Source organism: Mycobacterium sp. ACS1612, from assembly GCF_001667505.1.
In the GTDB taxonomy this organism is placed as follows: domain Bacteria; phylum Actinomycetota; class Actinomycetes; order Mycobacteriales; family Mycobacteriaceae; genus Mycobacterium.
On sequence record NZ_LZHZ01000027.1, the window covers coordinates 170428 to 222674 of the forward strand.

The window sequence follows — 52247 nt, forward strand, 5'->3', positions numbered from 1 at the left end:
TCGTCGGAAGCGCCGGCGGTGCGATCGCCTCGGCCGACGACTCCGCCGGCACCGCCGCACAAAGCCAGGGCGTAGAGACGGCAAGTCCCAGCCTCGCGCCCGTCAACACCTCCACCACCACACCGGCAACCGCCTCCTCGACTCCGAAGTCGCCGATCAGTCGCGCCATCCAGGACGTGCTGAAGAAGCTTCACGCGATGAGCACGCCAGTTCAGAAGCCAGTCATCGTGAAGGCGACGCCGACCCCCGTCGTCCCGGTGCCCGTCGCCCCGACGTCGCAGTCCGAAGAGGTGACCCCAGCCTCTGCCGAGGCAGGCGCACCTGAGGAGAAGGTGTTCGCCGCCGCGGAGTCCACTCCAGCCCCGCTGGTGACCCACAACGCAACGCCGAGTCCGGCAGCCAATCACCCGACCGATGTGATGGGGCCTGCGCTGAAAGCCCTACAGCCGGTACCCACCGCGATAGCCAAGGTCGCCGGCGTAGCGATGACGGTGCCTGGAGTGCTCGCGGCGCTGCCCACGTCCGAAACTCCGGTCACCGACGTGATCACGTCGGTGCAGAACATGCTGATCTCCGTCAACGACGCGGTCGCACCGCTGGCACAGGTTCCCGGCGACCTCTACTCGCTGCTCGTGTTCCCAGGGATCAACGCGCCGATCATGCAACCGGTGAACGTCGGCTCCGGTTTGGGCTTGACGACCGTGACCGGGACGAGCCCAGTGGGCGCGCCGGAACCGACGCCGCCTGATGCGTCGCCGATCCTGCCGGTTACCCCAATGGACGTAATGCCGTTGAGCGGTGACGTCATCGCGCCTGCGGCGCTCGACGGAATTGCCACCGCCGGGCTGGACGCCGACTTGGCGCTCGCCGGCACCGCGCCGATGGCCACGGAGGTCACCGCTCCTGCGGGCGCCCTGTCCTTCCTCGAGCACACCATCAGGGCGGTCCTGGCGCCGGCGTCGCTGACCGCGCTCGCGGCGTTCGCGCTTCCCGGTATCGGTGGGCTGCTGATCATCTGCGCGGCGGGCATCCGGGTCGGATACCGGCAGGCGAAGGCCGCACTGACGGTACGCAGCACCGCGATCGCTCGGTTCGCCCGCCAAGGGCCGTTGGGTGTGGTGCGTTCCGGGTCCCTGGTATCGCTGCACACGCGGCGGTCTCGCCGACCGCGTACGCGTAATTCCGAGGTGGCGCGCGCGGTGCCGTTGTTCGAACGGGCCGCCTGACGCTACCGTCCAGGCTGGAATATGGCACGGCGAAAGGGCTTTCCAACACCAGCTTCGCCGACTCGGCGGAAATTTGGAGCGGCTCGTCGCTGTCCGCCGAACGTGTGACCCGGCGAGATTGACGTATCCGGGGTTGTGACATTTGCGGCCCGCTGCGCGACATATCAGCATGGACACCTCGAGTTCTCGCCGCGGCATCTGCCTTCTCGGCGTCCTGGCCGCCACCGCGCTCGCGCTACCCGTTTCCGCCTCGAATGCGGCGCCATGCCCTGACGTCGAGATCGTGTTCGCCCGCGGCACGACGGAACCAGCGGGCCCCGGCGGCATCGGCGGGGCGTTCATCGATTCGCTTCGTACGCAATTGAACGGCCGGTCTGTCGCGGTGTACGCGGTCGACTACCCCGCCAGCCGTGACTTCGACACGAGCACGCCCGCAGGCGCCCGCGATGCGAGCGCCCACATCCAGTCGATGGCCGCGGCCTGTCCGTCCACCCGGTTGGTGCTCGGCGGCTACTCCCAGGGTGCGGGAGTCATTGACCTGGCGACCGGCGCGCTGCCCCCGCAGGTCGCCGATCACGTCGTGGCAGCAGCGCTTTTCGGGGCTCCGCGAAGCGCGTTCGCCGACCGGTTGGCGCCGGGTCCACTGCCGGGAGTCGGCCCCCTGTTCGCCGAGAAGACGATCGACTTGTGCGTGCCGAACGACCCGATCTGTTCCGACGGCTGGGACTGGGGCGCGCACGCCGCCTACATCCAGACCGGAATGGTCAACCAGGCCGCAACTTTCGCGGCCAGTCGCATCTAGCTAGGCGAAACTCACACGCGCCCAGCCCATCTGTAGCAGCTTCGCTAGCTGTCAATGAGCAAGTCCTAAGGAAGGTTCTTACGACCTAGGCTTTGCGGCGGTGCTAACCGTACAATCACCTGCAATCCAATTCGGCCAGGCTGGCGGTTACTGGGTTGACGTAATACCCGGCGACTGTCTGACGAAATAGATGACATCGTTGAAGTCGGGAGGTCGGCCATGGCGAAGCCACGGTTAGTCGCTGCCGTTGCTGCACTGCAGGAACGGGGCAAATTCGGCGGGGCCGCACGGCCGTTCGCTCGACGCGCATCAGGCGGTGAGGTGTGTCAGCATAGGGCGGTGAAGTCACGCCTTCTCGCAGTGTCAATCGGCGTTGCGGCGGCGGCCACGTCGGCCATTCAGGTCGCACAGGCGCCGTCCGCGGAGGCGATCCCCTGCCCTGACGTCGAAGTCGTCTTCGCCCGCGGCACCACCGAGGCGCCGGGAGTCGGACCGACCGGTGACGCCTTCGTCGACGCCTTGCGCGCCCGAACCCTCGGAAAATCGCTCGGGGTGTACGGCGTCGACTACCCCGCGACCATCGACTTCCCAACCGCCGTCGACGGAATCAACGACGCGCGTGCACACATCCTCGCCACCGCCGCGAATTGCCCGAAGACCAAGATGGTGCTCGGTGGCTTCTCGCAAGGCGCCGCTGTGATGGGCTTCGTCACCGCCAGCGTTGTACCCGACGGGGTTTCACCCGCGGATGTGCCGGCACCGATGCCGCCCGAGGTGGCCAACCACGTCGCTGCGGTCGTCCTGTTCGGCAAGCCGTCGACCCGCTTCATGCGTGCGATCAACGACCCAGCGGTGACCATCGGACCGCAGTACGTCGGTAAGTCCATCGACTTGTGCGTCGACAACGACCTGGTCTGCGATAGCAGCGGCAGGAGTTTCTCAGCGCACAACACGTATATCGACGGCGGAATGGTCGATCAGGGCGCCACATTCGCCGCGAATCAACTGCAGGCAAGTTGGGCCGCGGATGCGGCCGCGCAGCCATCTGTCACCGGCCCCGAGCCGGGACCGCAGGTAGCGCCGCCGCCCTCACCATTGACGGCAGCCTCGGCGCCGATCACTCCGCCGGTGTCTGCTGCCGAAAACACCGGCGCCACACCGCATCTGCCGACCGGTCCGGTGCCGCCGGGTCCCGCCGCTCCGCCCGCTCCGGTCGAGCCTGTCATCTGACAATCGGTCAGCCGACCGGATTGCTCTGTGTCGCACCGTCAATCGGCTGTGAACAAGCTGCGAGCCAATTGGGAATGGGCAGCGACTCGTACGGCCTGTACTCCTGGCTAGGATCCTTCCCCCATTGCGAAGAAAGCCATCGGCACCACGGTTCGTCGCGCCGGCACCAGAAAACCGGAAAAGGCTGCCGAGCCGTTCGCTGAACCGCATAATCAGCCGGTGACCCAACTGAAGAGTGGTTTTCGTGCGTTCGCTGTGGCGCTGATCTCGATTCTGTCGTTCCTGTCAATGCCTGTCGCCGTGGCTGATCCGCCCGGTAGCGCGCCACAAGGCGCACATATCACCGAAATTCAGCACGTCACTGACCGGTGGGACAAGGTCTCGGTCTACTCCCCCGCGATGAACAAGGTCGTTGTCAACGACGTCTTCAAAGCCCCCAAGTCCGGAGCGCCGACCTTCTATCTGCTGCCCGGCATCGACGGCGGCGACGATCTCGACCCGGGCGGCACCATTCCGGCTGGCGGTAAGAGCTGGTTCGGCATGACCGACATTCAGGGCTTCTTCGCCAACAAGAACGTCAACGTCGTCTCACCACTCGGCGGCGCGTTCAGCTGGTACACCGACTGGGTCAACGACGGGAGCAAGCAGTACCAGACGTATATGACCAAGGAACTGCCGCCGTTGATCAACAAGCAGTACAACGCCAACGGGAGGAACGCCGTCGGCGGCTTGTCGAGCACCGGGGGCACCGCCGTCGACTACGCGGTTCAGGCGCCCGGCGTTTACCGCGCCGTCGGTTCGTACAGCGGTCTGCTCAACCCGTCCGATCAACCTCAGCAGGTGGCAATCACGTTGGGCGGCGGCGGCGCAAGTGCCGACGCGATGTGGGGTCCCGCGGGCGGTCCGCTGTGGGTGGCCCACGATCCGTCCAAGAACATCACCAAGCTCAAGGGCGTCGCGGTGTACGTCGCCGCCTCGGGCAGCGGCGCGGAGGGCGCGGTCGACCAACTGCCCCCAGGCTTCGGGCCGAACTTCGCGGGCGGGTTGATCGAGCGCATCGTCGCCGACAGCACCAAGGTGTTCGCCGATTCCGCTGCGGCGGCTGGTGTTCCGATCAACTACGTGGTGCGACCGGAGGGCTCCCACACCTGGGGGCTGTTCGAGTCGGAGATGCAGGAGTCGTGGAACACCACTATCGGACCGGCGCTCGGAGCGTAGCGACCAGTCGCGCGGCCGCCGCGGCGGCGGCGAAGCACCCCAGCTCCGTCCACCCCGCGGCGTCGCCGAGGCCGTCCTTGGCCAACAGCAGAAGCGCAACGCCCGCAACGCAAACCAAGACACCGGCGGCGGTCGAACGTGCACCAGTCGCACTGGCGAGGGCATCCCACCACGGCAGTCGGCGATGCTCGAGCGGCGCCAGCAGTTTGAATGTGGCTGCCATGACGCCTGCGAAGACCACCGCGCGCAGCGCGAGCCGAGCCCAAAACCACGGCGCGTCAACGTCGTACGCGTCGAGCCCAAACGCATTCAGCGTGAAGGTCGCCACCGCGATCGCCGGGATGTGCCAGAGGTAGAGGGTCATCGCTCCGCCGTTGCCCACGACCACGAGGTGCCAGACGCGAGGCCGGGCAGCCACTCGGCGGATGGCGTCGGCAGAGGCGACGAAAGCGAAGGACATCCAGGTGCAGTGCAACGCCAGTAGCAGGGTCGGCGGTGACACGTTCGACATCTGTTCGGTTCCGGTGACGACCAGGGAGATGTCGTAGGGGCCGACCATGGCGAGCAAGATCTGCGCGGACAGTGCGGCGGCGGCGACGACCAGTGCGGCCCGGACCGGGATCAGTCGACGCGCATAGGCCACGCCGATCGCCACAGGAATCAGCCAGATGATGACGAAGTTCACGGCGCCCGCGGCGGCGGTGCCTGCCGCGACCCGGATCGCGTCGACCGCGCCGGCGGCGCCCAACAGCGACCCGACCACCATCGCGACGCCGCGGGCCGTCTGCAACCGGGTGAAGGCCGGAACAAAGCCGAGCACCACGAGATACACACCGAGGAACCACAGCAGCGCAACGCATTCCCGACCGAGTCCCTCGGCGGATTCCGCCCCGAGAAGCACCCGCGCCACGACGAGCCCGGCCGACCACGCCGCGAGATACCAGAAGACTGGGCGGCACAACCGCTGCGCCCTGGCGAAAAGCCATGTGCCCCAAGGCGTGCCGGCTCGCCAACCATACGCGCCCGCGGCACCGCCCGCGAGGAAGAACAGCGGCATCACCTGGACGACCCAGGTGATCGGGGCGAGCGCAGGAATCGCGCCGAGGAGATTGCCGATGCGCAGCCCGTCGGTGTCGATGGTTGCCAGCAGCAGCGCGCAATGGCCGAACATGACGACGACGAGCGCGGCCAGCCTGGCCACGTCGACGGCGCGATCACGGGTGGCCGGTGTGTTGTCGGCGACCGGGCGCCCGCCGGAGGTCGGCTTGGTGAGCGTCATGGTTCCAGCATGCCCCTGCCAGGGCGCTTAGGGGATGAGTAGTAATACGCGCTAATGTCTCGTGCGCGGCGCGGTGCCGCTGTTTGCTCGGAGGGATTTCGACATGCGCATGTTCAATGTGGCCGCCCTCATTGCGGCTGTCGCCGTTTTCGGCTCGCCTGGTGTGGCCACGGCTGCGCCGAAGGACTACTGCGCCGAACTCAAAGGTGGGAACACGGGCAGGACGTGCGAGATCCAGCTCAACGACCCTGCGTACACCGTCAATATCAGCATTCCGCTGGATTATCCCGACCAGAAGTCGATCGCCGACTACATCGCTCAGGCCCGGGACGGATTCCTCAACGTCGCGAAGTCCGGTGCGCCCCGCGACACGCCGTACGAGCTGGACATCACCCCGACCGAGTACAACTCGGCGATACCCCCGCGCGGCACCGAGGCGGTGGTGTTCAAGGTCTATCAGAATGTCGGCGGCGGGCATCCGCAGACCATGTACAAGGCCTTCAACTGGGACCAGAGCTACCGCAAGGCGATCGTCTGGACGGCCGCACCTGACGACAAGAACAACACCCCGCTGTGGCGGGTCGCTGATCCGCTGACGACGGTCGCACCAATCGTTCAGACCGAACTGCAGAAGCAACTGGCGCCTCCGCCACCAGCCACGCCGCCCACACCGCCGGGACAGACCCCGACGACAACACCCACCAGCACGACGACGACCCCGCCACCACCACCGCCCCTGCCGATCGCACCGGCCGCGCTCTACAACCCGAACAACTACCAGAATTTCGCGGTGGTCAACGACGGCATCATCTTCTTCTTCGACCAGGGTGTGCTGCTGCCGGACTCGGCCGGCGCGCTGGCGGTTCTGGTGCCGCGGTCGCAGATCGACCCGATGATCGCGTAACTCTCCACCTTCGGTAAAGGTAGCCACCTTTCGCCGGTTGCGGCAGTAAGGTGCTGGCCGTGAGCGGAAATCTGTTAGCCAACGGTCGCGGCCGCTGGCTGGCACTTGGCGCGTCGGTCGTGCTGGCCGGCGGCATGTTCTACGCCCAAAGCGGCGAACCGCGGCCCCAGAAGGCGGCAACAGCACCGACGGTGCAAGAGACTGCGCCACCGAGCCCGCCGAAAGTGGCGGCACCGACGGAGGCGGAGTTGTTGGCGGCGAGCGCACCTGTCGCCGGGCAGGGTTTCCAGTTCGCATTGCCCGCCGGGATCACGCCGGAGAGCGGGTTGCAGATCCACACCATCTGGGTGGCGCGCGCCATCGCCGTGATGTTCCCCGAGATCAAGACCATCGGAGGGTTTCGGCAGGACCCGTTGAAGTGGCATCCCAACGGCCTGGCGATCGACGTGATGATCCCCGACTACCACTCCGACGAGGGCATCGCGTTGGGCAACCAGATCGCCGGCTATGCGTTGGCGATGGCAAAGAAATGGGGTGTGCTGCATGTGATTTGGCGGCAGGGCTTCTACCCGGCTCAAGCTGCGCCTAGTTGGACCGCCGACTACGGCAACGAAACGGCCAACCACTTCGACCACGTGCACATCGCCACCGACGGCGGCGGTTATCCGACGGGTAAAGAAACGTACTTCCTCGATTCGATGCGCTCGTGAGGCTGAGTAGACGCGGCGTTGTACTGGTCGTCGCGACGATATCGGCGGTGGCCGTTGGTTGTTCGCCGGCTTCCCCGCTGAGCGCGTCGACGCCGACGGCAGCCCCTGCGACGCCTACCCGGACGACCATGCTGGACGAGACAACGGCGGTCGCGGCCGTGGCGCCTGAGGGCGCACAACCGAGGCTGGCCGCGGACCCGGCGCAGATCGCCGACGACCTTGTCGCCGACGACCAGACGCTGCATGACGCTGCGGCGTCGGAGGCTGCGCTGACGGCTGCTGCGCGCCGCCAACAGGCCGCATACCGCGCGATCGGACACCACCCGGAATGGGATGCAGTTGCGCGGCCGCGAATTCCAGCGGCGATGCTCGAGGTCTACGACCGCAATGTGAACGCGCGCCGGCAGTTGGGCGCGTTGTCACACGCCGATGACACGCTGCCGGCCTGGCGCATCGAGGCTCCCGCACCTGCCGAGGAGTTGCTGGCCTACTACCGCGAGACCGAGTCGGCGTCCGGCGTCGGGTGGGCCCATCTGGCCGCGATCAACTTGATCGAGACGCGCTTCGGCCGCATCAACGGGGTGAGCACGGCAGGCGCGCAAGGTCCCATGCAATTCCTACCGTCGACGTTCGCGGCCTACGGCGCGGGCGGCGACATCAATTCCGCGCGCGACAGCATCATGGCGGCGGGTCGGATGTTGGCGGCCAATGGATTTGCCACCGACCGGGACCACGCCATCTACCGATACAACAATTCCGACGCGTATGTGCAGGCCGTCAATGACTATGCGGCTGTGCTGGCGATTGATCCGGCGGCGTTCACGGGTTACTACCGGTGGGAGGTCTATTATCCGACGACCGCGGGTGACGTGTTGCTCCCGATCGGCTACGCAGCGACAGAACCGATACCTGCCATCGAGTATCTGGCGACCCATCCGCAGTGACTGATCAGCTGTTGCGCGGCAACGGCTTTCACGGTTGAGGTTCGAACTCCACGTCGATGCGGGGCGCCTGCTCGATACCGGGCTGATCGGTTACGGCCTCGGACGCCACCGGACCGAACGCCGGGCTCAATTCGCCTCCGGGACCGAGGATCGAATGGTCGCAAGGGTCGACGCCCCGACGCACTGGTCGGGATCGTCGACTTGCTGGAAGGACTTGTGGATCACGACGTGAACGGCGGTGCCGACGTTGCCCGCAGCGGGCGGCTCCGCGGTGGCCTGCTGCGCCGACACCAGGGCCAGAATCCCCATGAAAACGGCACACCCGACGAGCATGCGTCGATTCGGTCGTTCGCCCACCTTGTTTCCTCTATATCCATGACACGCGGCGCGCTGACGCTACCCAGCAGCCGTCAAAGCCGTGCCCGCAATCCAGAAATCGCTGACAGGGCGTCGCCAGCCGATGCTTGCCGTATCAAGGACGCCGGCCGTGAAGGAGGCGCACAATTGCGGCGTACCACTGGGCATGAGCTCGAAGGAGTCGACCATGCGCCGCTTACTCGCAGGGTTAGGCATAGCGGCTGCGATGTGCGCCGCGGCACCGGCGTATGCCGAGCCCACACCTGACCCGCACATGCCCAACATGCAGGCGGGCTATTGCCCTGGCGGCGGTATGGGCTCGCAGATCTCGCTGGCCTATTGCGACGGCGTGCCCTATCCCGACGGCACGTTCTGGCATGCGATTCAGTACGGCGCGCCCATGATCGGCCATCCATACGGGTTGCTGTCACCCGGGCTGCAATGCGTCGTCGGGGGCGGACCGATTCCGCAGCCAGCGCCCCCGGGCGGCTGCGGAGGCGCGGTACCTCCGGCGCCGCCGCCTCCGTAATCGTCCGAGTCGGGCGTCGCGCGAAGCCTCCCCGCGCTAGTCTTTGCCGATGATTGCGGGCGACAAGGCGCCTGATTTCACGCTGTACGACCACACCGGTCGGGCGCGGACCCTGTCCGCACTGCTTTCCGACGGGCCGGTCGTGCTGTTCTTCTTCCCGCTGGCGTCCTCGCCGATCTGCACCGCCCAGGCCTGTCATTTTCGGGATCTGAGTAGCGAATTCGCCGCTGTCGGCGCTCATCGGGTCGGCATCAGCACCGACACCGTCGACAGACAGGCGCACTTCGCCCAGCAGCGCTCCTTCGACTACCCGCTGCTCTCAGACGAAGACGGCGTGGTGTCCGAACTGTTCGGTGTGCGCCGAGGCCGGTTCGCCAAGCTGCGAGAATCGGTGTTGGCGCGTGAGGCGGCCCGGCACAGCCGCCACACACGACGCCGTGGCCTGCTGGCCCGGCTGCTACCGGTCCGACGAACCACCTTCGTGATCGACACCGACCGCACCGTGCTCAAGGTGGTATCGAACGAGGTGCGCGCGTCGATGCACGCCGATCAGACGTTGTCGTTCCTACGCAATTACCAGCCACAGATGTCGCCGCGCACTCGGGAGCAGGACTGGTTCGCAGAGCCGGTCGCCGCGGGCCGAATCGACTCCGGCATCGAACTGCCACTCGAGGCGCCGATCGAAGCGCTCAACCCGACACCGCATCCTCCGCGCTGGCCGAAACATGATGTGCGCGGCCAGATCCTGACGTGGAGCGCGCACAGCACCACGGTGCCCGAGATCGCCGCCCGGTTATCCCTACCACTCGGTGCGACGCGATTCTTGGTCGACGAGCTGGTGTCGGAGGGTTATCTGCGGGTGCGCGCTCCCGTGGGCGGCGCCATGACAACCGACGAACGACGCGAACTGATCAGTAGGACCCTGGCCGGCCTACGCGCGCTCTGACGTCGGCACTCCCGTCGATTCCCCACCGCGTCAGATTCGTAGTGGATTGCCAGAATCTATCCAGCTGTAACCCAGTCCAGCGAGGAACTCTCAGGACACGCGCACTTGCTACGGAGGCACACCACAGAGACCAGGAGGGACAGCCATGCAGCAGTCGGTGAAGATTCGAGGAACCCTAGTTGTCGGCGCCGCGCTCATAGCCACGGGCGCCTTCGCGATCGCTCTGGGCGAAGAGAAGGCCGCAGGGCCCGACACCGTGCCCGTCGTGTCCAGCGGCCAAATGACACTCGGTGACACCGCAACCACAACCACCCCGCCTACCGTGGCCCCCGTCGCGATCGCTACTCCCGCCGAAAAGGCGACCGTGCCCTGCGGCTTCACCAAGAGCTGCTGATCGCTACCGCGACTGTCCAGCGGCCCGAGATCAAGCGAGTCAAGGCCATCGAGGCCGGCCTGCCGAAACCATAACGGGCTGAACAAGACCGCGGGAACAGCGGCGTCCCCTGGCAACAGGCCGAACTTTGCCAAGTGGGCAAATTGGCGCGGCTAGGGTGAATCGGTGGCCGACGTGACGGTGATGGGCGCGGGCGCCTGGGGCTGCGCGATTTGCGGCGTGCTCGCGGACGCAGGGAACTCTGTGACACTCTGGGCAAGAGAGTCCGAGGTCGCCGACGAAATCAACGCCTCCCACCGCAACACCCGGTTCGCGCCCGGCATGGAGTTGTCGGCTGCCATTCGGGCCACCTCGGACCCCGTCGAGGCGTTAACCGGTGCGACCACCGTGTTACTGGTCCTGCCGTCGCAGAAACTGCGCGAGAACCTGGCCAACTGGACGCCGTTCATCGACGATCGCGCCACACTGGTCAACCTTTCCAAGGGCATCGAGATCGGCACCTTGTTGCGTATGAGCCAGGTGATCGTTCAAGTCACCGGAATTGATTCGTCCAGGGTTGCCGTGCTGTCCGGCCCGAACCTCGCCAGCGAGGTCGCCCAAAAGCAGCCCTCGGCCACCGTCATTGCGTGCAGCGACTCGGGGCGGGCGGTGAGCTTGCAGCGTGCACTTACCGTGGGTTACTTCCGGCCCTACACGAATTCCGATGTCATCGGAGTGGAGATCGGCGGGGCTTGCAAGAACGTGATCGCCATCGCCTGCGGGATGGCCGCAGGCGTCGGGCTCGCGGACAACACGGCTGCGGCGATCATCACCCGCGGCCTCGCCGAAATCATGCGGCTCGGCGTCGCGGTGGGAGCTCAGCCCGCTACCCTCGCCGGCCTCGCCGGTCTCGGCGATCTCGTGGCCACCTGCATGTCGTCGCAATCCCGCAGCCGATCGTTCGGCGAGCGGCTTGGCCAGGGCGACTCGATGCAATCGGCGATGCAGGCTGCCGAGGGCCGCGTGGCCGAGGGCGTCGAGTCATGTCAGTCCGTTCTCGCGCTCGCGCAGAGTTATGACGTGGATATGCCGATGACCGAAAAGGTGAGCAGGGTATGCCACCATGGATTGCCGGTGCACGACGCGATTGCGTTGCTGCTTGGCCGCGGCACCGGGTCCGAATGACAGCCGGACACCGACAGGAGGCCCCACTGCCGAATGGGCCGTGGACGAATTGCGTTGCCTCAGTCGGCTTCCCGACCTCGACGACGTGGTCGAGGACAAGGTCGTCGGCATCGTCGATGATCCGGGTCGGGTAGCCGAACTCCACGCTGATCGGCACACCAATGAACTCGCCGGATGCGATAATCGGCCACATCGTGCATCACGCCGCAGCCATCGCCGCCAAGAGCGCCAACGATCGGAACCAAAACAGTCTCCGCTCAGACGTTATGGGTCCTGGTGGGTCAACGATCCGCACCGACGGTGTTCGTCCCCGGACTCGGCGTCGCCGATTCATCGCCGTGACAATGGCCGCAATGCTGGCCCTCACGACGGCGTGTGGGACATCTTCTCCCGAACTCGCCGACCCCTTCAAAGTGGCGGGCATGCCGGTAACGGATGGGCCGTCGGGGTTGAGGACGGGCGCGCCCAAGCCGTCACGGACGGTGACCTACACCGACGGCGGACAGATCGATGTGCTTGCCGTACAGGCCGTCAGCGATACCGAGGATTATTGGAAGGGCGCCTTTCACGATGTGTTCGGAAGGGGGTTCACCCCGGCCCGCCGACTCGTGTCGTGGGACGCGAACAGTCGCGCCCACACACCGTCGTTCTGCGGACAGACCACTTCGGGACTGGTCAATGCCGCATTTTGTCCGATGGACAAGTCGATCGGTTGGGATCGTGGCGTGCTGCTGCCATCGCTGCGAAAGTCGTACGGCGACATGGCTGTCGCCATGGTGTTGGCCCACGAGTATGGCCACTCCGTGCAGCACCAGGCCCAGCTGAACCGGCCGGACACACCGACGTTGGTGGCCGAGCAACAGGCCGACTGCTTCGCTGGGTCCTATATGCGTTGGGTGGCCACAGGGGACTCACGCCGGTTCACGCTGTCCACCGGCAATGGGCTCAACGCCCTCCTCGCCAGCGTGATCTCTTTCCGGGATCCAGTGATCAGAAGCAACGGGGCAGTTTCGCGCGGCGGTGAACACGGGTCAGCGTTCGAGCGAGTGTCGGCGTTCCAATTCGGATTCACCGACGGGCCGGGGACGTGTAAGACGATCGACCTCGACGAGGTACGGCAGCGACGCGGCGATCTGCCCGTGCAGCTACAGCGCAACGAGACCGGCAACTGGCCGGTTTCGCAGGAGTCCGTGAAGGCCGTTGTCGCAGCGATGAACATCCTGTTTGAGCCAGAAAGACAACCGAAGCTCACCCTCGATGCGGCCGAGGCGGCCAGGTGCCCCGATGCCCGGCCGACACCGCCCGTCTCCTTCTGTCCGGCAACCGACACCATTGCGGTGGACCTCGCCGCCCTGAAGAAACTCGGTGCCGCCGGTGCAGGTCCGATAGGCCTGACCGGTGACAACACCGCATACTCCGTGTTGATATCGCGCTACATGCTGGCGCTGCAGGATGGGCTCGGTCTGCCGTTGGACAGTGCGGAGACGGGTTTGCGAACGGCATGTCTCACCGGGGCCGCCACGAGAAAGCTTGCACAACAGGTACGCACGCCCGACGGCAACACTGTCGCGTTGACCGCAGGAGACCTCGACGAAGCCGTGGCAGGACTGCTCACGAATGGCTTGGCGGCCAGCGACGTCAACGGAACGTCGGCGCCCGCCGGATTCGCCCGCATCGACGCGTTCCGTACCGGGGTGCTGAGCGACAAGGACAAGTGCTTGAACCGCTTCCACTGATTCTTGCCCAGACGCCAATCAGCATAGGTGACACGATGAGACGATGTCCGCAGCAACACTGAGCTTGGTGATAGTCGGGGCTGCCGTAGCGTTGTTCGTCTGGAACCGAATTCCGGTGGAGGCGGTCGCGGTTGGTACCGCGCTGATGCTGTACTTCACCGGTCTCGTCGATGCGGGAACGCTGTTCAAGGGATTCGGCGACGCGGTGATCGTGTTCATCGCCTCACTTTTCGTGGTGAGCGAGGGCTTGGAGGCATCGGGTGTCACCGCCTGGGTGAGTGCGACACTAGCCCGAATCGCCGGACGGGCTTACGTCCGGGTGTTGGTCACGGTATTGGCAATCGGCGCAGTGATCAGCGCGGTGATCACGGTCAACGGCGCCGCTGCAGCGCTGGTTCCGGTGACGGTGGCGGTGGCCCGACGCGCACGAATCCTGCCGTCGCGGGTCCTGATTCCACTGGCATTCGGGTGCAGCGCGGGCGCGCTACTCACTCTCGGCGGCAGTCCGGTGAATGTCATCGTCGACGAGGCCTCGCGCGAGAATGGCGGTACCGGATTCGGCTATTTCGAGTTCGCGCTCGTCGGGCTGCCACTGGTCGTGGTGACCATCGCGGTGGCTGCGCTGTTCGGGCGCCGACTTCTACCGGAGCGGGTGTCGACGAAACTTCCGACCGACTTCAGTGACTACCTGCCTCGCATCGTTCAACATTGGGGTCTGGACCGCCGATTGTTTCGATTGACCGTTGGCGAGCAGTCAACCGCGATCAGTGTGCCGGTGCGCGACCTGATTGCCGGACATGACGGCGATTCGGGTGCACAAAGATCGTCAGGGCGCGAATTGGCTTTGGTGGCAACGCAAACACGCGGGGACCGGGTCACCGACGATCAGCATCGGCTAGAGCCAGGCGACAGGATCATTGTCGAGGGCGACGCGACCGTCATCGCCGAATTCGCCGATCGCACGGGTTGCTGGGTCGACGGTGTGACCACCGGGTCGCACGACGACCTCGTGAGCCGTGATGCCGGATTGGCTGAGTTGATGATCCCGCCGAGGTCGGATTGGTTGAGCAAGAAGGTGTTTCCCGGACTCTCGTGGGACGGTCTCACCGTTCTGTCGGTGCACCGAATGAACGCCGACGTCGGCGCACGTGTCGTCGAGTTTTCGCAGGGCGACACCATCCTCGTCCACGGCCCATGGTCTGCGATCGACCGATTGGCCGCCTCCGGCATGCTCATCGTCGACTCGGCTGAAGACGTGCGGCGCCAGACGGTTGCGCTGGACCATTCGGCGCTGCGCGCGCTGGCTGTGCTTGCGGTACTGATCGGATTGCTTGCGGCGGGGATCGTGCCGCCGGCGGTGGCAGGCTTGTCGGCCGCCCTGGCGATGGTCCTGCTGCGCGTGGTGCGGACAGAACAAGCGTATCGCGCGATCCCGTGGCAGACGATCATCCTCATCGGCGCGCTGATCCCGTTGTCCACCGCGATCCAAACCAGCGGTGCAGCCGACGAGATTGCCGGTCCGATCGTTGATCTCGTACGGGACCGCGGCCCGTATCTGCTACTCATCGTGCTGTTCGTGCTCACCGCACTACTCGGACAATTCATCTCGAATGTCGCCACGGTGCTGGTGGTTATCCCGATCGCCATGGCGGCCGCAACGGAAAGTGATATCTCGGTGCAGGCGGTGCTGATGCTGGTGGCGGTGGCGGGGGCGGCATCGTTGCTCACTCCGATTGCCACACCCGCCAATATGATCGTCTTGAATCCCGGTGGCTACCGCTTCGGAGACTACTGGCGGCTGGGTGCCGTCACGATGGTGGCATGGTTTGCTGTCGCGATGGTGGTGATCCCGATTTGCTGGCCGTTGCGCTAGTAACACGGGCGGCCCAGGAAAAAAGAATCGAGCACTGACGGAACTGGTTGCCGCCGGCCATGTTTCACACGGTTGCTCGAAGCTCGATCGGGTATCGCGGACGCTTGGCGCACAGTCTGCCCGCTGACGCTACCGCCGACAACGACAACTTTCTTTGACATTTTCCCTGCAACCCATGCCGCGAGACGCCGCATCGTCGACTATGAAGCAATGCCTGTGTCATCGACGGAATTATCGAACAAGGTCAGCATCGTCGGTATGGGCAGCGTCGGCACCGCCATCGCCTATGCCTGCCTGATCCGGGGATCCGCGGGATCCCTCGCCCTCTACGACATCAACGCCAAGAAGCTGCGCGCCGAGTTGCTCGATCTCAACCACGGCAGCCAATTTGTGCCGCACTGCCCGGTCAGCGGTTCCGACGACGTCGGCATCACGGCCGGCTCGGCGGTCGTCATCGTCACGGCGGGCGCGAAACAGGACGAGGGTCAAAGCCGTTTGGATCTGGCGACAAGCAATGTGGCGATGGCGCAATCGTTGACGTCGCAGCTGCTCGAACAGTCGCCCGACGCGATCATCGTCTTCGTCACCAACCCGGTAGACGTCGTGACATACGCCGCCGCGGGTTCGGTGGACGCTGACCACGGAAGGATCTTGGGATCCGGGACTGTGTTGGATTCCAGCAGGTTTCGCTATCTCATCGCTGAGCGCGCCGATCTGGCCGTCGCCAACGTGCACGGCTTCATCGTCGGCGAGCACGGCGACTCGCAGATCTCGCTGTGGTCGAGTGTGTCGATCGGCGGGGTGCCTGCCGAGCAGTTCCGCATCGGTGGCGCTCAGGTTTTCGACGAAACCACCCGCAACGAAATTTCGGCGAATGTCGTCAGCGCCGCATACGAGATCATCGCAGGCAAGGGCGCGACCAACCTGGCCATCGGGTTGTCGACTGCACGGATCGTTGAAGCGATTCTGCGGGACCAGCACCGGGTTATGCCGGTGTCAACGGTGCAGCGCGGTGCTTACGAGATCAGCGATGTGTGCCTCTCCCTGCCGACTGTGGTCACGGCCGCGGGCGCCGGTCAGGTACTCGAGGTGCCGCTGTCTGCTTCTGAACTGCTGGGGCTGCAGGCGTCCGCGGCGACCCTGAAGCAGGCACAGGAATCGCTGGGCCTCTAGCTCCATGCCCGACCTCGACGCGCTGGTCGACGCCACACCGGCGACGCGTGATCGCGTCGTCGACTTCCTGCGGGCGGCGAGCATCTGTGTCGTTGTCGTCTGGCATTGGTCGTTGTCGATCACCCACTGGGACGGCGACTACTCGCTCGTCATGCCCAACCCGATCGGCTACGTGCCCGGCAAGTGGGCGTTGACGTGGGTGCTGCAGGTGATGCCCGTGTTCTTCTTCGTCGGCGGTTACGCCAACCTCGCGGGCTGGGAGGCGGTCAGGCGCGACGGGGCGGGCGCCGCCAGGTTCCTCGGGGCGCGGATGCGGCGGCTGCTGACACCGCTTCTGCCGTTCCTCGCGATCTGGTTGGCCTTCGACCTCATCCTGCAGGCCACCGGTCGGCGCAGCGTGCTCGAGTGGGGCATCGTGGTGTTCGTACCGCTGTGGTTCATCGGCGTTTACGCCGGGGTGGTTGCCGCGGTTCCGGTCACCGCCCGTCTTCATCGGGCCTGGGGCTGGGGGGTTTTGGCGGTCCTGGCCGCCGCCATCCTCAGCGCTGACGCGCTGCGGCTCGGGCTGGGGTGGGGCGAGCCGGTGCTAGGGCTGGCCGGTTCGGCGTGCGTGTGGTTGTTCTGCCACCAACTCGGCTACTTCTGGCGGGACGGCACGCTTCCCGCGGGCGGCCGGACGATGGCCGCAATCGTCGCGGCGGCCGGGTTCATGGGACTGGTCCTGCTGACCACCTTCGGTCCCTACTCGCGCTCGATGGTCGCCGTGCAGGGCGAGGACACCAGCAACATGTTCCCGACCACCGCGCCCATCGCGGCGCTCGCCACCTTCCAACTCGGCCTGGTGATGCTCGCCCGGCCGCGGCTCAACGCCTGGCTGCAGAGGCGCGGTCCGTGGCGGGCGGTGGTGGCCGCAAACGGCGTGACGTTGCCCGTGTTCACTTGGCACATGACGGCGCTCGTGGCGTTCCTATGGCTTTACGAGCAGGCCGGTTTCACCTTGTCCAGCGAGCCAACCGCGGCCTGGTGGCTCACCCGCCCTGTGTGGATAATCGGTCCCGGCGTGCTACTCGCCGGCATCCTGGCGGCGCTGGCCGGCAGTCGCCTCATCGTTCGCCGAGGGCTGCACCGGTTACGTGGGGAGTGAGGGCAACCAGAACCGCACCGCCGGCGAAAAGCAGCGTGCCAAGTAGCGGGAAACGCCCGTCGGGGGCGAAACCGTTGACCGTGAACAGCAAGGTGCCTGCCGCTGCGACCAATGCCGCAAGGACTTCGGCGACGGAACGAGAATGCGCCAGCGCGCCAGCCCACGCATCTCCGGCTGCCCAGAGGCGAATTTCCGACGGACTTCAGCTACGCATGACGAGCGCGAGGTCCCGTTGGTCCATCCATTGCTGGGCAATGGGCCGCTGGACTTCGTGTTCGAGGAGGGTTGGGTAAGACGTGAGATCGGTGAATTGGGGTTGGCCGGATCGCAATCCGATCATCGCGCCGGCTCGGCCGCCGGAATCGAATTGCTCCGAGAAGAACTCGATGCAGTGGGCGGTCAAGCTTGTGGCATGTATCCGATCGAATGGTGACGGGTCACCGCCCTCCTGTATGTGACCGAGGATTGCCTGCCGGGCGTCGAACAACTCGCCGCCCTCTTTCTCAAACAGCGACGTGAGAAATTCTGTGGTGTAGACGCGGTCGGCACCTTCGCTGCGAACGATCAGGCCCAGCCTTTTCCCGACACGAAAACCCTCTGTCAGGGCCTGGACGTCTTCGCCGAGGTCGTCGAGCGTGATGCCTTCCTCTGGCAGATAAATTCGATCGGCCGCGGTGGCAAGCCCGCTGAGCAGTGCAAGGTAACCACAGTCATGGCCCATCACTTCGACGACGAAAACGCGGCGTGTGGAGACTGCGGATTGCCTGATCTTGTCGACATCGGCGACGATGCTGTTGAGTGCGGTGTCACTGCCGATGCTCAATTCGGTTGCGGGTACGTCGTTGTTGATCGTCATCGGCATGCAGACGATCGGGATGTCGAGGGCCGAGTATTGCTGCCTATACCGATGCACCTCGTGGGCGGCCCGGTAGCCCGCCCATCCCCCGGCCATCAGCAGCCCGTCGATCCGGTGGGCGGTGATCTGTTCGGCAATCTGGGCGATCGCGGCGGCGTCGGGCGCGTAGCGGTTGGTGCCGAGCTCGGCGCCCCCGTGAGATGCCCAGCTGCTCACATCCATCCACCCCAGCTCCCGGATGTCGCCGTCGCGAAGGCCGCGGAATCCGTTGTTGATCCCGACCACGGTGTAGCCCCGGTCCAGGCCGAGCCGCACGGCGGCGCGCACGGCGGCGTTCATTCCCGGCGCCGGTCCGCCGCCGTGCACGATCGCGACCCGATATTGTCGCCGCCCAGCAGGGTTGGGCCGCGGCGCGGCCTGTTGCATGGTCTGCAGAATTCGGTACGACTCACGGAAGGTGCCGCCCCGCAAGCGCATTGCTTCGTCGTAGTCCTGCGCTTCGATACGTTCGGCAACAGCCTGCGTCTGCGCCACACATTCCATCAGTGGTGAGGCGATCACGCGGTTCGCCCGCAATCCGATCAGTTGCGAAGGCGCGTCAGGGTCGTCGGTGAGTAGCCGTTCGACGGCGACCCGGCCAAGCATCGTGGCGAGGTTTCGGTCGAAAGCGCTTGGCGCGCCGCCACGTTGCACATGACCTAGGACGGTGATCCTGGTGTCCTCGCCGAGTTGCTCTTCCAGCAGTCGTCTGACGTGTTCGGCGGTGATCGGCTTGCCGTGGCGGGGGTGGGCGCCGACCGATTTCCCGGTCCGCTTTGATGTCCCTACACAGCTGCTGCTGCCAGTCCTCGGCCGGTGGCTGTTCCGGGATCAGCACCCAGCTAGCCGCGGTGGCCAGCGAGGACATCAGAGCCAGATAGCCGCACCGTCGCCCCATCACTTCCACGACGAACGTGCGCTGATGGCTGGCCGCGGTGCTGTCGAGGGCGTCTAGCGCTTCGACGATTCGGTGCAGTGCTGTATCGGCGCCGATGGTCATGTCGGTGCCCGACATATCGTTGTCGATCGACCCGACCAGACCAACGAGACGCAGAACCGGGTGCTTGTGCGCGACGTCCGACGAAATGTTCCCGATGTCCACCAGTTCGGCGAGCAACCCGGCCCATTCCTGACGAAACAGGTTGGCACCAGTCAGACTGCCGTCACCACCGATCACCACGAGCGCATCCATGCCCCGCTCGACCATGTTGTGGGCGGCCGCTCGGCGGCCCTCGCGGGTTCTGAACTCCTTCGACCGGGCGGTCCCAATAGCGGTACCACCCTGATGCAGAATCCCGTCGACATCACGTGGTTCCAGCCGCTGGATCAGATCACCGCCAGAGACGAGACCATGGAATCCGTCCCGGACCGCATACACTTCTACGCCGTGACGGGCCGCGGTGCGCGCGACTGCACGCACGGCCGCATTCATGCCCGGGGCGTCGCCTCCGCTGGTCAGAACACCAACATTCGATGTTGCGAAGCGGGCTTCAGACATATCGGTGGCCTCCGTGCCGTTCGCGAATGAACAACCCTCGATACCGCAGGACTATTGGCGTCCGAATAACTTTCGCATGGCTGCCGACATCAGCGCCGAGGGTTTTTCGTCAGATCGAGAACGGACTTTGACCGGGGCCTGCGACGTATGCTCAGGATTTATCCGGATGCGCACTCGAACCCCTGCGCATCAGAGAGGATGACACCGATGGAAGCAATTGTCGTCACGGATATGTGCAGTCGGCATACGGCGCACACTCATGACGCAATTGTGCGGACTCATCACGAACGTTCGAGGCGGCGGACACGATCGTGGACATTGTGAAGCGACTCAACGCGTTCTGAGCTTGCGAAGATGCTTGACGTTGATCCCCGCTTCCGGCCAATCCGGCGCCACTCCGGGTATCTCCCACTCGAGGATCTGGGCCTCATCGGCGACGGCGCGACGGCGGCGCTGGTGGGGTTGGACGGCAGTATCCCGTGGATGTGTGTGCCGGACTTCGACTCCGACCCGCTGTTCTGCGGGCTTCTGGATCACCAAAGGGGCGGCGACTTCACGCTGACCCTGGAGGGTCTGCAGGAAGCGCGGCAGCACTACGAACCCGATACAGGTGTTCTCGTCACAGAACTGCGCGGCGGCACAGGCGTCGTGCGGCTCACCGATGCGCTGGCGTTGCGTTCCGGTGCGGATCTCAACGATGACGCGGCCTCGGCGCGAGCGGAACTCGTTCGCTCGGCGGTGGTGCTGGCCGGCAGTGTCAAGGTTCGGATGAGCCTGCAGCCGCGGGGTGGCGCACGGACGCGGGCCGCGTTCAACGGTCTGGTGGTCGAGGCGGCCCGACATCCGGGACTTCGGCTGCACCTTCGATCCAACCGTCCGGTCACTGGTCTGCAGGCGACGTATGACCTCGAGCAAGGCGACCGCCTCCAGTTGGTGCTCTCGTGGGGCCGATTCCATCGCCATCACCCACTTGACGCCGACGCCAGACTTCGCGAGACGGCGGCCGCGTGGCGCCGGTGGATGAGGCAATTCGACTACGACGGTCCAGAGCCCGCGATGGTGCGCCGGGCCGCGATCACCCTGAAACTGTGCGACCACTGGGCCAACGGTTCTCTGGTGGCAGCGCCGACGTCATCGTTGCCAGCGCCGGTCGGTGGTGTGCGGAACTGGGATTACCGCTACACGTGGATCCGCGACGCGGCCTTCGCCGTGTTCGCTATGCGCCGGGTCGGCTTCATCCAGGAAGCCGACGCCTTCCTGGGCTGGGTCCTCGATGCCTTCGAACGCAGCCGTCAGCCGCGGATCATGTACACGCTCGAGGGTGGCCTGGTACCTGATGAGACGCATGACTCCGAACTCGACGGATTCCGCGGCTCCGCCCCGGTGCGGTGGGGCAACGGCGCCGCCGATCAACGTCAACACGACATCTACGGCGAGGTGTTGGACTGCGCGGATCAGTGGGTCAAGGCCGGCGGGCAACTCGAGCCCGCGTTGTGGTCCGCCCTGGGTGCCCTGGCTGATGCTGCTGACCAGGCGTGGAAACAACCCGACCAGGGAATCTGGGAGATTCGTAGTGAGGGCCGCATCTTCACGTACTCGGCCGCCATGTGCCAGGTCGCGCTGTCGCGGGCCGCCGCCATCGGCGAGCGACTCGGTGAACCCGCGCCCGCTGCGCGGTGGCGCTCGGCGGCCGACAAGCTGAGGAACACGATCCTGACCCGGGCTTGGAACGAAGATGCCAAGACCTTGTGTGAGCATCTCGACGGCGGCGACAGCGTGGATGCCAGCCTGTTGGCGCTTCCGCTACGTGAGGTGGTCGCCGCAGACCATCCGCGGATGATCGCGACGACCTCCGCGATCGCCGAGCGACTGTCCGCCGGCGACGGACTGCTGTATCGCTACCGGCACGACGAATCGCCCGACGGATTGGCGGGCGATGAAGGTGCCTTCTTGCTATGCAGTTTCTGGCTGGTCGACAACCTGATCGGCCAGGGTCGCCTGGACGAAGCGGAAGAGTTGTATGTCTCGCTGTGTGGTCGGGCCAGTCCGCTCGGGCTACTGTCCGAGCAGATCAACCCGACGACCGGCGAACTCATCGGCAATTTCCCGCAGGCCTTCAGCCACATCGGCGTCGTCTCCAGCGGTGTCATGCTTTCGCGGGCCAAATCCGCACGAACGTGAGCGCAATCAGATCGAATTGCGCTGTCCCGCAGTGGAATTCATCGCTGCGATCATCGCGCTCCTGCGGGTCGCAGCATGGGTGACGCTAGTCGTCTGCGGTGAAGGTGACGTCGTACCACTTCATGGGTGGCCACGCTTCGGTGTCCCACTCCTCGGGTACGGTTGGGGACCACGATGTCACGACGATGTTCTTGGACTGTGGATAAGAAGCGCACAGATAGTCTTCAACTTGCCTGGCGACGTTCCCCATTGGGTCAGCCAACGCTTTGCGCGTGTGTGTAGCCACATCGTCATGATGCTCCGGGTCAGGTATGAACCCGCCCGATTTTTCGTGTCGTGAGCGTGGCGGTGCTGTCGCTCTCGAGTGCCTTCGGGGCATTGTGTTCGCGGGGGTTCGCCCGCGTACATGTTTTGAACCTGTTCTAATAGCCGAATCGATAGGTTCTGGCGCCTCCCGCGCCTTCCGCTGCCACGGTTACCGAAGGTGCCCGCGTTGGCGCCGGTCGGGCAAGTTCCCCGCGGAGCGGTCGTCGACCTTCCCGGGCGGGGAAGTACCCATGTGTTCGACTCGGGACCTTGTGACGGGCCGACCTACGTGCTCTTACACTCGCTCGCCTGCACTGGACTGATGACGTGGTATCCCGCACTGGGGATGGTCCGCGAGTTCGGCCGGGTGGTGGTCTTTGATCAGCGATGCCACGGCCAAGGCATCTCGCCGCCACGGATGCTGTTGGAAGACTGCGCCGACGATGTCGCCGCATTGGCCGACGTCCTGGACATTCCGAGCTTCGTACCGGTCGGCTACTCCATGGGGTCGTTGATCGCCCAATTGGTGTGGAAGCGCCATCGCGAGCGGATCGACGGACTCGTGCTGAGTGCTGCCGTGGCGGCAGTCAGCCGCGCCCCATACGAGCGCCTCGCCACTGGGGTGTTCGCAGCACTCATCGAGACCCTTAGCCCCCCGCCGCGCCGCTGCGAGCCCGCCCGGCCGGTGATGAACGGATACTTGCCCGACCATCAATGGGTCCTCAATCAGCTTTGCGCCACTTCGCCGGGAGGCATTGCTCGCGCTATCGCTGAAGTTGTTCGGTTCGATTCGACGACGTGGGTCGGAGACATCGACGTACCGACAGCGGTGGTGGTGACCATGCAGGACCGGGCCCTCGGAGTCCAGCGGCAGAAGTGGCTGGCCGATCGGATACCGGAAGCCGAGATGGTGGCGGTGAACGCCGGCCACGCCGGATGCACCTTACAACCGGCCGCGTTCGTCCCGGCTCTGCGACGGGCCATCGAATCGGTACACCTACGGCTGCCGCCGTCGCACCGGCTGAAACGAGCGGCCGAGTAATCAAGGCGCCCCGACTGTCACTGGGAGGAGTGGCCAGTGAAACGACTCAGTGGGTGGGATCTGCTCCTGCTGTCCAGTGAGACGCACAACGTCCACCAGCACACCCTGAAGGTGGCGGTCGTCGACACCGCACGATTCGAGGGCGAGCCGACGTTCGAGGCGTTCCGTGAGGTGTTCCACAGCCGCCTGCCGGTCCTGGATCCCCTGCGCTTCCAGCTCGTCGAAATGCCCTGGCGGCTGCATCGTCCGGTGTGGCGGGAGCATGTCGACGTTGACCTCGGTTACCATCTGCGGCCGGTCCGCGTGCCGCCGCCGGGTGGCCGTCGAGAACTCGACGCGCTGATCGGCCATATCGCCGGCACGCCGCTGGATCGCCGATATCCGTTGTGGCAGCTGTATTTTGCCCAAGGTATGGCGGGCGACAAGATCGCGGTGATCGGGAAAGTTCATCACGTCCTGGCCGACGGTGTGGCTTCGGCTAACCTCATGGCGCGTGCAATGGAGTGGCCGGGCTCCCGACCACCCGAGTGCCAGCCCCTCACATGGGATCCCGCGCCGACGACTACGGAACTGGTCAAATTCGCGATGCGCGACTACGCGATTCGGATCGGCAAGTTTCCGTCTGCAATCGGACATGCAGTGGTCGGCGTGTACCGGCTGCAGAGGCGCGCGCTGCGACGCCATCAAAATCCTGACCTAGCTACCCGGTTCAATCCGCCGCTCACATTCCTCAACCACAAACTATCGCCGGGAAGGACTTTCGCCAGTGCCGCGCTTCCCCTTGCCGACGTCAAGGCCATTGCCAAGAAGATCGACGCGACCATCAACGATGCCGTGCTGGCGATCGTCACCGGCGCCCTGCGTCGACTGGTGTTGAGCTATGGCGAGTCCCCCGACCGTGCGCTCATCGGCTCGGTGCCCGTCGCCACAGACGTTTCGCCGGACCGGATAAGCGGCAACGCGCTGGCCACGATGTTGGTGTCGCTGCCCGTGCAGACGCACGATCCGATGGAGCGACTCCGATTGATCCGGACTTCGGCGCATATCGCGAAAGAAGATCATCAGCTGCTCGGTCCGACTCTGGTAGGTCAATGGTTGGAATTTATCCCGGCAGTAGTCACGCGCACGGTGTTCCGGTGGATGTCCCGACGGGAGGCGCCCAACCAACTGTTCAACGTGATCGTCTCGAATGTTCCTGGGCCCCGGGAACGGGGCAGAATCGCCGGTGCAGTCGTGACCGAAATTTATTCCGTGGGGCCTCTTGCCGCCGGCGCTGCGTTGAATGTGACGGTATGGAGCTATGTCGACCAGTTGAACGTTTCGGTGCTCGCCGATGACAGCACATTCCGCGACACCCACGAGGTAACCGACGCCCTTCTGGCCGCGTTCACCGAGTTGCGCGACGCAGCGGGCTTTACCCAAACAACAGAAATTCCCGACGTTATGCCGCAAGCCCGCTGACTTCGTCACGCCTTTCAGGGCCGCGTGGTGATGGTCAATGTCTCTCCGGCTCGTCTTGAGCTGCTCAGCCGCCAACCACTGCAACGGATGGCGCGGGACACGCCCGCCAGCCACATCGGATGGGTCGCCGGCGGCGGACAGGTGCGACAGCGGACGGCGGCCTTCACGGCGTCTATCTTGGTCCCCGATGTCCCGGCTAATTTTGCCTCGCGGTGCGAATCGTTGCAGTTCAGCACCCAATTTTTCGCGTCGGGCTGACAGGATAAGAACCTGCGACCACTTGACCCCAGCAATATGCCGAGTCCGCGATCTCAGCGCCTAACCACCGGCCAAACACCCAGCACTGGGCGACCGGTATTTGGTGTTACCGCCAGTCTCATCGGGCTCCATTGTGACGCTCCCCGAGGATCGGCGGTCGCGCGCGTCGCCACGCCCGCCTCGCAACCCAGGCATTCGGACTGCGAGCGGGCCGACCTCGGCTGTCGACAGTTGAGCATGCCTGTGGCAAAAGGGACAAAAGATACTGAGGTGAGAGGCGAGGCTGTTGTTAAGTCAAGTGACAGCTGATGTCCAGCCGCTGGAAACGACTGGGACAAGCAACATTTCAAGACTGCAGAGGTCGGATTCGAGGAAGCATCCGGCTCCCCCCTCGAAAGGAATTGAAAATGAACGCATCTCATGTTCGCCACCGCCGCGTGGCACGGATGGCTGTAGTTGCAGCCGCGGCTGCGATGAGTGCACTGGCTGTCATGCCGGGTGTCGCGAACGGGGACACCCCGAGTAGTCGGCCGACCCCTGATAAGCCCTGCGGCGTCGCTCAGAAAGCCGCCAACACCAAGTACGAGCATGTGGTGTGGATCGTGATGGAGAACAAGAGCTTTGCGCAGGTGAATGGTTCTGCCGATGCTCCTTACATCAACAAGCTCGCCGGGTTATGCGGAGAGGCAACAAACTACAACGCGATCACCAATCCCAGCCTGCCCAACTACATCGCCATGACATCTGGTTCCCCCCAGGGAGTCACCGACGATGCGGACCCGCCGGCACACCCGCTCAACGTCGATAGCATCTTCTCCCAACTCGGCGGCGATTGGCGGGCACTCAACGAGTCGATGAAGACCAACTGCGGGCAGCACACCGACGGCAAGTACGCGCCTAAGCACAACCCGGCGGCGTACTACGTCGAGAAGAACTTCTCGACGTTGTGCCAGCAGAAGGACATCCCGTTTGACAACACAGCCTCCACACCGGACCTCAGCGGAAAGTTCACCTTCATCACCCCGGACCTGTGCGACGACATGCACGACAACTGCGCCGGCACCGGCGTGCCTGGTGAGCTGCAGACCGGAGACAAGTACGTGTCTACCCTGATCCCGCAGCTGATCAACAGCACCGAATACCAGTCGGGTAACACCGCCATTGTCCTGACCTGGGACGAGGGAGGCGCCGGAAGCAACCAGGTCCTCACCGAGGTGATCGCCCCGACGGTGGTCCCGGGCACGAAAGCAAGCGACGCCTTCACGCATTACTCGCTGCTTCGCACGACCGAAGACATGCTCGGCCTTCCGCCGCTCGGCGAAGCGACAAAGGCGGCCAGCATGCGCAACGCGTTCAGCATCTGATCCCGACATATCGCGCAGCGGTGGGGTGGTGAAACCCGTCCCACCGCGCGCGAACACCGGTCATCGGCTCGTCCGGCTGCTCGGGTGGCGTCAGTGCGCTCGCGGCCTCCGCTTCGTCAATTCGTCCCCGGGCGAAGCGCGTCAGCTCGCCGCGCAGTTGATCGCCGGAGGCTCGAGAAGATCGCCCGGCATGTTGGCGCCGACGTACGTATTCAGTCCGTAGTGGGAGCCGGATAAGGACAAGCGCACGTCGTTTCCAGGGGATCGGCCCCCACCCGCGCTCCCTTGGTCGCGGGTCGAATCCCGTTTAGCGGCGATCCATACGAGGAATGCGTTCAAGAGCGTCGACGCTGAGGTTGGTCACGTCTTGGGTCGGCGTGAGGTGTTCGCCGGGGTGACCCTGGAAGTTCAGCAGCGAGCCTGGCCCGCCGAACGCCGTCCCGCCCCGTCAGGCGCGTGGGGGTTAGGCGCCTGACGGGGCCCCCTAGGCGCCCGACCCGTGAGCGCCTGACCGGAAAGGGGCCCGGGAGGCATATTTTCTCATGCGTCAATAGTTGGTACTAACCACTTCTCGCGCGTCTCTAACCTGTGTTGCATCAGAAAACATCCACGATCGGGTAGTCGGTGCCCTTGCGTCCCAGGCATGAGCAATGCAGCGCCCCGGGCCCCTCGACCGCCGCTAATAAGTTCCGCGAAGTCGCCAGGACCACCGAGAACCCGACGATCAAGCTCCTGGCCGAAGGACTAACCGCGCTCACGGAAGGCCCTTCGAGAGTCGGATAACAAGCTGGACGAGGTGAAACAGCAGGTGCAATCGAGCACTGTCGATTGCACGCCCCCGCCGCCGATTAACTCTGCCGAGGGTGGCGGACACGGTTGGGTGTCTAGGCCGCGGTGCAGTTTGGAATGAGCACCCCAGAGGTATCCACCGCACAGCCCCACTCCGGGCCATAAGCCACCACGAACCGAAGGAGGCCGAGCATGGGCGCCGAGGACAAAGCCAGCAACAAAATCGAGGACCTAGGCGGCAAAGCTAAAGAGGGCCTCGGCAAGTTGACAGGCGACAAGGACACCCAGAACGAGGGGAAGGTCGACCAGTCAAAATCGAGCCTGAAGGACGCTGGCGAAAAGGTCAAAGACGCCTTGAAAGGCGATTAAGCAGCCGCGTTCCGCGGCAACCAGCCCGACAGGGGAGAAATGGCTGACCTCAAAGAGCTAGCCGACCAAGCCGCCGAAGAATTGCTCACAGCGATACGAGAACAGGCGCGAAAGGCGAGCGACTTAGAGTTGCTTCACCTTGCGGAGGCGTATTCGATGGTCGTTTCAACTGAAGTCAGCACAAGGCTGGCGGACGAGAACGCATCCGCCCAGGCGGAGATCGAGGCGGCGTATGACTACGCGTCCGGAAGCGGAGCGTCTATATCGTCGATTTCATCCGTCCCACCGGAATAGGTACCCCCAAGGCGACCTGACGGGTCCGTACAAATATGCAAACTGTGCCGTTCCACGCGCCATGACAGAACCGCCGATATGTTAGCGGTTCTTCGTCTGGTTCTGTCGACGCTGCGGGCGGTTTGGGCTGGCGACTGCCCGGGTCCGCCGGGGGGCGCCCGTCTGTTCTATGTGGGCTTGGCCGTGTGGTTCTGCACCGACAAAACCAGATCCTGTAGTTCAGAATCATCCTCCAGGTCAACAACTTTCAGGCCCAGCTGTATGCGGGGGTTGTCCGCCAGGTGACGTCGCGAGGGTGAAGGAGATCCAGATGAAAGTCCCGATACAGGCGGCAGCGTTACTGATGGCGATACTGGGCCTGATGGTCGGTGCATCAGCGCTGGCCTCAGCTATTCCTGACTCCCAAGGCGACGCGACCTATCTGGGGTTGCTCGACGAGAACGGGGTGTCTCACCCCAATCCTCAGGCGATGGTCGGTTTCGCTCATGACCTCATAGACGAACTGAGCGCCTCTCCGCAGGGCGACGCCAGTGTCGCCTCCATAGTCAGCACCGGCGAGGAGCGGTTTTCCCAGCACGACATGGGCGTGATCATCGGCGCCGCAGTCGTCGCCTACCGACCCTCCCTGATCCCTGTGGTTCAGCACTGGGCGGACAGCGCCGCTGGCTTCCCCTGTGGGGCGGCAGCTCAAGGTGTGCTGCGATGAGCAGTGCCCGCTGGCCGGACTGCCGCGGAAACGACAAAACCCGCTCCGATACTGTTCAGACCGGGTTTTCCACTGTCGGGCTGACAGGATTTGAACCTGCGACCACTTGACCCCCAGTCAAGTGCGCTACCAAACTGCGCCACAGCCCGTGGCGCCGCCAGGATCGCCGGCGGCAGGTCGAAAGCCTACCGCAGCGAGACGTCACAATCCCAACCGCCACGAGTGGGTACCTCCACGTCGTGAGCAGTAGCGATACCACCCCGTTGTGGCTGTTCGCCGATCAACTCGGCCCCGCGGTCCACGGCGGCGAACACGTCAACCGCGAGATTCTCCTGATCGAGGCGACCTCGGCCCTGCGGCGGCGCCGCTACCACCGCCAGAAACTGCACCTCGTGCTGTCCGCGCTGCGGCACGCCGCCCGCGACCTCGGCGATCGCGCCACTCTTATCCAGACCGATACCTACACCGATGCGATCGAACGCTTCGGGCGACCGGTCCTGGTGCATCAGCCCACCTCACATGCCGCCGACAAGTTCGTTCACCGCCTTGCAGACCGCGGACTCGTCGCCGACGTTCTGCCCACCCCGACCTTCGCTCTGCCACGCGCCGAGTTCGCGGATTGGGCAGGCACCCGCACCCGCTTCCGGATGGAAGACTTCTACCGCGACCAACGCCGCCGCTTCGGCGTGCTGATGGATGCCTCGGAACCTGTTGGTGGCCAATGGAATTACGATGCGGCCAATCGCGAGCCGCCGCCAAGGAAGCAACCCACACTTGGTGTTCCGGGACCCTATCGACCCCGTGAGGACGACATCGACGAACAGGTCCGCCATGACCTCGACCGCATGGACCTCGACACCGTCGGCGTCGACGGGCCACGGCTGTTCGCCGTTACCCCCGCTGAGGCGCGCCGCGCGCTCACCCGATTCATCGACCATCGCCTGCCATACTTCGGCCAATACGAGGACGCCATCATGGGGCAGGACTGGGCGATGTCACATTCACTGCTGTCCGTACCGCTGAACCTGGGTGTGCTGCATCCCCTCGACGCCGTGCACGCCGCCGAGAACGCCTACCGCCAGCACAAGGCCCCGCTCGCCGCAGTCGAAGGGTTCATCCGCCAGATCCTCGGCTGGCGCGAGTACATGTGGCATCTGTACTGGCATTTCGGCCCGGACTACCTCCGCTACAACGAACTGCAGGCACGAACCAAGCTGCCGCAGTGGTGGGCCGAACTCGACGCCGACGCCGTCACCGCCGAATGTCTCCGGCATGCCTTGATGGGCGTTCGTGACCGCGGCTGGACCCACCACATCCAGCGCCTGATGGTGCTGGGCAACCACGCGCTGCAGCGCGGCTACCGCCCCAACGACCTCGCCGAGTGGTTCGCCACCGCCTACGTCGACGGCTTCCGGTGGGTCATGCCCACCAACGTCATCGGGATGAGCCAACACGCGGACGGCGGCAAACTCGCCACCAAGCCGTACGCCGCCGGCGGCGCGTACATCAACAAGATGAGCGACCACTGCGGCGATTGCGCCTTCGACCCGAAGAAGCGCCTCGGCGACGACGCCTGCCCATTCACCGCTGGCTACTGGGCCTTCGTGCACCGCCACAAGGACCGTCTTGCCCGCAACAACCGCACCCAGCGCGCCGTGTCATCGATGGAACGACTGCCCGACCTCGAAGCGGTCCTGGAACAAGAGGCGTCGCGGCGCAAGTACTAAATGCTGACCAGGCGATAGAGGCCGATCGCACCGACCATCACGATCGCGGTGCGCAGCGCCGCAGGCGACAGCCGTCGCCCGTAATGCGCACCGAGGAAACCGCCGAGCAGTGAGCCCGCCGCGATCAATCCCGCTGCCAGCCAACTGATTCGACCGAAGGCGACGACGATGTATGCCACCGCGGCCACGATGTTCACCAACAGTGACAGCAGATTCTTTGCGGCGTTCATCCGCTGCATGTCCTCGGGCAGCAGCGCACTCATCGCCGCGATCAGCATGATGCCCTGCGCCGCCGTGAAGTATCCACCGTAGATCCCAATCGCGAACGTGCCGAACACCAGTGCCGCCATCCGCCCTCGGCTTACGTGTTCTGGAGACTGTCCCGATAGCTCGGACCGCCGCCGTGCCCACTCCTGGATCTTCGGCCCGATGACCACTAGTCCGAGGGCGAGCACCAACAAGACCGGCACGACACGTTCGAACACCTTCTCCGGAAGATGCAGCAGCAGCCACGAGCCCAACAGCGCGCCGACCAACGACGCCGGGATCTGCCAGCGCAGCCGGTGCCATTGCCCGCGAAGTTCGCGGCGATAGCCCCAGGTGCCCGATACGCCACCGGCCACCAGGCCGACGGCATTCGACATCGTCGCGGTCACCGGCGGATAGCCGAGCGCTACCAGGGTCGGAAAGGTGATCAACGTGCCCGAACCGACGATCGCGTTGATCGCTCCCGCCCCGACGCCCGCCAGGGCGATCAGGATCATGTGCGAGATGGGCATTTGCCCAACCCTATCGAGACTTTGCGCCTCTCTTTTCCCGCACCCGCACGTTGATCCGGATCGGGCTGCCCTCGAACCCGAATGTCTCGCGTAATCGCCGCTCAAGGAAGCGCCGATAGCCGGCCTCGAGAAAACCTGTGGTGAACAACACAAACGTGGGCGGCCGCGCAGTGGCTTGTGTGGCGAACAAGATCCGCGGTTGCTTGCCGCCGCGCACCGGTGGCGGGGTGGCCGCCACCACCTCCTTGAAGAAGGTGTTCAGCCGCCCGGTCGGCACCCGGGTGTCCCACGACGCCAGCGACGTCTCCAGCGCAGGCACGAGCTTCTGCACCGCGCGGCCGGTCTTGGCCGAGATGTTGACCCGCGGCGCCCACTGCAACTGTGCAAGTTGCAGGTCGATCTCGCGATTCAGCAGATACCGCCGATCCTCGTCGACCAGGTCCCACTTGTTGAACGCCAGCACCAGCGCCCGGCCCGCCTCGATCACCATCGACAGCACCCGCTGGTCCTGCTCGGTCAGCGGCTGCGACGCGTCGATCAACACGATCGCGACCTCGGCGGCGTCGATGGCGCCGTGCGTGCGCACCGACGCGTAGAACTCGTGCCCGCTGGCCTGACCGACCTTACGCCGCAAGCCCGCTGTGTCGACGAAACGCCAGAGTTTGCCGTCCATTTCGATCAGCGAGTCGACCGGGTCGACCGTCGTGCCCGCCACGTCGTGTACCACCGACCGTTGGTCCCCGGCCAGCCGGTTCAACAGTGAACTCTTGCCGACATTCGGCTTGCCGATCAACGCGACTCGGCGCGGCCCTCCCCCGCCCGACGCCATTTCCGAGACGGCGGGCAGCGATTCGGTCACCTTGTCCAGCAGATCGGCAACCCCGCGGCCGTGCATCGCGCTGACCGGATGCGGCTCGCCCAGCCCGAGCGACCACAACTCCGCCGCGTCGGCCTCACCGCGTTCGGTGTCAACCTTGTTGGCCGCCAAGAAAACTGGCTTGCCCGAACGTTGCAGCAGCCGCGCCGCCGCCTCGTCGGCCGTCGTCGCCCCGACCGTCGAGTCGACGACGAAGACGATCGCGTCTGCCGTGCGCATGGCCACCGAGGCCTGTTCGGCCACCAACTGCTGCAGGCCCTTGGCGTCCGGTTCCCATCCGCCGGTGTCCTGTACGACGAACCGTCTGCCGCTCCACAGCGCGTCGTAGGACACGCGGTCACGGGTCACCCCAGGCACGTCTTGCACGACGGCCTCGCGACGGCCCAAGATGCGGTTCACCAACGTCGACTTGCCGACGTTCGGGCGACCGACGACCGCGACCACCGGTGGCGGCGCCGCGGCCTCCTCGATCGCTTCTGCGACCTCCTCTGCGCCCAACTCCCAATCGGTTTCGTCGCTCCAGGTGCCGTCGCTCATCGCGGCGCCCCGACCCGCTGCTTCACCAGGTCCAGCAGATAGGCCACCACTTCAGATTCGGTCATCTCGCTGGTGTCGACGACGAGCGCGTCGGCGGCGGCTCGTAGCGGCGATACTGGTCGCGTCGAGTCCAGATGATCGCGGCGTTTGACGTCTGCCAGCACGGCCTCGTAGTCGTCGGGAAGGCCGGCGGCGATGTTCTGGTCGTTGCGCCGCCGTGCGCGTTCCTCCGCCGACGCGGTGAGGAAGATCTTGATGTCGGCGTCGGGGAGCACCACCGTGCCGATATCGCGCCCCTCGACGACGACGCTGCCCTGACCGGCCGCCAGTTTTCGCTGCAACTCGACCAGTCGGACCCGCACCGAGGGCACCGCGGACACCGCAGACACCGCCTTGGTGACCTCGTCTCCTCGGATCTCGGCTGAAACGTCTTCTCCCGCAAGGTAGGAGCGGTCCTCGTCTGGGTTGTAGCCGACGCCGAGGTCGACGGTGGCCGCGGCCGCGCCGATCGCGTCGTCGTCCTTCAGGTCCACTCCGGCCCGCAGCACCGCGAGCGTCACAATCCGGTACATTGCACCGGTGTCCAGGTAGCGGGCATCCAATGAACGGGCCAAACCCCGTGATACCGAAGACTTTCCGGTTCCCGCAGGCCCGTCGACCGCGATCACCAGCGTGGAGCTCACAGGCCCACCGCCTTGTACAACTCCCCTACCTCCTTGCGGCTCAGCACCCGGATGCTGCCCGGCCGCTGATCGCCCAAAGCCACCGAGCCGATGTCGGTGCGCACCAGTTCCAGCACCGGATGGCCGACCGCCGCCAGCATCCTTCGCACGATCCGCTTGCGGCCTTCATGCAACGTCACCCGCACCAGCGTTTTGCCGGGCACCTTGTCCACCAACGCGAAATCGTCGACCCGAGCCATGCCGTCCTCGAGTTCGATGCCTTCGCGCAACTTGTTGCCCAGACCCCGACGCACGGCCCCGTCGACCGTCGCCACGTACGTCTTGGGCACTTCGAACGACGGATGCATCAACCGGTGCGCCAACTCGCCGTCGTTCGTCAGCAGCATCAGTCCCTCGGTGTCGGCGTCGAGTCGGCCGACGTGGAACAGCTTCTTGTTGCCGCGTACCCGATGCTCGACCAGATCACCGATGCACGGCCTGCCCCGGTCGTCGCTCATCGTCGAATGCATGCCGCGCGGTTTGTTGATCGCCAGGTGTACCAACGTGTCGTCGAGCGTGACGCGGGCCCCGTCGACGCGGATCACCGAGACATCCGGATCGACCCTGGTGCCGAGTTCGGTGACGATTCTGTCGTCGACCTCGACCCTGCCGTCCAGGATCATCTTCTCGGCGACGCGGCGCGATGCAATTCCCGCCTGCGACAACACCTTCTGCAGGCGCACTCCTTCGGAGTCGGCCATCTCACTCCTGATCCACGTCGAACGGCGCGGCTTCGCCACCTGCGGGCACCCCACCGTTGAGTTTCATGAAACGTGGCTCTTCGCTGAGAGATTCGCTGAGATCGTCAATCACGTCCACGTCGGGTAGCAGCGGCGCGATGTCCGGCAGGTCGGTCAACGACGTCAAACCCAACCGCTCCAGGAACAGCTCGGTGGTCGCGAAGGTCGTCGCGCCCGTATCAGGGTCGACCCCCGCCTCGGTGATCAGTCCGCGCGCCAGTAGCGTGCGCATCACCGCGTCGACGTTGACACCCCGCACCGCGCTCACCCGCGCACGGGTAACCGGTTGGCGGTAGGCCACCACCGCCAGCGTTTCCAACGCCGCGCGGGTCAGCTTGGACCTGGCACCGTCGAGCAGCAGCCGCTCGACATACGGGGCGAACCGCGCCCTGGTGTACATCCGCCAGCCGCCGCCGGCTTCACGCAGGTCGATGCCGCTGTCCCTGGCCGTCAGTTCCTCGGCCATCAACTGAAGCTTTGCGGCGACCCGATACGCCGGCTGATCGGTCGCGGCGGCCAACTGATCGACCGTCACCGGGGTGTCGACCACCAACAGCAGCGCCTCCAGCGCCGCGCCCAGCTCGGAATCCTCCAGCTCGGGTGCGGTCGCGACGTCGATACCCAAGTCCAAATGGGTGGGGACGTCCACGGCAGCTTCGGTCGGCAAATCGTCAGTCATATTGGTCCACTTCCGCAGCCAGGTGTTCGTTGGTGGGCCGTTCGCCGGTCCACGAAATCTGGAGCACACCAAGCGGTTCTGGTTGCTCGAATGCTACCGCCCGCGCCCGGTAGAGCTCGAGCAGCGCCAGGAACCGACCCACGATCTCGATCGGCGCAGCACAGTCGGCCACCAGCTCGGAAAACGACGCCCACTGCCCGATGCCGCGGCCCTCCAGCAGGTGCATCAAGTTGCTCACCTGCGCCGGCACCGACACCACGACCTCGTGCAGGTGTTCGGTGCCCACTGTGGGCACCGGTCGCGGGGTGAACGCCGCCGCGGCGATCTGCGCGAAGCTCTCGGCGTCGACGCCCAGCATCACCTCGGGCAGCAGGTCCTCGTAGCGCTTCTCCAACGCCACCGCGCGCGGATAGCTGCGCAGCGCGGCAGCTTCCAGTTCGGCGAACATCTCCGCGACGTGTTTGAACGCGCGGTACTGCAGCAGCCGGGCGAACAGCAGATCGCGGACCTCCAGCAGTGCCAGGTCGTCCTCGTCGTGCACCTCACCGGCGGGTAGCAGTCGCGCCGCCTTGAGGTCCAGCAGGGTGGCCGCGACCACCAGGAACGCCGTCGTCTCCTCCAACTCCAGCTGCGGACCGATCGCCTTGGTGTAGGCGATGAAGTCGTCGGTGACCTGATGCAGCGCCACCTCGGTGACGTCGAGGCGGTGCGCGAAGATCAGCTGCAACAGCAGATCGAACGGCCCCTCGAAATTGCTCAGCCGGACCTGGAAACCGCTCTGCTGGTTCTGCTCCTCCGGTGCTGATTGAACGTCGTTCACGCGCCGAACCGGTCGATGACCTCGCGCGCCAACGACCGATATGCCTCGGCCCCACCGGATTTCGGCGCCCAGGTGGTGATCGGCTCGCCTGCGACACTGGTTTCGGGGAACCGGACCGTGCGGGTGATGACGGTGTCGAACACCAGATCGCCGAACCGCTCCAGCACCCGGGCCATCACTTCGCGGGAGTTGACGGTGCGGGGGTCGTAACGGGTGATCAGAATGCCGCTGATGGACAGCTTCGGGTTGAGCCGATCGTGCACCTTGTCGACCGTGTCGGTCAGCAGAGCGAGGCCGCGCAGCGAGAAGTACTCGCATTCGGTCGGGATGATGACGCCGTCGCTGCAGGCCAGCCCGTTGACGGTGAGCAGGCCCAGCGACGGCTGGCAGTCGATCAGCACATAGTCGTAGCGGTCGAGCACCGGATACAGCGCGCGAGCCAGCGACTGTTCGCGGCCGACCTCGTTGACCAACTGGATCTCGGCGGCCGACAAGTCGATGTTGCTAGGCACCAGGTCCATGCCCGGTACCCGGGTGTGGATCACGACGTTGTCGATCGACACCCGCGGTTCGACGAGCAGGTTGTGCACCGTTTGCTCGAGCTCGTAGTGCGGCACGCCCAGCCCCGCGGAGAGCGCTCCCTGCGGATCGAGGTCCACCAGCAGCACCCGCCGCCCGTATTCGGCCAGGCTGGCGCCCAGATTGATGGTCGACGTGGTCTTCCCGACGCCGCCCTTCTGGTTGCACATCGCGATGACCTTCGCCGGCCCGTGCACGTTCTTCGGCTTGGGCTCCGGAATGCTTCGTGGCAGCCGGCCGGTCAGGCCCAGTTCGGAGCCTCCTCCTTCGTCGGTCATAGCCGACCGCCGCTGGTCAGGCACGCAGAAGGCATTCCGAACATCCGGGCAAGTTTAACGGCAGGCGACTGCCTGGACTGGCAGACCCGCGGGCAACGTCGGGCGCAATCAACAGGTCCGCCCGAATAGGCTGGCGACGTGAGCCTCAAGCAGCGCGTACCGTTCCTGCGCTGGTCGTTCTGGCGGCTGGCGGTGGGAGCCCGCAACATCACCAAGACCGGCCAGATCGGTGACGGACGCGAAGTCGCCGCGGCCGACTACGTGGTCGCCAACGCACGCCAGGGCGACATCGACGACGTTATCGCCAAGGTCGACCAGTTCGCGTATGAGAAGTCGTTCCTGATCAACGTCGGCGACGAGAAGGGCGTGTTGCTCGACGCCGCGGTCCGCCGCGCCAACCCCGCCCTGGCGCTGGAGTTGGGTACCTACTGCGGCTACGGTTCGCTGCGGATCGCCCGCGCCGCGCCGACAGCCAAGGTGTTCTCCGTCGAGCTGTCGGCCGCGAACGCCGCGGTAGCGCAACGGATCTGGGCCCACGCAGGCGTGGCCGACCGGGTCACCTGCGTGGTGGGCACGATCGGCGACGGCGGGGTCACCCTCGACAAGCTGGCCACCGAACACGCGTTCGCTCCCGGAAAGCTGGACCTGTTGTTCATCGACCACGACAAGGCCGCCTATCTGCCCGACCTGCAGAGCATCCTCGACCGGGGCTGGCTGCACCGCGGATCGATCGTGGTCGCCGACAACATCCTGATTCCCGGTTCGCCGAAATACCGCGAGTTCATGAATCAGCAGCAGGGCAAGCTGTTCGACACCGTCGAACACAGGACGCACGGCGAGTACCAGTCGCTGGTTCCCGACGTCGTGCTGGAGTCGCAGTACCTAGTCGATTGACCGTCAGCGGGCCCGCGGGTGGGCCCCCGCCCAGACCTCGCGCAGCGCGTTCACGGTGACCATGGTGTAGATCTGCGTCGTGGTCACCGAGGCGTGCCCGAGCAATTCCTGCACCACCCGGACGTCGGCGCCGCCGTCGAGCAGATGCGTCGCGAAGGAGTGCCGCAGCACGTGCGGTGACACCGTGGCCTTGATTCCCGCGCGTTCGGCGGCGTCCTGCAGCACCTGCCACGCGCTCTGCCGCGACAACCGCCCGCCGCGGGCGTTGAGGAAAATGGCGAACGTCCCGCGACCACGGCGCGCCAGGTCCGGGCGCCCTCGGACCAGGTAGGCATCAAGGGCGCTGACGGCCGGCCTGCCGACCGGTACCAGTCGCTGCTTGCCGCCCTTGCCGCGCAGCAACGTCGAGCGGGCCTGGGTGTCGATGTCGTCGATGTCGAGGCCGACCGCCTCCGAGATGCGTGCGCCCGTGGAGTACAACAGTTCCAGCAGTGCCCGGTTGCGCAGCGTCAGCGGACCGTCGGCCTCGCTGTCGCCTCCGGCGGCCTCGAGCAGGGCCAGCACTTCATCGATGGTCAGGCTCTTGGGCAGCCGCCGGCTGGGAGTCGGTGGCTTCACCTCGCGTGCCACGTCGACTGCGGTCAGTCCCTCCGAGGCCGCGAAGCGGTGCAGACCCCGTACGGCAACCACCGCACGCGCCGCCGAAACCGCTGACAGCGGAGCTGTTTTCGTGTCGGGGTCGCCGCGACGCAGCGACACCAGGAAGTCACTGACGTCGGCCTCGGTGACCTTGGCCAGATCGTCTATGCCCCGTTCGGTCAGGTGCTCCGAGTACCGGCGCAGATCGCGGCGATACGAACTCAGGGTGTTGGCCGCGACGCCGCGTTCGATGGTGAGGTGGTCGAGGTAGCCCTGCAACTGGTCGTCCAGAGCGCAGCGGAACGCCGTCATTTGTCGGCCTGTCGCGCGGCGAACGCCTTCGACCTGTCGGGCCACGGCGCGTCGACGGGTCGCAGCGTGGCCGGATCCTCGACGTCGTGGGCGGCCAGAATGCCCGCTATGGCAATGGAATTGACGATTTCACCGTTGAGCACCATCCGCCTGGCCTGCTCGAGGGGAAACCACTTCACCTGAAGGTCGGCCTCCTCGTCGTGGGCCTCGGGACGGCCGACGTCGGTGATGCCGGTCGCGAGGTACACCCGCACGCACTCATCGCTGAAGCCCGGCGCCGAGACGAGGTCTACCAGCACCCGCCAGTCGGTCGCCTCGAGTCCTGCCTCCTCCCTGAGTTCACGCGCCGCGGTGATGTGCGGCGGTTCACCACCGAGGTCGAGCAGTCCGGCGGGCAGTTCCCAGAGTCGGCGGCCGACGGGATGCCGGTATTGGTAGACCAACACCACGTTGTCGGCGGCGTCGAGCGCCAGCACCGCCACCGCACCGTAGTGCTCTATGACCTCGCGCTTGGCGATGTTGCCGTGCGGCATCCGCACCTCGTCGGTGCGCAGCGCGAAAATCTTTCCCACATAGATGGTTTTGCTGTTGACCGTCTCGAACTCGTGATCAGCCACGGGCTGCGTGCTCTTGGAGCAGTTGCGAACCGTTCTCGTGGTGTTCGATGCCGTTCGCGCGCTGCTCGGGGATGTCCATGCCCGGCAATCGTTCCTCGGCTTTGTAGTTGAGCGACGCGCCGATGAACGCGACGAACAGCGGGTGCGGGCGGGTGGGCCTGCTCTTGAGTTCCGGATGCGCCTGGGTGCCGACGATGAAGGGGTGCACGTCAGCGGCGTACTCGACGAACTCCACCAGATGACCGTCGGGCGAGGTGCCGGAGAACTTCAGCCCGCTTTCGGCGATGCGGTCGCGGTATTCGTTGTTCACTTCGTAGCGATGGCGGTGCCGCTCGGACACTTCGGTGGCTTGATAGGCCTGCGCCACAATCGATCCTGCCTCTAGTACGGCCGGATAGGCGCCCAGTCGCATGGTGCCGCCGAGATCGGCTTCGCCCGCGACCGCGTCACGCTGATCGGCCATCGTGGAGATGACCGGATCCGGTGTCTTCGGGTCGAACTCGGCGGAGTTGGCAGCGGTCAGGCCGACGGAGCGGGCAGCCTCGATCACAATGCACTGCAGGCCAAGGCACAGCCCGAGCACCGGCAGTCCGCGCCTTCGAGCGTGCGAGATGGCGCCGATCTTGCCCTCGATGCCGCGGATACCGAAGCCGCCGGGGATCAGCACACCGTGCACATCGTTGAGCGCGGCGGCGGCACCGGCGTCGGTTTCGCAGTCGTCGGAGGCGACCCAGCGCATCTCCACCTTTGCGCGATGCGCGAAGCCGCCCGCGCGCAGCGCCTCGGCCACCGACAGGTAGGCGTCGGACAGGTCAATGTACTTGCCCACCAGAGCGATTCGCACCGTCTCGTGCGGTTCGTGCACCCGCTGCAGCAGGTCGTTCCACTGCGTCCAGTCGACGTCGCGGAACGGCAGGTTCAGCCGGCGCACCACGTAGGCGTCGAGTTCCTCGCGGTGCAGCACCTTGGGGATGTCGTAGATCGACGGTGCGTCAGGAGTGGAGATCACGCCGTCGATGTCGACATCGCACATCAGCGCGATCTTGTTCTTCAGCGGTTCGGGCACGTCGCGGTCGCAGCGCAGGATCAGCGCATCGGGGGTGATACCGATGCTGCGGAGCGCGGCGACGGAGTGCTGCGTCGGTTTGGTCTTCAGCTCGCCGGACGGCGCCATGTAGGGCACCAGCGAGCAGTGTAGGAAGAAGCAGTTCTCCCGGCCGACCTCGTGGCGGACCTGTCGCGCCGCTTCAAGGAAGGGCAGCGATTCGATGTCGCCGACGGTGCCGCCGATCTCGGTGATCACCACGTCGGGCCGGTGGCCGTCGGCGTCCGGTGCGGCCATCGCCAGGATGCGGCTCTTGATCTCGTCGGTGATGTGCGGGATGACCTGGACGGTGTCGCCCAGGTATTCACCGCGGCGCTCCTTGGCGATCACGGACGAATACACCTGGCCGGTGGTGACATTGGCCGAGCCGGACAGGTTGCGGTCCAAGAAACGCTCGTAATGCCCGACGTCGAGGTCGGTTTCAGCGCCGTCCTCGGTGACGAACACCTCGCCGTGCTGGAACGGGTTCATGGTGCCGGGATCGACGTTGAGATAGGGGTCGAGCTTCTGCATGGTGACCTGCAAGCCCCGCGCGGTCAGCAACTGGCCGAGGCTGGACGCCGTCAGACCTTTACCGAGTGAGGAGACCACGCCGCCCGTTACGAAGAGGTGCTTGGTGGCGGTTTGCGGGTGCTTGCGTAACGCTGGCAAGAGCAACCTCCGTGACGACGGGCAGGGGATCGCTGAACTAGCTGGGGCCTGCCGACCCACGGAACCCCACCCTAACACCGCCGCCGACAAGCCGGTGCTGACACGCCATCCGCGTTCATTGCGGCCCGGTTACTGATGCCGCGCGCTGGCCGGTGCTCACGGCGCTGCTCGGCCCAGCGTCCGACCTGGCCACGGCCACGACCCCGGGCAGGCCCGCGCTTACGCGGTCTTCGTCAGCACCAACGCTGCTTCGTCGTAAGGGAACAGGCGATAGAACAGTCGGAATGCCGGTGTGACGAGGTTCGCACCCTCAGCCTTACTCACGAGCCGCGGGCTGGCCAAAGGGACAGCCTGGCCCCGCTTGTGCAGTACCGTCGGGCCGCCCGCTAATACGTTCCTGAGCCAGTCCGACTTCACCCCGTAGCCGATGAGAATGACGAAGCCGTCTCGGGTCTTGAAAACCAACAGAGGTGTTCGATATGGATTGCCGGACTTACGTCCGACATGTTCAAGCGTCCCTAGGCCGGGAAGCCACGGTGTGATTGAACGAGCCGCTGGATTAGTGACACGGCGGTTGAATTTTGCGACAGTACGCGGCATTCGCATGAAATCCCCTTTTTCACAACGTGACTAGCCGCCAAGGCGAATGTGCACGCCTTGATGTGCTAGCTGATCGAAGGTGTAGACGAAGTCGCCACGATGGCTGACCGAGACGACATAGCGGTCCTGGGCTTCGGTGACCGGAAAGCGGAACGAGAAGGTGCAGGTCTGATCGTCGCCATGGCCCTGGCCCAATTCGGTCGTGCTCAGGATGTCGCCGTGGCCGTTGCGCACGATGACTTGAGTGTCGCCATTGATGTCGGCGTAGCCGTTGACTCCGTGACAGGACGACCCGTCTGAGGCGATCGAGCTGACCAGCGCATCCGGGCCAGCCGCGGTCAGCACGAATGTCCCTGTAGCGGTGACAGTTTCGAAGATGTGGAAACCGCTGGTGAACCGCGGACAGAAGGCGTCCACGGCGATCTTGTCGGCGGGCGACCCTTGTTGCGGTCCGCCTTCGTCGAGCGCGCGGCAAACCTGCTTGCCGTGGGCGACCGCGTTGGCATCCGAGTTGAATTGCCCCGCCAAGCCAGCATCGTGCAGCACTGACAGATAGAGCTCCTCGGGAGGCGGCGACTGAGGCCGATGCGATACACGCATCGCCCACCACACCAGCGCCAGCATGACGATGATCGCCACGACTGCTCCGGTGCCTAACCAGGTTGATCGGATGCTGAGCTTGTTGGGTGCCGGAAGGTCGACGTAGTCCGGGAGCATGGCGCCGCCGGTAGGGTCGCTGGCTTGTGCTCGCCCGTTGCGGACCCGGCTGGTCGGCCGCCCCGCAACGTAATACCGACCTTCATGGCGTCCGGTCGGGTCGGGCCGCCAACCCGACAGCGTCACGTCTTTCCGTGCGGGTCCGCACCTGTCGCACACGCCGCCCTCGCCCACAGGTGCCTGGCAATACGGGCAAGTCACGTTGACGGAACCTCGAGCGGTAACCAGGCGACACCTGAGTCGAGACGAAGCATCACCCCATTCTGGCTCGCAGGACGCCGCAGGCGGTGCGATCGTCGCTCGCCCGCAACGGATCAGTCCAGTGAGGCCGCGACGCTGGGTTGAGTGGCATTCTTTGCTTCCTGGTAAGCCGACTCAAGAGCCGCCGGAACCGCTTCTAGGTCGCGGTACACGCCCATCAGTTGTTCCAGGACCTTGATTCGTTGCTCATTTGCGTCGTTCACCGCCCGCCAGGCCTGCTCACGGTAATAGTCGGCTTCTTGTTTCGCGTCGGCGAGAAGTTGTTCGCGCTCCTGCTGGGCGTCCTGCGACGCCTCCTCGATCTCGGTTCGGGTTGCGGCACGCATCCGGGCCAGTTCGGCGTCGAGCTCCTTCTTGGTTGCCTCATACTCGGCCGTCAAGGCGGTCCGCTTCGCGACCAGATCCGCCAACACATCCTCGTGCGTGCGTCGCTCGGCATCGACCTCGTCCTTGGCCGCCGTGATCAGCGCATCCGCCTCGGCGCGCGCTTCTGACTGCATCTCGGCGATCTCGTCGACCGCCCGCCGCAGCATCTTTGCCATGCGCTGTTGCACTGCCTGAGGTGCCGGTGAGGTATCCGTCAGGGTCGCGACTTCCTTCCGCAACGCGGTGGCCTCGTCGTCGCGTTCCTTCAGCCGCGCTCTCAAGCTTTCGACGTCATTCATCAGCAAGCGCTGTTTGGTGGTCGACGCCTCGATGTAGGCGTCCACCGCGGCCGCATCATAGCCCCTGAATGTGCGAGAAAAAGTCTTTGCGGGTTCGATTATCACTGCAGAATTCCCCTCCTGAAAACGCCTGGTATACCCCGCGAGGCCGACCCGCAACCGAGTATTGCACGGCCATGTGATGACCCGATGACGTCACCTCGTGGCCTCAGGCGATGGCGCGAGAACCTGTGTCGATTTGCGGCCAGACAGTACGAATAGTGCTGTCTGAGAAGCGATTTCGAGTCGTCGACGCTGGCAGCCCTTCGACGGCCATACGCCCAGTGGGCGGGCGGCGTCTTCAGTGACCGGGCAAGCAGTTCATTGCGGCAGCGTTACCGATGTGGCGCCCTGCCCGACGCCGTACTGCCCGGGCCGCCCGCCGTTGATCAGGTCACCCAACGCGAGCATGGTTGTGATCCTGCCGGATTCGGCGTTGACGTCGTCGACGGTGGACACCGCGCTCTTCAGCCCGGAATCCGACCGCGCCACGGCGACCGCGGCGGTGCCGGACGCAGAGCCGTCCCGTCCCGCGATCACCGTGCCTGAGCCGTGCGGAGCGAGCCCGGCCGCGAAGCGCGCGACCGTGGGCCCCTGGTTGCCCGCGCCGTCGCTCAGTCCCCCGCCCGTGACGATCAGCGCGGTGTTCGCGGGTCCGACGCGCTGGGCGCCGTAGGTGACGAAGCCCGTGTCGCGCAGCGCCGTCAGCACGGTGTCGCGCTGAGTGTCGTCGACCACTGGAGCCTTCGGGTCCCTGTTGATCAACAGGGCGATTCCCAACAGGTCGCCGGCCTGCGATCCCTGGTCCACCGATTTGGTGCTCAGCTGCGTGCCGGCGGGCACGATCGGCGAGTTCACCACCGACAGCAGCTTCTCGGCGGAGTTCGCGTCGACGAATTCCTGCGTCAGCGCGATGGTTCCGCTGACCGTGCCGCCTGCCTGTCCGACCATTCTGGTCAGCGCGTCGACATCGTCGTCGGTGGCGTCGGGGGTGCGGAACACCACCACCGACTTGGCCTGCAGCACGTCATGGAGAATTCGCGGCGACATCTGCGCGTCGAACTCGCCTGCGGCGCTGAGCTTTTCATTCAGCGCATTCTTGTCGTCGGTGAGCGTGTTGATCTGATTCTGCAGCTGATGTTTGTCGTCACGCAGGCCTGACAGCAACGTGTTCGACAGCAGCCCCGACCCGAGCGCCACCCCGACGGCCAGCGCGAGGAACACTGCTGCGAGCGAAATCGCATGCGTGCGAAGCGAAATCATAGGACTTCCTAAGCGACCAAGCCCTGAACCCAGAGCGAGAACCGGTTCCAGTAGTTGGCGATCCAGTCCAGCACCGCGGCGTCGGCTCGCGACACCCACAGCGCCGCGATCACTGCGATCAGCATCGCGAGCACCAACAACGCAATCGCCCCGCCCGACACCCGGCTGCGGTACAGCGTGGCAACGGCTTTGGCGTCCACCAGCTTTTCGCCGACCTTCAGCCGGGTCAGGAACGTAGACGGGTTGCTCTGCTGGCGCGACCGGTCGAAGAACTCTTCGATGCTGGCCGAATGACCCGCGGTGACGATCAGCGATGCGCCGTGGTGATCGCACAGCAGCAGCGCCAGGTCGGCGGCCGAGCCTGCCGCCGGGAACGTCATCGCACCGACACCCAGGTCCTGGATGCGTTCCAGTCCCGCGGCATGGCCGTCGGCGTCGGCGGGCAGCACGACCTGAGCGCCGCAGCGCAGCGTCTCCGCACCGATCTTGTCGGGGTCACCGACGATGAGTTGCGGTCGGTAGCCGGCCTTGCGCAGCACGTCGGCACCGACACCGACGCCGACGAGGACCGGTTGATACTCCTTGATGAACGGTTTGAGCGCCTTGAGGTCGGCGGCCGCGTTGAGATCCTCGGCGACGATCACCACATGCCTGCGGTTGACGTCGACGTCGATGTCGGGAATGCCGATGCCGTCGATCAGCAGCGGGCTCTCGCTGCGGATGAATTCGATCGTATTGCCCGCGAACGCCTCGAGGTGCGCGACCAGTCCGCTCTTGGCCTCGTGCATCAACTCGTGGATCTCGTGGTCGGTGCGCTCGGTGCCGAGAATCAGTTGCCGATCTCCGGAGTACACCCCGCCCTCGTGCAGTCGCACCCGGGCACCGTCCTTGACCTTCTTGAACACCTCCGGGCCGGTCTCGTCGATCAGCGTGACGCCGTTGGCGACCAGCACCTCGGGTCCGAGGTTCGGGTAGCGGCCCGAGATCGACGGCGACGCGTTGATGACCGCGGCGACGTTGGCCTCGACGAGCGCATCGGCGGTGATCCGGTCGAGATCCAAGGCGTCGATGACGACGATGTCACCGGGGGTGACTCGTCGCAGCAGCCGATCGATGTCGCGGTCAACTCGGGCGGTGCCGGTGATGCCCGGCCGGGAGTTGGCAGAACGGGATAGCAGCGCTGACATCTTCATGGCGCCGATTCTGTCGAGGAACTGCGGAAATCGGTCGGAGGCGCGCCGTAACATCAGCCCCAGACGCACCTTTTGTCACAATTGCAACAGTGTCGTGTCAGCCCTGATATGCCTCGAACAACTCGATCAGATTGCCCGACGGATCGACCGCAAGCGCCTGCCTGCCGCCCCTGCCGGTGATGGTGTCACCCCGGAATTCGACGCCGGCGTTCTTGAGTTCGGCCACCGCGCTGTCCAGATCATCGACTTGGGTTTGGAAGCGGTTCCATCCACCCGGCGTGGGTGTCGAACCGTCGGACAGAGTCTGGCCCGCCCCACCGCCGCCGCCGGGGGTGTTCAGCAACAGGCGCAGGTCGTCGTTGCGCAGCATCGCAAACCCCGGGCCCGGTTTCATGACCACCTCGAAGTGAAAGTGACGGGTGTAGAAGTCCGCCGCGGCATCGACATCGTCGACAATGTAGCGAACGCTGAATGTGCTCATCATTGCACCTCCTAGAAGTTATGATACAGAAGTGTCCCAGAATGTGCAGCGGGCAGATCCGCGCATCGAGGAGTCCCGTCGGGCCATCCTGCGCGGCGCCCTCAAAGAGTTCGCGACGGAGGGCTACAGCGGGTTTCGGATGGAGTCGGTGGCGGCTATCGCGGGCGTCGGGCGCAGCACGCTGTATCGACACTGGCCGAACAAGGCGGCGTTGATCGCCGACGCCCTGGAGACCCTCAACGTGCAGCCGGACCCGGCCCGAGACCGTCCCGACGGCGACGCCCGCTCCGGCGTCGAACTGATCCTGCAGCACCTGGCCGAAGCGCTGGGCGACTCTCCGCTGTCGGCCTGCGTACCTGCCCTGGTGCACGCCGCCGAGACAGCACCGACCGTTCGTGACTTCCTGCACGGCTATTCGGCACGACGCCGGCAGCGGTTGACCGACGCGATCGCGGCGGGGGTCGAGGCCGGTGCCTTCCCGCCGCGCGTCGACCCCGAGGCGGCCTCGGTTGCGCTGGCCGGCGCGATGTTCTACCGGCGGTTGATGACTGCCGACCCGCCGGACGCGGACTTCATCACCCGTCTGGTGGACACCGTGCTCGGCGCCTAGTCCTTTCGGTCGTTCTGCGCGGCGTCGAGCAGCTCGCGGGCGTGCGCGCGGCCGCTGTCGGACTCCCCCAGCCCGGCCAGCATGCGCGCCAGCTCCGCGACCCGGTCGTCATCGTCGAGGCGGCGCACCCCGCTGGATTTGTTGCGCCCGCCGCCGCTGTCGACGACCAGATGAACGTCGGCGTAGGCGGCGACCTGAGGCAGGTGCGTGACGACGATGACCTGATGCGTGCGGGCCAGTCGGGCCAGCCTGCGTCCGATCTGCACCGCCGCGCGGCCGCCGACACCGGCGTCGACCTCATCGAAGACCATCGTCGTGCCTTCGACCGACGCCGCCAGCACCACTTCCAGTGCCAGCATGACCCGCGACAGTTCGCCGCCGGATGCACTCTTGTTCAGCGGTAGCACGTCGGTGCCGCGGTGCGCGGCGAAGCCGAATTCGACGGCGTCGACACCGTCGTGGCCCGCGTGCACGGTGATTCCCGTCGGCATAGTCAGCGGCGCGGAGTCGTCGGTGCGGGCGGGAAGGGCGGCGACCGACACGGTGAACTCGGCATCGGCCATCGCCAGGCCGGCCAGTTCGGCGGTCACCGCTTTCGCGAGGTTTTTGGCGGCTTTGGTCCGCGCCTTGGTGAGTTCTGTTGCGGCACTGACCACTTTGGCTTCGAGCTCGCCGACACGACGCTCGAGTTCTGCCAGCGCCTCCTCGGAGACGTCAAGGAGCCCAAGGCGTTCCCGCGAGTCGGCCGCCCACTTCAACACCCCGTTGATGTCGGCGGCGTATTTGCGGGTCAAAGTGCGCAGCTCGCTTTGTCGGGCCAGTTTGGTTTCGAGAGTGCTTGCGTCGCTGGGAAGTCCGGCAAGATAGTCGCCGAGTTCGGTCGACACGTCGGTCAGCACGGCCAACGCGCCGGTGAGTTGTTCGGCCAGCGCGCGCAACGTCGCGTCGTCGGTGGCCTCGAGCGCCGACTTCGCATGCGCGACGCTGTTGGCGGCCGAGGGGTCCGAGGGATCGTCGTCGGAGCCGGAGAGTGCGGCGCGCGCCCTCTGTGCAGCCTCGCGCAGCGCATCCAGTTCGGACAACCGTCTGATGTCGTCGACGAGCGCCTGATCTTCGCCGGGTTCGGGTGCGACGCTGTCGATTTCGTTGAGCCCGAACTTGAGCCGATCCGCTTCCTGAGCCAACTCGCGTGCGCGTTGCTTGCGGTCGGCCAGGTCGCGACGGGCGGCCAGCCAGTCCTCGCGCACCCGTCGGTAGCGCTTCAATTGCGACTCGACGTCGACGGACCGGTCAAGCGCCGCGCGCTGTTCTTCTGGACGCATCAACCGCAGTTGGTCGTTCTGGCCGTGCAGCGCGAGGAGTTCGTTGGTGAACGTGCTGAGCGATTTCGCGGGCACGCTGCGCCCACCAAGATAGGCGCGTGACGGACCGTCGCGGCTGACGGACCGGGCGGCGATGACGCTGCCGTCGTCGTCGCGATCGGCCCCGGACGACTCCAGAATGTCGTCCACCTTGTTGGCCACCCCGTCGCCCAATTCTGTTGTGGTGAACCGACCTTCGACCACCGCCCGACTGGCTCCCGACCGCACCCTGGACGCGTCGGCGCGCGCGCCACCAAGCAGGTGCAGTCCGGTGACCACCATGGTCTTGCCGGTACCGGTCTCACCGGTCAGCACGGTGAATCCGCGATCGAACTCGGCCGTCGCGGCGCTGATGGCACCGAGCGATTCGATACGGATTTCGGATAACACTACTGTCCGCGCCACCCTTTGACCGGCAACCGGAACTTGCGCACCAGGCGGTCGGTGAACGGCGCGCTATCCAACCGCACCCACTTCAGTGGCGTCCCGCAACGGGTCACCTCCAGCCGTCCACCGGCGGGCACCACCATTTCGCGGCGGCCGTCGCAGAACACCAGCGCGTCATGCCCACTGGCCTCGACCTCGATCGCGATCGCCGCGTCGGGACTGGTCACCATCGGCCGAGCGAACAACGCATGAGCGTTGTTGGGCACCACCAGGATCGCCTCCAGGTCCGGCCAGACAATGGGTCCGCCGGCGGAGAACGCCCATGCGGTTGATCCCGTCGGTGTTGCGACCAACACCCCGTCACAACCAAACGACGACACCGGCCGCCCGTCAACTTCGAGCACCGCGCCCAGCACGCCGAGCCGTGGCCCCTTCTCGAGGCTGGCCTCATTCAGCGCCCAGCCGCGATCGGTGATCCTGCCATCGACGCGCACCACGACGTCGAGGGTCATCCGTTCCTCGACCCGGTAGTCCCGTTTGATCACGTGCTCGAGCACCGTGTCGATGTGATCGGCCTCGGCCTCCGCGAGGAACCCAATGCGGCCCAGATTTACGCCCAGTACCGGTATTTCGACGTTGCGGGCGAGCTCTGCGGCGCGCAGGAACGTCCCGTCACCGCCGAGGACGAGCACCAGTTCGCAGCCTTCCGCGGCGCGCTCGTCGGCGTCAACCACCTCGATTTCCACGCCGAGGGCGCGCATGTCGTCGGGCGCGAGATGTAACGGACCGCGGTCAACGGCTTCCGCGGACAACAGTCGCAGCCCAATACCGTTGTCGCCCAATACCTTTTCGACACGACGTGCCACCTCGGTGGCTTCCTCACGGCCGGTGTGCACCACCAGCAGAACGTTGCGGTCGCAGGTCATTGCGGGCCCTCCGCGACGGCCCGGTGGATAGCCTGTGCGAGCTGTTCGTCGCGCAGGGGACCGTCGGCAGTGGCCCGCAGGTGCAGGAAGTATTCGACATTGCCGGAGGGGCCGGGCAGCGGACTGGCGGTGACGTCGACGGTATGCCAGTTGAGTGCGGCCGCCTTGTCCGCCACAGCGCGCACCGCCTCGGCACGCAGTTCAGGGTCGGAGACCACCCCGCCTGCACCGACCCGATCCTTACCGACCTCGAACTGCGGCTTCACCATAGGAACGATATCCGCCTCGGCTGACGCGCAGGCGGCCAGCGCCGGGAGCACTGTGGACAGCGAAATGAAGGACAGGTCGGCAACCACCAGATCTACCGGTCCCCCGATCGCCTCGGGGGTGAGATCGCGGACGTTGGTGCGTTCCAGCACCTGCACGCGCGCATCGTTGCGGAGAGACCAGGCCAACTGGCCGTAGCCGACGTCGGCGGCGACGACTTCACGGGCGCCGCGGTCGAGCAGCACTTCGGTGAACCCGCCCGTGGACGCGCCTGCGTCGAGGCAGCGCCGGTCGTCGACGGATAACGCAAACGCGTCCAGCGCACCGATCAGCTTGTGTGCGCCGCGGGACACCCAGCTACGTTCGTCGTCGCCCTCGACCCGAAGCGTCGCGGTGATGGCGATCGCCGTGGCCGGTTTGGCCGCCGGCATGCCGTCGATGGAGACTCGCCCGGCGCCGATCAATTCGGCCGCCTGTTGCCGGGAGCGCGCCAGACCGCGCCGCACCAGCTCGGCGTCAACACGAGCGCGCCGGGTCACGAGCGGTTAGCCCTTCTCGACGGATTCCAACGCATGCACGAGCAGGTCGTGAGCCTCTTCGAGCCGCGCTGCGACGGCGTCGATGTCCGCATCGGCAAGCTGGTCGAACCCGGAACCCTCCTGGGCTGGATCGGGCACGTCTGCCAGTAGTTCCGCGATCTGAGCGCGAATCTGGTCGGGGTCGGTACTCATGTCGGTCTTCACGCTAGCCGATTCGGCGGGCTGAGCAGGGACCAGCGGTCCATGGCCTGTCGCGCCATGTCGTCGCCGGCCGTCAGCACGACGCGGCTGCCGTCGAGCTGGGCGTTCCACACCGCGCTGGCGGTCGCGCGGACCACAGACAGCGGGTCGTCGGGGTCGCGTCCGGTGGACTGCACCGTCACCGCCGTCGGGCCGACGTCGACGTACCACGCCGGATGCGGTCCGATGCGGAGGGTGTCCGCGCGGGCGTACAGCGAGCGGAGATCCTCGGCGATGTAGTTGGGCCGCTGCCCGACGCTCGCGCGGACGGTGTCGGCGGCCGTGCTGACGCCGCACAGCACGTGCAGGCTCGGCAGGCCGGCCGCATTGGCACCCGCGATGTCGGTGTCGAGACGATCACCGACGACCAATGGGGTGCGAAACTCGCCGCGCGCCAACGCATCCATCAGCAGGGTGGGTTCCGGCTTGCCGGCCACCTGCGGTTTGGTGTCGGTGGCGGCACACAGGGCAGCGACCATCGCCCCGTTTCCCGGGAGCAGTCCGCGTTCGGACGGCAGTGTCTTGTCGACGTTGGCGGCGACCCACAGTGCGCCGCCGCGGATGGCCAGCGCCGCCTCGGCGAGATCGGGCCATGCGGTTTGCGGCGAATGCCCTTGGACGACCGCGACGGGGCCGTCCGCCCACTTGCGCACCGGCTTCAACCCGACGTTACGGACCTCGGCCGCAAGCGAATCGGTGCCGACGATCAACACCACTGCGCCAGGCTGCAATTGCTCCTGCAGCAACCGCGCCGCGCTTTGCGCGCTGGTGACGACGTCGTCGGGTTTGGCGGTGAATCCCATCGCGTTGAGGTGCTGGGCGACTTCGGCGGGTCCGCGTGAGGCGTTGTTCGTGACGAACAGGATGCGCGACCGGACTACCGCCAACGTCTCGACGGCGCCCGGGGTGGCTTCGTGGCCGCGGAAGACGGTGCCGTCGAGGTCGAGCAGTAAGCAATCATGTTCTTGCGCAAGGGTACTCACCGTCAGGAGAGCTCCGTGATGCGCTCTTCGGCGTCGGTGACGCCTTCGATGTCCGCGGCCGCGGCATGGATGAACCACTGCAGCGCGTCGTCGTTACGGCCGAGTGCGAGCAACGTTTCGGCGTAGACGTAGAACAGTCGCGCAGCGGTCTGCCCGGTGCGGGTCGGATCGAGCTTGGGGGTCGACAGCATCGCCAGGGCCTGCTCGTGCTGGCCGAGGTCGGAGCGCGCACCAGCGACGACGATGCGCAATTCGTCGGCGTCATCGCCGGTGAGTTGGGCCGCTTCCGGGCTGCGCGCGAGTTCGATGGCTCGCTCGGGGCGCCCGACACCGCGTTCGCAGTCCGCGATCAGCGGCAGCAGCGGTGACTTGCTGCCCATTCGGCGTGCCGCACGCAGTTCGGCCAGGGCCTGAGCCCAGTCACCGCAGTGGTAGGCGGCGATGCCGACCGCTTCCCGAACCGCGGCGATGCGCCCGGATCGGGCGCGCGCGGCACGGGCATGCGCCAGCGCGGCTTGCGGGTCGTCCTCCAGAAGTTCGCCGGCGGCCACCAGGTGGCGGGCCACGACGTCGGCCGTCGACCGATCCAAAGTCGTTAGCTCGCCCCGTATTTCGGGCGAGAGTTGCTTGGCCTCGATTTCGGCGGGGATCGGCGGGCCCTGGGGTTGCGGCGCCTCGCCGCTGGGTTGGGGTTGGGCGCGGCGAGCGCGGTTGGGCCCCGAGCTGCGCGGCGCCGAACGTCGCGGACGACCCCGGTCTCCGCCGCCCTGGCTGTCCTGGACCACGTATGCCTTTCTACACGTGTTTGCCAATCCCGACAATTCAGCAATTGATTTGTCGAATTGTGGCGAATATAGAATCACCCCCCACGCAATTGTGGGGGGTGATTCTAAATTGTGTTCGGCGGTGTCCTACTTTTCCACCCGGGTTGGGTAGTATCATCGGCGCTGGCAGGCTTAGCTTCCGG

General features: G+C 65.6%; 49 protein-coding genes, 1 tRNA gene and 4 pseudogenes (1 of these 54 running past the window's edge). 26 read left to right on the forward strand and 28 right to left on the reverse strand.

Features of this window, described 5'->3' with window-relative positions; genetic code table 11:
* From A5724_RS11725 to A5724_RS11740, 4 genes are all read left to right on the forward strand, one after another.
* Positions 1-1226: the 3' portion of a hypothetical protein gene (locus tag A5724_RS11725; protein ID WP_067801105.1), read on the forward strand. The gene continues 19 nt to the left of window position 1, outside the view; the window shows 1226 of its 1245 coding nt (coding positions 20-1245); its start codon lies beyond the left edge, outside the window; its stop codon occupies positions 1224-1226.
* 169 nt (positions 1227-1395) lie between these two features.
* Positions 1396-2028: a cutinase family protein gene (locus tag A5724_RS11730; protein ID WP_067801108.1), complete on the forward strand. Its 633-nt coding sequence runs from the start codon at positions 1396-1398 to the stop codon at positions 2026-2028.
* 339 nt (positions 2029-2367) lie between these two features.
* Positions 2368-3258 (forward strand): cutinase family protein, encoded by an 891-nt coding sequence (locus tag A5724_RS11735; protein WP_067801274.1) that lies wholly within the window; start codon positions 2368-2370, stop codon positions 3256-3258.
* A gap of 219 nt (positions 3259-3477) precedes the next feature.
* Entirely contained in the window at positions 3478-4476 is a 999-nt protein-coding gene (locus A5724_RS11740) for an alpha/beta hydrolase family protein (protein WP_067801110.1), read from the forward strand.
* Here the strand turns inward: A5724_RS11740 and A5724_RS11745 are convergent.
* Positions 4451-5755: an acyltransferase gene (locus A5724_RS11745; RefSeq protein WP_067801112.1), complete on the reverse strand. Its 1305-nt coding sequence runs from the start codon at positions 5753-5755 to the stop codon at positions 4451-4453. The two genes, A5724_RS11740 and A5724_RS11745, sit on opposite strands and share 26 nt — an antisense overlap.
* Before the next feature lie 103 nt (positions 5756-5858).
* Here A5724_RS11745 and A5724_RS11750 point away from each other — a divergent pair, with 103 nt between their 5' ends.
* The 3 genes from A5724_RS11750 to A5724_RS11760 all read left to right on the forward strand — a co-directional run bounded on the left by A5724_RS11750 (position 5859) and on the right by A5724_RS11760 (position 8313).
* Complete coding sequence (locus A5724_RS11750; RefSeq protein ID WP_067801114.1) at positions 5859-6659, forward strand: RsiV family protein; 801 nt, start codon at positions 5859-5861, stop codon at positions 6657-6659.
* A 59-nt stretch (positions 6660-6718) separates the two neighbouring features.
* Positions 6719-7369 carry a glycoside hydrolase gene (locus A5724_RS11755; protein ID WP_067801276.1) on the forward strand — a complete coding sequence of 217 codons (651 nt, stop codon included), beginning with the start codon at positions 6719-6721 and terminating at the stop codon, positions 7367-7369.
* A 128-nt stretch (positions 7370-7497) separates the two neighbouring features.
* Positions 7498-8313, forward strand: a complete 816-nt coding sequence (locus A5724_RS11760) for a lytic transglycosylase domain-containing protein (protein WP_232004791.1) — start codon at positions 7498-7500, stop codon at positions 8311-8313.
* Positions 8314-8439: 126 nt separating this feature from the next.
* Here A5724_RS11760 and A5724_RS34500 read toward each other — a convergent pair whose 3' ends face one another.
* On the reverse strand, positions 8440-8622 hold the full coding sequence (locus A5724_RS34500) for a hypothetical protein (RefSeq protein ID WP_232004792.1): 183 nt from the start codon (positions 8620-8622) through the stop codon (positions 8440-8442).
* Positions 8623-8857: 235 nt separating this feature from the next.
* Between A5724_RS34500 and A5724_RS11770 the strand changes: the two genes are divergently transcribed.
* From A5724_RS11770 to A5724_RS11805, 9 genes and pseudogenes are all read left to right on the forward strand, one after another.
* A complete protein-coding gene (locus tag A5724_RS11770) occupies positions 8858-9199 on the forward strand; it encodes a hypothetical protein (RefSeq protein WP_232004793.1) in 342 nt (113 codons plus the stop codon).
* 49 nt (positions 9200-9248) lie between these two features.
* Positions 9249-9773: pseudogene (locus A5724_RS35120) on the forward strand (peroxiredoxin); the annotation flags it as partial.
* A 66-nt stretch (positions 9774-9839) separates the two neighbouring features.
* Positions 9840-10145, forward strand: a pseudogene (locus tag A5724_RS35125) (DUF742 domain-containing protein); the annotation flags it as partial.
* A gap of 157 nt (positions 10146-10302) precedes the next feature.
* A complete protein-coding gene (locus A5724_RS11780) occupies positions 10303-10539 on the forward strand; it encodes a hypothetical protein (RefSeq protein WP_156752235.1) in 237 nt (78 codons plus the stop codon).
* Between the two features lie 165 nt (positions 10540-10704).
* Positions 10705-11703 carry an NAD(P)H-dependent glycerol-3-phosphate dehydrogenase gene (locus A5724_RS11785; protein WP_255397236.1) on the forward strand — a complete coding sequence of 333 codons (999 nt, stop codon included), beginning with the start codon at positions 10705-10707 and terminating at the stop codon, positions 11701-11703.
* 353 nt (positions 11704-12056) lie between these two features.
* On the forward strand, positions 12057-13439 hold the full coding sequence (locus A5724_RS11790) for a neutral zinc metallopeptidase (RefSeq protein ID WP_304528351.1): 1383 nt from the start codon (positions 12057-12059) through the stop codon (positions 13437-13439).
* Positions 13440-13482: 43 nt separating this feature from the next.
* Positions 13483-15312, forward strand: a complete 1830-nt coding sequence (locus A5724_RS11795; RefSeq protein WP_067801124.1) for an SLC13 family permease — start codon at positions 13483-13485, stop codon at positions 15310-15312.
* 210 nt (positions 15313-15522) lie between these two features.
* On the forward strand, positions 15523-16485 hold the full coding sequence (locus A5724_RS11800) for an L-lactate dehydrogenase (protein ID WP_067801126.1): 963 nt from the start codon (positions 15523-15525) through the stop codon (positions 16483-16485).
* A gap of 4 nt (positions 16486-16489) precedes the next feature.
* Entirely contained in the window at positions 16490-17629 is a 1140-nt protein-coding gene (locus tag A5724_RS11805; protein WP_067801128.1) for an acyltransferase, read from the forward strand.
* 202 nt (positions 17630-17831) lie between these two features.
* Here A5724_RS11805 and A5724_RS34170 read toward each other — a convergent pair whose 3' ends face one another.
* From A5724_RS34170 to A5724_RS34515, 3 genes and pseudogenes are all read right to left on the reverse strand, one after another.
* Positions 17832-19019 carry a 6-phosphofructokinase gene (locus A5724_RS34170; protein ID WP_232004799.1) on the reverse strand — a complete coding sequence of 396 codons (1188 nt, stop codon included), beginning with the start codon at positions 19017-19019 and terminating at the stop codon, positions 17832-17834.
* Positions 19020-19166: 147 nt separating this feature from the next.
* Positions 19167-19253: pseudogene (locus tag A5724_RS35130) on the reverse strand (hypothetical protein); the annotation flags it as partial.
* 91 nt (positions 19254-19344) lie between these two features.
* Positions 19345-20022: pseudogene (locus A5724_RS34515) on the reverse strand (6-phosphofructokinase); the annotation flags it as partial.
* A gap of 354 nt (positions 20023-20376) precedes the next feature.
* Here A5724_RS34515 and A5724_RS11815 point away from each other — a divergent pair.
* From A5724_RS11815 to A5724_RS11850, 7 genes are all read left to right on the forward strand, one after another.
* Positions 20377-22203, forward strand: a complete 1827-nt coding sequence (locus A5724_RS11815; protein WP_067801130.1) for a glycoside hydrolase family 15 protein — start codon at positions 20377-20379, stop codon at positions 22201-22203.
* Positions 22204-22762: 559 nt separating this feature from the next.
* On the forward strand, positions 22763-23551 hold the full coding sequence (locus tag A5724_RS11820) for an alpha/beta fold hydrolase (RefSeq protein ID WP_369830624.1): 789 nt from the start codon (positions 22763-22765) through the stop codon (positions 23549-23551).
* A 36-nt stretch (positions 23552-23587) separates the two neighbouring features.
* Entirely contained in the window at positions 23588-25012 is a 1425-nt protein-coding gene (locus A5724_RS11825; protein ID WP_067801133.1) for a wax ester/triacylglycerol synthase family O-acyltransferase, read from the forward strand.
* 665 nt (positions 25013-25677) lie between these two features.
* The gene (locus A5724_RS11835; protein WP_197518619.1) at positions 25678-26634 is read left to right on the forward strand and encodes an alkaline phosphatase family protein; all 957 of its coding nucleotides are present in this window, start codon (positions 25678-25680) and stop codon (positions 26632-26634) included.
* Positions 26635-27615: 981 nt separating this feature from the next.
* The gene (locus tag A5724_RS11840) at positions 27616-27792 is read left to right on the forward strand and encodes a CsbD family protein (RefSeq protein ID WP_067801140.1); all 177 of its coding nucleotides are present in this window, start codon (positions 27616-27618) and stop codon (positions 27790-27792) included.
* Between the two features lie 39 nt (positions 27793-27831).
* Positions 27832-28086, forward strand: coding sequence for a hypothetical protein (locus tag A5724_RS11845; RefSeq protein ID WP_067801142.1), 255 nt, complete (start codon positions 27832-27834; stop codon positions 28084-28086).
* 295 nt (positions 28087-28381) lie between these two features.
* Positions 28382-28792, forward strand: a complete 411-nt coding sequence (locus A5724_RS11850) for a DUF732 domain-containing protein (RefSeq protein WP_067801144.1) — start codon at positions 28382-28384, stop codon at positions 28790-28792.
* Between the two features lie 75 nt (positions 28793-28867).
* Here the strand turns inward: A5724_RS11850 and A5724_RS11855 are convergent.
* Positions 28868-28941, reverse strand: a tRNA-Pro gene (locus tag A5724_RS11855).
* 90 nt (positions 28942-29031) lie between these two features.
* Here A5724_RS11855 and A5724_RS11860 point away from each other — a divergent pair.
* Positions 29032-30519, forward strand: a complete 1488-nt coding sequence (locus tag A5724_RS11860) for a cryptochrome/photolyase family protein (RefSeq protein ID WP_197518620.1) — start codon at positions 29032-29034, stop codon at positions 30517-30519.
* Here the strand turns inward: A5724_RS11860 and A5724_RS11865 are convergent.
* Genes A5724_RS11865 through A5724_RS11895 form a run of 7 tightly spaced genes read right to left on the reverse strand, consistent with a single transcriptional unit; the run spans position 30516 to position 36530 of the window.
* Positions 30516-31298 (reverse strand): sulfite exporter TauE/SafE family protein, encoded by a 783-nt coding sequence (locus tag A5724_RS11865; protein WP_067801150.1) that lies wholly within the window; start codon positions 31296-31298, stop codon positions 30516-30518. The two genes, A5724_RS11860 and A5724_RS11865, sit on opposite strands and share 4 nt — an antisense overlap.
* A 10-nt stretch (positions 31299-31308) precedes the next feature.
* Positions 31309-32712: a ribosome biogenesis GTPase Der gene (der, locus tag A5724_RS11870; RefSeq protein WP_067801153.1), complete on the reverse strand. Its 1404-nt coding sequence runs from the start codon at positions 32710-32712 to the stop codon at positions 31309-31311.
* On the reverse strand, positions 32709-33395 hold the full coding sequence (cmk, locus tag A5724_RS11875; protein ID WP_067801156.1) for a (d)CMP kinase: 687 nt from the start codon (positions 33393-33395) through the stop codon (positions 32709-32711). Before cmk ends, der begins: the two co-directional genes overlap by 4 nt.
* Entirely contained in the window at positions 33392-34135 is a 744-nt protein-coding gene (locus tag A5724_RS11880) for a pseudouridine synthase (RefSeq protein ID WP_067801158.1), read from the reverse strand. The genes cmk and A5724_RS11880 overlap by 4 nt, the downstream gene beginning before the upstream one ends.
* Position 34136: 1 nt before the next feature.
* Positions 34137-34853, reverse strand: coding sequence for an SMC-Scp complex subunit ScpB (gene scpB / locus A5724_RS11885; protein ID WP_067801161.1), 717 nt, complete (start codon positions 34851-34853; stop codon positions 34137-34139).
* Complete coding sequence (locus A5724_RS11890) at positions 34846-35673, reverse strand: segregation/condensation protein A (protein ID WP_067801163.1); 828 nt, start codon at positions 35671-35673, stop codon at positions 34846-34848. Before A5724_RS11890 ends, scpB begins: the two co-directional genes overlap by 8 nt.
* On the reverse strand, positions 35670-36530 hold the full coding sequence (locus A5724_RS11895; RefSeq protein ID WP_067801168.1) for a ParA family protein: 861 nt from the start codon (positions 36528-36530) through the stop codon (positions 35670-35672). Before A5724_RS11895 ends, A5724_RS11890 begins: the two co-directional genes overlap by 4 nt.
* A gap of 138 nt (positions 36531-36668) precedes the next feature.
* On the opposite strand from A5724_RS11895, the gene A5724_RS11900 reads away from it, so the two are divergent.
* Entirely contained in the window at positions 36669-37424 is a 756-nt protein-coding gene (locus A5724_RS11900) for an O-methyltransferase (protein ID WP_067801171.1), read from the forward strand.
* 3 nt (positions 37425-37427) lie between these two features.
* Here the strand turns inward: A5724_RS11900 and xerD are convergent, their stop codons facing one another.
* From xerD to A5724_RS11945, 9 genes are all read right to left on the reverse strand, one after another.
* Complete coding sequence (gene xerD, locus A5724_RS11905) at positions 37428-38375, reverse strand: site-specific tyrosine recombinase XerD (RefSeq protein WP_067801174.1); 948 nt, start codon at positions 38373-38375, stop codon at positions 37428-37430.
* Positions 38372-38992 (reverse strand): NUDIX hydrolase, encoded by a 621-nt coding sequence (locus tag A5724_RS11910; protein ID WP_067801177.1) that lies wholly within the window; start codon positions 38990-38992, stop codon positions 38372-38374. The genes xerD and A5724_RS11910 overlap by 4 nt, the downstream gene beginning before the upstream one ends.
* Complete coding sequence (locus A5724_RS11915) at positions 38985-40748, reverse strand: CTP synthase (protein ID WP_067801180.1); 1764 nt, start codon at positions 40746-40748, stop codon at positions 38985-38987. The genes A5724_RS11910 and A5724_RS11915 overlap by 8 nt, the downstream gene beginning before the upstream one ends.
* Positions 40749-40967: 219 nt before the next feature.
* Complete coding sequence (locus A5724_RS11920; RefSeq protein ID WP_067801182.1) at positions 40968-41354, reverse strand: nitroreductase family deazaflavin-dependent oxidoreductase; 387 nt, start codon at positions 41352-41354, stop codon at positions 40968-40970.
* 24 nt (positions 41355-41378) lie between these two features.
* A complete protein-coding gene (locus A5724_RS11925; RefSeq protein ID WP_232004795.1) occupies positions 41379-41987 on the reverse strand; it encodes a DUF732 domain-containing protein in 609 nt (202 codons plus the stop codon).
* Positions 41988-42379: 392 nt separating this feature from the next.
* Entirely contained in the window at positions 42380-43096 is a 717-nt protein-coding gene (locus A5724_RS11930) for a DivIVA domain-containing protein (RefSeq protein WP_067801187.1), read from the reverse strand.
* Positions 43097-43351: 255 nt separating this feature from the next.
* On the reverse strand, positions 43352-44293 hold the full coding sequence (locus A5724_RS11935; protein ID WP_067801190.1) for a copper transporter: 942 nt from the start codon (positions 44291-44293) through the stop codon (positions 43352-43354).
* 8 nt (positions 44294-44301) lie between these two features.
* Entirely contained in the window at positions 44302-45486 is a 1185-nt protein-coding gene (steA, locus tag A5724_RS11940) for a putative cytokinetic ring protein SteA (RefSeq protein ID WP_067801287.1), read from the reverse strand.
* A gap of 97 nt (positions 45487-45583) precedes the next feature.
* A complete protein-coding gene (locus A5724_RS11945) occupies positions 45584-45967 on the reverse strand; it encodes a VOC family protein (protein ID WP_067801292.1) in 384 nt (127 codons plus the stop codon).
* A 31-nt stretch (positions 45968-45998) separates the two neighbouring features.
* Here A5724_RS11945 and A5724_RS11950 point away from each other — a divergent pair, with 31 nt between their 5' ends.
* On the forward strand, positions 45999-46577 hold the full coding sequence (locus tag A5724_RS11950) for a TetR/AcrR family transcriptional regulator (protein WP_067801193.1): 579 nt from the start codon (positions 45999-46001) through the stop codon (positions 46575-46577).
* Here the strand turns inward: A5724_RS11950 and recN are convergent.
* The 6 genes from recN to A5724_RS11980 are packed head-to-tail and all read right to left on the reverse strand — an operon-like array spanning position 46574 to position 52065.
* A complete protein-coding gene (recN, locus tag A5724_RS11955) occupies positions 46574-48328 on the reverse strand; it encodes a DNA repair protein RecN (RefSeq protein WP_067801196.1) in 1755 nt (584 codons plus the stop codon). The genes A5724_RS11950 and recN overlap by 4 nt on opposite strands.
* The gene (locus tag A5724_RS11960; protein ID WP_067801198.1) at positions 48328-49251 is read right to left on the reverse strand and encodes an NAD kinase; all 924 of its coding nucleotides are present in this window, start codon (positions 49249-49251) and stop codon (positions 48328-48330) included. Before A5724_RS11960 ends, recN begins: the two co-directional genes overlap by 1 nt.
* The gene (locus tag A5724_RS11965) at positions 49248-50057 is read right to left on the reverse strand and encodes a TlyA family RNA methyltransferase (RefSeq protein WP_067801201.1); all 810 of its coding nucleotides are present in this window, start codon (positions 50055-50057) and stop codon (positions 49248-49250) included. Before A5724_RS11965 ends, A5724_RS11960 begins: the two co-directional genes overlap by 4 nt.
* A gap of 6 nt (positions 50058-50063) precedes the next feature.
* Positions 50064-50249, reverse strand: coding sequence for a hypothetical protein (locus A5724_RS11970; protein WP_067801296.1), 186 nt, complete (start codon positions 50247-50249; stop codon positions 50064-50066).
* Positions 50250-50257: 8 nt separating this feature from the next.
* A complete protein-coding gene (locus tag A5724_RS11975) occupies positions 50258-51280 on the reverse strand; it encodes an HAD-IIA family hydrolase (protein ID WP_067801204.1) in 1023 nt (340 codons plus the stop codon).
* Between the two features lie 2 nt (positions 51281-51282).
* Positions 51283-52065, reverse strand: a complete 783-nt coding sequence (locus A5724_RS11980; protein WP_082964976.1) for a tetratricopeptide repeat protein — start codon at positions 52063-52065, stop codon at positions 51283-51285.
* Positions 52066-52247: the final 182 nt, after the last annotated feature.

Coding starts and splice junctions, on each gene's coding strand:
- steA (WP_067801287.1), bottom strand. CDS start 45,486: ATGAAGATGTCAGCGCTGCTATCCCGTTCTGCCAACTCCCGGCCGGGC.
- A5724_RS11845 (WP_067801142.1), top strand. CDS start 27,832: ATGGCTGACCTCAAAGAGCTAGCCGACCAAGCCGCCGAAGAATTGCTC.
- A5724_RS11895 (WP_067801168.1), bottom strand. CDS start 36,530: ATGACCGACGAAGGAGGAGGCTCCGAACTGGGCCTGACCGGCCGGCTG.
- A5724_RS11945 (WP_067801292.1), bottom strand. CDS start 45,967: ATGAGCACATTCAGCGTTCGCTACATTGTCGACGATGTCGATGCCGCG.
- A5724_RS11920 (WP_067801182.1), bottom strand. CDS start 41,354: ATGCGAATGCCGCGTACTGTCGCAAAATTCAACCGCCGTGTCACTAAT.
- A5724_RS11815 (WP_067801130.1), top strand. CDS start 20,377: ATGCTTGACGTTGATCCCCGCTTCCGGCCAATCCGGCGCCACTCCGGG.
- A5724_RS11760 (WP_232004791.1), top strand. CDS start 7,498: ATGCTGGACGAGACAACGGCGGTCGCGGCCGTGGCGCCTGAGGGCGCA.
- A5724_RS11770 (WP_232004793.1), top strand. CDS start 8,858: ATGCGCCGCTTACTCGCAGGGTTAGGCATAGCGGCTGCGATGTGCGCC.
- A5724_RS11960 (WP_067801198.1), bottom strand. CDS start 49,251: ATGACCTGCGACCGCAACGTTCTGCTGGTGGTGCACACCGGCCGTGAG.
- A5724_RS11750 (WP_067801114.1), top strand. CDS start 5,859: ATGCGCATGTTCAATGTGGCCGCCCTCATTGCGGCTGTCGCCGTTTTC.
- A5724_RS11795 (WP_067801124.1), top strand. CDS start 13,483: ATGTCCGCAGCAACACTGAGCTTGGTGATAGTCGGGGCTGCCGTAGCG.
- A5724_RS11835 (WP_197518619.1), top strand. CDS start 25,678: ATGAACGCATCTCATGTTCGCCACCGCCGCGTGGCACGGATGGCTGTA.
- A5724_RS11745 (WP_067801112.1), bottom strand. CDS start 5,755: ATGACGCTCACCAAGCCGACCTCCGGCGGGCGCCCGGTCGCCGACAAC.
- scpB (WP_067801161.1), bottom strand. CDS start 34,853: ATGACTGACGATTTGCCGACCGAAGCTGCCGTGGACGTCCCCACCCAT.
- A5724_RS11800 (WP_067801126.1), top strand. CDS start 15,523: ATGCCTGTGTCATCGACGGAATTATCGAACAAGGTCAGCATCGTCGGT.
- xerD (WP_067801174.1), bottom strand. CDS start 38,375: ATGACGGCGTTCCGCTGCGCTCTGGACGACCAGTTGCAGGGCTACCTC.
- der (WP_067801153.1), bottom strand. CDS start 32,712: ATGAGCGACGGCACCTGGAGCGACGAAACCGATTGGGAGTTGGGCGCA.
- A5724_RS11865 (WP_067801150.1), bottom strand. CDS start 31,298: ATGCCCATCTCGCACATGATCCTGATCGCCCTGGCGGGCGTCGGGGCG.
- A5724_RS11970 (WP_067801296.1), bottom strand. CDS start 50,249: ATGAGTACCGACCCCGACCAGATTCGCGCTCAGATCGCGGAACTACTG.
- A5724_RS11935 (WP_067801190.1), bottom strand. CDS start 44,293: ATGATTTCGCTTCGCACGCATGCGATTTCGCTCGCAGCAGTGTTCCTC.
- A5724_RS11880 (WP_067801158.1), bottom strand. CDS start 34,135: ATGGCCGACTCCGAAGGAGTGCGCCTGCAGAAGGTGTTGTCGCAGGCG.
- A5724_RS11805 (WP_067801128.1), top strand. CDS start 16,490: ATGCCCGACCTCGACGCGCTGGTCGACGCCACACCGGCGACGCGTGAT.
- A5724_RS34500 (WP_232004792.1), bottom strand. CDS start 8,622: ATGGGGATTCTGGCCCTGGTGTCGGCGCAGCAGGCCACCGCGGAGCCG.
- A5724_RS11790 (WP_304528351.1), top strand. CDS start 12,057: ATGCTGGCCCTCACGACGGCGTGTGGGACATCTTCTCCCGAACTCGCC.
- A5724_RS11730 (WP_067801108.1), top strand. CDS start 1,396: ATGGACACCTCGAGTTCTCGCCGCGGCATCTGCCTTCTCGGCGTCCTG.
- A5724_RS11840 (WP_067801140.1), top strand. CDS start 27,616: ATGGGCGCCGAGGACAAAGCCAGCAACAAAATCGAGGACCTAGGCGGC.